General features: G+C 64.1%; 53 protein-coding genes and 3 tRNA genes (1 of these 56 running past the window's edge). 27 read left to right on the top strand and 29 right to left on the bottom strand.

Annotated features, from left to right (window positions below; translation table 11 throughout):
- Both CMN27_RS01745 and CMN27_RS01740 read left to right on the top strand, forming a co-directional pair.
- Positions 1–399: the 3' portion of a CoA pyrophosphatase gene (locus CMN27_RS01745; protein WP_293623688.1), read on the top strand. 267 nt of this gene lie to the left of the window's left edge; only the last 399 of its 666 coding nucleotides appear in the window; its start codon lies off the left edge, out of view; its stop codon occupies positions 397–399.
- Positions 389–1,126 carry an AMP phosphotransferase gene (locus CMN27_RS01740; RefSeq protein ID WP_293623677.1) on the top strand — a complete coding sequence of 246 codons (738 nt, stop codon included), beginning with the start codon at positions 389–391 and terminating at the stop codon, positions 1,124–1,126. The genes CMN27_RS01745 and CMN27_RS01740 overlap by 11 nt, the downstream gene beginning before the upstream one ends.
- A gap of 16 nt (positions 1,127–1,142) precedes the next feature.
- On the opposite strand, the gene CMN27_RS01735 is transcribed toward CMN27_RS01740, so the two are convergent.
- The 6 genes from CMN27_RS01735 to typA all read right to left on the bottom strand — a co-directional run bounded on the left by CMN27_RS01735 (position 1,143) and on the right by typA (position 8,640).
- A complete protein-coding gene (locus CMN27_RS01735) occupies positions 1,143–1,913 on the bottom strand; it encodes a slipin family protein (protein ID WP_293623676.1) in 771 nt (256 codons plus the stop codon).
- Positions 1,914–1,915: 2 nt separating this feature from the next.
- Positions 1,916–3,352 (bottom strand): nodulation protein NfeD, encoded by a 1,437-nt coding sequence (locus CMN27_RS01730; RefSeq protein ID WP_293623675.1) that lies wholly within the window; start codon positions 3,350–3,352, stop codon positions 1,916–1,918.
- Positions 3,353–3,421: 69 nt separating this feature from the next.
- Positions 3,422–4,186 (bottom strand): ParA family protein, encoded by a 765-nt coding sequence (locus CMN27_RS01725; RefSeq protein WP_293623674.1) that lies wholly within the window; start codon positions 4,184–4,186, stop codon positions 3,422–3,424.
- Positions 4,187–4,271: 85 nt separating this feature from the next.
- Positions 4,272–5,021, bottom strand: coding sequence for an NAD-dependent deacylase (locus tag CMN27_RS01720; protein WP_293623673.1), 750 nt, complete (start codon positions 5,019–5,021; stop codon positions 4,272–4,274).
- A 97-nt stretch (positions 5,022–5,118) separates the two neighbouring features.
- Positions 5,119–6,702, bottom strand: coding sequence for a bifunctional GNAT family N-acetyltransferase/carbon-nitrogen hydrolase family protein (locus CMN27_RS01715; protein ID WP_293623672.1), 1,584 nt, complete (start codon positions 6,700–6,702; stop codon positions 5,119–5,121).
- Between the two features lie 108 nt (positions 6,703–6,810).
- Positions 6,811–8,640 carry a translational GTPase TypA gene (typA, locus tag CMN27_RS01710; protein ID WP_293623671.1) on the bottom strand — a complete coding sequence of 610 codons (1,830 nt, stop codon included), beginning with the start codon at positions 8,638–8,640 and terminating at the stop codon, positions 6,811–6,813.
- Between the two features lie 324 nt (positions 8,641–8,964).
- Here typA and CMN27_RS01705 point away from each other — a divergent pair, with 324 nt between their 5' ends.
- Positions 8,965–10,188, top strand: a complete 1,224-nt coding sequence (locus CMN27_RS01705; protein ID WP_293623670.1) for an MFS transporter — start codon at positions 8,965–8,967, stop codon at positions 10,186–10,188.
- 48 nt (positions 10,189–10,236) lie between these two features.
- On the opposite strand, the gene CMN27_RS01700 is transcribed toward CMN27_RS01705, so the two are convergent.
- Positions 10,237–11,529 (bottom strand): Nramp family divalent metal transporter, encoded by a 1,293-nt coding sequence (locus CMN27_RS01700; protein WP_293623669.1) that lies wholly within the window; start codon positions 11,527–11,529, stop codon positions 10,237–10,239.
- A 151-nt stretch (positions 11,530–11,680) separates the two neighbouring features.
- On the opposite strand from CMN27_RS01700, the gene CMN27_RS01695 reads away from it, so the two are divergent.
- Positions 11,681–13,627 carry an alkaline phosphatase family protein gene (locus tag CMN27_RS01695; protein WP_293623668.1) on the top strand — a complete coding sequence of 649 codons (1,947 nt, stop codon included), beginning with the start codon at positions 11,681–11,683 and terminating at the stop codon, positions 13,625–13,627.
- A gap of 75 nt (positions 13,628–13,702) precedes the next feature.
- Positions 13,703–14,143, top strand: coding sequence for a hypothetical protein (locus CMN27_RS01690; protein WP_293623667.1), 441 nt, complete (start codon positions 13,703–13,705; stop codon positions 14,141–14,143).
- A 223-nt stretch (positions 14,144–14,366) separates the two neighbouring features.
- On the opposite strand, the gene CMN27_RS01685 is transcribed toward CMN27_RS01690, so the two are convergent.
- The gene (locus tag CMN27_RS01685; protein ID WP_293623666.1) at positions 14,367–15,425 is read right to left on the bottom strand and encodes an alpha/beta hydrolase; all 1,059 of its coding nucleotides are present in this window, start codon (positions 15,423–15,425) and stop codon (positions 14,367–14,369) included.
- Between the two features lie 440 nt (positions 15,426–15,865).
- Between CMN27_RS01685 and CMN27_RS01680 the strand changes: the two genes are divergently transcribed.
- Complete coding sequence (locus CMN27_RS01680; RefSeq protein WP_293623665.1) at positions 15,866–16,852, top strand: diguanylate cyclase; 987 nt, start codon at positions 15,866–15,868, stop codon at positions 16,850–16,852.
- 254 nt (positions 16,853–17,106) lie between these two features.
- Here CMN27_RS01680 and pip read toward each other — a convergent pair whose 3' ends face one another.
- The 8 genes from pip to CMN27_RS01640 form a co-directional block, all read right to left on the bottom strand.
- Positions 17,107–18,075 (bottom strand): prolyl aminopeptidase, encoded by a 969-nt coding sequence (gene pip / locus CMN27_RS01675; RefSeq protein ID WP_293623664.1) that lies wholly within the window; start codon positions 18,073–18,075, stop codon positions 17,107–17,109.
- Between the two features lie 46 nt (positions 18,076–18,121).
- Positions 18,122–19,441: a hypothetical protein gene (locus CMN27_RS01670; RefSeq protein WP_293623663.1), complete on the bottom strand. Its 1,320-nt coding sequence runs from the start codon at positions 19,439–19,441 to the stop codon at positions 18,122–18,124.
- A 55-nt stretch (positions 19,442–19,496) separates the two neighbouring features.
- Complete coding sequence (locus tag CMN27_RS01665; RefSeq protein WP_293623662.1) at positions 19,497–20,138, bottom strand: 3-oxoacid CoA-transferase subunit B; 642 nt, start codon at positions 20,136–20,138, stop codon at positions 19,497–19,499.
- Positions 20,135–20,806 (bottom strand): 3-oxoacid CoA-transferase subunit A, encoded by a 672-nt coding sequence (locus CMN27_RS01660; protein WP_293623661.1) that lies wholly within the window; start codon positions 20,804–20,806, stop codon positions 20,135–20,137. Before CMN27_RS01660 ends, CMN27_RS01665 begins: the two co-directional genes overlap by 4 nt.
- A 13-nt stretch (positions 20,807–20,819) precedes the next feature.
- Positions 20,820–22,823 carry a TRAP transporter fused permease subunit gene (locus CMN27_RS01655; RefSeq protein WP_293623660.1) on the bottom strand — a complete coding sequence of 668 codons (2,004 nt, stop codon included), beginning with the start codon at positions 22,821–22,823 and terminating at the stop codon, positions 20,820–20,822.
- Between the two features lie 87 nt (positions 22,824–22,910).
- Entirely contained in the window at positions 22,911–24,068 is a 1,158-nt protein-coding gene (locus tag CMN27_RS01650; protein WP_293623659.1) for a TAXI family TRAP transporter solute-binding subunit, read from the bottom strand.
- A 699-nt stretch (positions 24,069–24,767) separates the two neighbouring features.
- Complete coding sequence (locus CMN27_RS01645; protein WP_293623658.1) at positions 24,768–25,535, bottom strand: SDR family NAD(P)-dependent oxidoreductase; 768 nt, start codon at positions 25,533–25,535, stop codon at positions 24,768–24,770.
- Between the two features lie 69 nt (positions 25,536–25,604).
- Positions 25,605–25,940 (bottom strand): MGMT family protein, encoded by a 336-nt coding sequence (locus CMN27_RS01640; RefSeq protein WP_293623657.1) that lies wholly within the window; start codon positions 25,938–25,940, stop codon positions 25,605–25,607.
- An 81-nt stretch (positions 25,941–26,021) separates the two neighbouring features.
- Between CMN27_RS01640 and CMN27_RS01635 the strand changes: the two genes are divergently transcribed.
- The 9 genes from CMN27_RS01635 to nirK all read left to right on the top strand — a co-directional run bounded on the left by CMN27_RS01635 (position 26,022) and on the right by nirK (position 36,114).
- Positions 26,022–27,200, top strand: coding sequence for an acetyl-CoA C-acetyltransferase (locus CMN27_RS01635; protein WP_293623656.1), 1,179 nt, complete (start codon positions 26,022–26,024; stop codon positions 27,198–27,200).
- A gap of 170 nt (positions 27,201–27,370) precedes the next feature.
- The gene (locus CMN27_RS01630) at positions 27,371–28,561 is read left to right on the top strand and encodes an NnrS family protein (RefSeq protein WP_293623655.1); all 1,191 of its coding nucleotides are present in this window, start codon (positions 27,371–27,373) and stop codon (positions 28,559–28,561) included.
- Positions 28,562–28,573: 12 nt separating this feature from the next.
- The gene (locus CMN27_RS01625; RefSeq protein ID WP_293623654.1) at positions 28,574–28,969 is read left to right on the top strand and encodes a SirB2 family protein; all 396 of its coding nucleotides are present in this window, start codon (positions 28,574–28,576) and stop codon (positions 28,967–28,969) included.
- A gap of 221 nt (positions 28,970–29,190) precedes the next feature.
- Positions 29,191–29,433: a hypothetical protein gene (locus CMN27_RS01620; protein WP_293623653.1), complete on the top strand. Its 243-nt coding sequence runs from the start codon at positions 29,191–29,193 to the stop codon at positions 29,431–29,433.
- A 42-nt stretch (positions 29,434–29,475) separates the two neighbouring features.
- Positions 29,476–30,306 carry a cytochrome c gene (locus CMN27_RS01615; RefSeq protein WP_293623652.1) on the top strand — a complete coding sequence of 277 codons (831 nt, stop codon included), beginning with the start codon at positions 29,476–29,478 and terminating at the stop codon, positions 30,304–30,306.
- 10 nt (positions 30,307–30,316) lie between these two features.
- Positions 30,317–31,684 carry a cbb3-type cytochrome c oxidase subunit I gene (locus CMN27_RS01610; RefSeq protein ID WP_293623651.1) on the top strand — a complete coding sequence of 456 codons (1,368 nt, stop codon included), beginning with the start codon at positions 30,317–30,319 and terminating at the stop codon, positions 31,682–31,684.
- The gene (locus tag CMN27_RS01605; RefSeq protein WP_293623650.1) at positions 31,681–32,484 is read left to right on the top strand and encodes a CbbQ/NirQ/NorQ/GpvN family protein; all 804 of its coding nucleotides are present in this window, start codon (positions 31,681–31,683) and stop codon (positions 32,482–32,484) included. The genes CMN27_RS01610 and CMN27_RS01605 overlap by 4 nt, the downstream gene beginning before the upstream one ends.
- A gap of 155 nt (positions 32,485–32,639) precedes the next feature.
- Entirely contained in the window at positions 32,640–34,619 is a 1,980-nt protein-coding gene (locus CMN27_RS01600; RefSeq protein WP_293623649.1) for a VWA domain-containing protein, read from the top strand.
- Positions 34,620–34,740: 121 nt separating this feature from the next.
- The gene (nirK, locus tag CMN27_RS01595) at positions 34,741–36,114 is read left to right on the top strand and encodes a copper-containing nitrite reductase (protein WP_293623648.1); all 1,374 of its coding nucleotides are present in this window, start codon (positions 34,741–34,743) and stop codon (positions 36,112–36,114) included.
- A 68-nt stretch (positions 36,115–36,182) separates the two neighbouring features.
- On the opposite strand, the gene CMN27_RS01590 is transcribed toward nirK, so the two are convergent.
- The 13 genes from CMN27_RS01590 to CMN27_RS01530 form a co-directional block, all read right to left on the bottom strand.
- Positions 36,183–36,644 (bottom strand): DUF3565 domain-containing protein, encoded by a 462-nt coding sequence (locus CMN27_RS01590; RefSeq protein WP_293623647.1) that lies wholly within the window; start codon positions 36,642–36,644, stop codon positions 36,183–36,185.
- Between the two features lie 65 nt (positions 36,645–36,709).
- Positions 36,710–37,171, bottom strand: coding sequence for an azurin (gene azu / locus CMN27_RS01585; protein WP_366515384.1), 462 nt, complete (start codon positions 37,169–37,171; stop codon positions 36,710–36,712).
- Between the two features lie 63 nt (positions 37,172–37,234).
- A complete protein-coding gene (locus CMN27_RS01580) occupies positions 37,235–37,969 on the bottom strand; it encodes a sulfite exporter TauE/SafE family protein (protein WP_293623645.1) in 735 nt (244 codons plus the stop codon).
- Complete coding sequence (gene ccoS / locus CMN27_RS01575; protein ID WP_293623644.1) at positions 37,966–38,223, bottom strand: cbb3-type cytochrome oxidase assembly protein CcoS; 258 nt, start codon at positions 38,221–38,223, stop codon at positions 37,966–37,968. The genes CMN27_RS01580 and ccoS overlap by 4 nt, the downstream gene beginning before the upstream one ends.
- Complete coding sequence (locus CMN27_RS01570; protein WP_293623643.1) at positions 38,220–40,682, bottom strand: heavy metal translocating P-type ATPase; 2,463 nt, start codon at positions 40,680–40,682, stop codon at positions 38,220–38,222. The genes ccoS and CMN27_RS01570 overlap by 4 nt, the downstream gene beginning before the upstream one ends.
- Positions 40,679–41,191 (bottom strand): FixH family protein, encoded by a 513-nt coding sequence (locus tag CMN27_RS01565; RefSeq protein ID WP_293623642.1) that lies wholly within the window; start codon positions 41,189–41,191, stop codon positions 40,679–40,681. Before CMN27_RS01565 ends, CMN27_RS01570 begins: the two co-directional genes overlap by 4 nt.
- A 5-nt stretch (positions 41,192–41,196) precedes the next feature.
- On the bottom strand, positions 41,197–42,627 hold the full coding sequence (gene ccoG / locus CMN27_RS01560; protein WP_293623641.1) for a cytochrome c oxidase accessory protein CcoG: 1,431 nt from the start codon (positions 42,625–42,627) through the stop codon (positions 41,197–41,199).
- The gene (locus tag CMN27_RS01555; RefSeq protein ID WP_293623640.1) at positions 42,624–42,923 is read right to left on the bottom strand and encodes a hypothetical protein; all 300 of its coding nucleotides are present in this window, start codon (positions 42,921–42,923) and stop codon (positions 42,624–42,626) included. The genes ccoG and CMN27_RS01555 overlap by 4 nt, the downstream gene beginning before the upstream one ends.
- A 7-nt stretch (positions 42,924–42,930) precedes the next feature.
- The gene (gene ccoP / locus CMN27_RS01550) at positions 42,931–43,857 is read right to left on the bottom strand and encodes a cytochrome-c oxidase, cbb3-type subunit III (RefSeq protein WP_293623639.1); all 927 of its coding nucleotides are present in this window, start codon (positions 43,855–43,857) and stop codon (positions 42,931–42,933) included.
- Entirely contained in the window at positions 43,854–44,024 is a 171-nt protein-coding gene (locus tag CMN27_RS01545) for a cbb3-type cytochrome c oxidase subunit 3 (RefSeq protein ID WP_293623638.1), read from the bottom strand. The genes ccoP and CMN27_RS01545 overlap by 4 nt, the downstream gene beginning before the upstream one ends.
- A gap of 1 nt (position 44,025) precedes the next feature.
- Complete coding sequence (ccoO, locus tag CMN27_RS01540; protein ID WP_293623637.1) at positions 44,026–44,643, bottom strand: cytochrome-c oxidase, cbb3-type subunit II; 618 nt, start codon at positions 44,641–44,643, stop codon at positions 44,026–44,028.
- A 17-nt stretch (positions 44,644–44,660) separates the two neighbouring features.
- A complete protein-coding gene (ccoN, locus tag CMN27_RS01535; protein WP_348766644.1) occupies positions 44,661–46,082 on the bottom strand; it encodes a cytochrome-c oxidase, cbb3-type subunit I in 1,422 nt (473 codons plus the stop codon).
- A 384-nt stretch (positions 46,083–46,466) separates the two neighbouring features.
- Positions 46,467–46,542, bottom strand: a tRNA-Asn gene (locus CMN27_RS01530).
- 224 nt (positions 46,543–46,766) lie between these two features.
- On the opposite strand from CMN27_RS01530, the gene uvrB reads away from it, so the two are divergent.
- From uvrB to CMN27_RS01470, 12 genes are all read left to right on the top strand, one after another.
- On the top strand, positions 46,767–48,788 hold the full coding sequence (gene uvrB, locus CMN27_RS01525) for an excinuclease ABC subunit UvrB (RefSeq protein WP_293623636.1): 2,022 nt from the start codon (positions 46,767–46,769) through the stop codon (positions 48,786–48,788).
- 54 nt (positions 48,789–48,842) lie between these two features.
- The gene (locus CMN27_RS01520; RefSeq protein ID WP_293623635.1) at positions 48,843–49,352 is read left to right on the top strand and encodes an AAA family ATPase; all 510 of its coding nucleotides are present in this window, start codon (positions 48,843–48,845) and stop codon (positions 49,350–49,352) included.
- Positions 49,353–49,432: 80 nt separating this feature from the next.
- A tRNA-Val gene (locus CMN27_RS01515) sits at positions 49,433–49,509 on the top strand.
- Positions 49,510–49,985: 476 nt separating this feature from the next.
- Positions 49,986–51,893 carry a threonine--tRNA ligase gene (gene thrS, locus CMN27_RS01510; protein ID WP_293623634.1) on the top strand — a complete coding sequence of 636 codons (1,908 nt, stop codon included), beginning with the start codon at positions 49,986–49,988 and terminating at the stop codon, positions 51,891–51,893.
- Positions 51,894–52,002: 109 nt separating this feature from the next.
- Positions 52,003–52,542, top strand: a complete 540-nt coding sequence (gene infC / locus CMN27_RS01505) for a translation initiation factor IF-3 (RefSeq protein WP_293623686.1) — start codon at positions 52,003–52,005, stop codon at positions 52,540–52,542.
- Positions 52,543–52,586: 44 nt separating this feature from the next.
- Positions 52,587–52,784, top strand: coding sequence for a 50S ribosomal protein L35 (rpmI, locus tag CMN27_RS01500; RefSeq protein ID WP_293623633.1), 198 nt, complete (start codon positions 52,587–52,589; stop codon positions 52,782–52,784).
- A 115-nt stretch (positions 52,785–52,899) separates the two neighbouring features.
- Positions 52,900–53,256 (top strand): 50S ribosomal protein L20, encoded by a 357-nt coding sequence (gene rplT, locus CMN27_RS01495; protein ID WP_293623632.1) that lies wholly within the window; start codon positions 52,900–52,902, stop codon positions 53,254–53,256.
- Between the two features lie 181 nt (positions 53,257–53,437).
- Positions 53,438–54,439, top strand: a complete 1,002-nt coding sequence (gene pheS, locus CMN27_RS01490) for a phenylalanine--tRNA ligase subunit alpha (RefSeq protein ID WP_293623631.1) — start codon at positions 53,438–53,440, stop codon at positions 54,437–54,439.
- 52 nt (positions 54,440–54,491) lie between these two features.
- On the top strand, positions 54,492–56,879 hold the full coding sequence (gene pheT, locus CMN27_RS01485; RefSeq protein WP_293623630.1) for a phenylalanine--tRNA ligase subunit beta: 2,388 nt from the start codon (positions 54,492–54,494) through the stop codon (positions 56,877–56,879).
- Positions 56,880–56,881: 2 nt separating this feature from the next.
- Entirely contained in the window at positions 56,882–57,181 is a 300-nt protein-coding gene (locus tag CMN27_RS01480) for an integration host factor subunit alpha (protein ID WP_293623629.1), read from the top strand.
- Positions 57,165–57,521 carry a MerR family transcriptional regulator gene (locus CMN27_RS01475; RefSeq protein WP_348766638.1) on the top strand — a complete coding sequence of 119 codons (357 nt, stop codon included), beginning with the start codon at positions 57,165–57,167 and terminating at the stop codon, positions 57,519–57,521. The genes CMN27_RS01480 and CMN27_RS01475 overlap by 17 nt, the downstream gene beginning before the upstream one ends.
- A 73-nt stretch (positions 57,522–57,594) precedes the next feature.
- Positions 57,595–57,671 (top strand) — tRNA-Pro (locus CMN27_RS01470).

Below are 57,671 nucleotides of genomic sequence, written 5' to 3'. Positions count from 1 at the left end.
GCGCTGCGCGAAGCCGAAGAAGAGATCGAACTACAGCCGCGACACGTCGAAGTACTCGGCGAGTTGCCGGAGTACCCGACCGTCACCGGCTTCGTGATCAGCCCCTTCGTCGGCTGGGTGGATCCGCACGCCGACGTCTATCCCGACGATGCGGAAGTCGCCCGCCTGTTTGCCGTGCCGCTCGCGCATCTGCTGGAGCTGGACAACTATCGCGAGTATCCCTACGAGCGCAATGGCCAGACGTATCACGTCTACGGCATCGACTATCGCGACGATCATATCTGGGGCGCGACCGCCGGCATTCTGCTGGGGCTGGTCCAGCGGCTTGCCCATGCCGAAGACCGCCCGCTGGCGCTGCCCCGTCGGGCCGAAGAACCGGTGAACTCCCATGGCCGATAAGAAGGCGCTCGACGACGAACTGGAAGCCCTGCAGGCCGAGCTGGTCGCCATTCAGCATGCCTATGCACAGGACCGGCGCAGCGCGGTGGTCGTGCTCGAAGGCTGGGATGCCGCCGGCAAGGGCGGGCTGATCCGGCGTATCGCCTGGGTGCTGGATCCGCGCCACCTGACCGTCTGGCCAATCAAGGCGCCGAATAGCGTCGAACGTGACGAGCTCTGGTTGCAGCGTTTCTGGCGGCGTATTCCCGCAGCCGGCGAAATCGCGATCTTCGATCGCAGCTGGTATGGCCGCGTGCTGGTCGAGCCGATCGAAGGATTCATATCGGCGCAGGAATGCGAGCGCGCCTACGACGAGATCAACGCCTTCGAGCGCACGCTCGTCGACAACGGCGTGCGTCTGGTCAAGCTGTTTCTCGATATCGATGCCGATACCCAGTTGGAGCGCTTTAGCTCGCGCTATGCGAACCCGGCCAAGCGCTGGAAAATCACCGCCGACGATATTCGCAACCGCGCCCGCTGGCAGGACTACGAACAGGCATACGCGCGCATGTTCGAGCGCTGCTCCACGGCGGCCGCGCCGTGGATGCGCATCGACGCGAACCACAAGCGAAAGGCCCGCGTCGCCGCCATGCGTCATATCGTGGCGGTGCTGGGCGAGGGGATCGACCTGACGGCGGTACCGACGGTCGACCCGGTGGTCGAACGCTTCATGGCGGCCAGCGACTAGCCGCTCACCTGGGCTTCTAGCTCTTGCGCTCGCCCATCTTGTTGGCGGCATCGAGCAGCGGTTCGATCAGGTCCATGGGCAGCGGGAACACGATAGTGGAATTGTTCTCGCCGGCGATATCGACCAGCGTCTGCAGATAACGCAGCTGCAGGGCCTGGGGTTCGCGCGCGAGCTGTTCGGCGGCGCCGCGCAGGTTTTCGGCGGCCTGCATTTCACCCTCGGCGTTGATCACCTTGGCGCGGCGTGCGCGCTCGGCTTCGGCCTGGCGGGCGATCGCCCGGGTCATGCTTTCGTCGAGATCGACCTGCTTGATTTCAACGTTGGCGACTTTCAGGCCCCAGGCATCGGTATGGCGATCGAGGATTTCCTGGATATCGGCGTTGAGCTTGTCGCGCTCGGCAAGCATTTCGTCCAGCTCGTGCTTGCCCAGGACGCTGCGTAGCGTGGTCTGGGCGAGCTGGCTGACCGCGTCGTAAAAGTGCTCGACTTCCACGATGGCCCGGTCGGCGTCGATGACCCGGAAATACACCACCGCGTTCACGCGCACGGAAACGTTGTCGCGCGAGATCACGTCCTGCGGCGGTACGTCCAGCACCACCACGCGCATATCCACCTTGATCATCTTCTGGATGACCGGGATCACCAGAAACAGGCCGGGGCCTTTCACCCCGGTCATGCGCCCGAGCGTGAACATCACGCCGCGTTCGTACTCGGGCAGGATCTTGATCGAGGCAAAGATCACCAGCGCGAGCAGGATGATAAGGGCGAAACCGAAATTGATGAGCATGGCTATCTCCGCGTAGCGGGCGTACGCGCTGGCGCGTTGCCCGCTGCAATGGTTGTATCCGCCGGGCCGGCGGGGCGCACGAATACCTTGAGGCCTTCGGCCGCGGTGACCACGAGCGCGTCATCACGGGCAACCGGCGTCGGGCTGACCGCCAGCCAGGACTCGCCGTGCAGCAGAACGCGGCCTTCGCGTTCGAAGTCCGCAAGAGCCACGCAGCGGCTGCCGATCAGCCCGGCATGGCCGGTATGTATGCGCTCGCGCCGCGAACGCAGGAACATGTAAAGAATGCCGAACAGCAGCAGGGCGCTGGCCACCGCGATACCGCCGATCAGGCCGAAGGGAATCTCGAAGCCGGGCACGTCGGTATCCATGAGCATGATCGAGCCGAACACGAAGGCAGCGACACCGCCAAGGCCCAGAATACCGAAACTGGGCGCAAACATCTCTGCGATCATCAGGCCGATACCGAGGGCGATCAGCGCCAGCCCGGCATAGTTGACCGGCAGCACTTGAAAGGCGAACAGCGCGCAGAGCAGGCTGATGGCGCCGACCACGCCCGGTACGCCGGTGCCCGGGTTCAGGCCTTCCAGAATCAGCCCGTAGATGCCGATCATGAACAGCAGATAGGCCACGGTCGGGTTGGTGATCACCGACAGCAGCTCGGTCTGCCAGCCGGGCTCGTGGTGCTCGACGCGCGCGCCGGCCACGTTCAACTGCTGCATGCCGGCCGCCGTTTCCACGCGCTGGCCGTCGATCCGATCCAGAAGCTGCGTGGTATCGGCTGCGATCAGGTCGATGACGTTGGCATCGAGGGCGGCTTGCGCCGACAGGCTGGTGCCCTCGCGCACGGCCTGTTCGGCCCAGTCGGCGTTGCGCTCGCGCCGTTCGGCCAGGCTACGGATATAGGCCACGGCGTCGTTGACCGCCTTGCGACGTTTCGCGGTGGCGTTGTCGCTCGTCTGTTCGGCGATGTCGTCGCTTTCGGATGCCGGCGACTTTTCGGGCTCGGCATCGGCGGGGGGCGAACCATCGCCCCCAATCGATACCGGCGTGGCTGCGCCGAGGTTCGTCGCGGGCGCCATGGCCGCGATATGGCTGGCATAAAGGATATAGGTCCCGGCGCTGGCCGCTCGCGCGCCGCCCGGTGCGACATAACCGGCCACCGGCACGGGCGAGGCCAGAATTGCTTTCACGATATCGCGCATCGCGCCGTCCAGCCCGCCGGGCGTATCCAGGCGCAGGATGATCAGCGGCGTGTTCGCGGCCGCGGCCTGTTCGAGTTCGCGCTCGATGAACGCACTGGTGGCCGGGCCGATCGGCCCCTCGATCGCGATTTCGCGGATCGGCGCGGGGGTTTCGGTCGACGGCTGGGCGACGAGCCCGGTCGCGCTCGTCAGCAGGGCGACGAACGACAATAGGAACAGCAGGGTTCGCCGCATAGCCATACCCCGATAATACGCGATAGGCGTATCATGCGTTGCGCCAGCGAGAGGTTGTACAGCGCTTGCCTAGTCGAGTTGATCGTAAAGGGCGACCAGCTGCTGCGTGACCTTGTGGTTCGGCGCGTAGTGAATCAGCGGAATCGAGGCGTCGTGTGATTCACGCACCTTGATCGAGGAGGTGATACGCGTTTCGATCAGCGGGTGGCCTTCGGCCTTGAGCTCGGCGAGCATGCGCTCGGGCAGCTTGGCCCGGGCCTGGAACTGGTTCACGACGATGCCATCGATCACCAGGTCCGGATTATGGTCGTCCTGAATCTCGTGAATGTTGTCGAACAGCGAATACAGAGCCTGGCGTGCGAAATCGTCGCAGTCGAAGGGCACCAGGCAGCGATCGGCGGCGATCAGTGCTGACTGGGAATAGAAATTCAGCGCCGGCGGCGTATCGATGAAGATCGCATCGTAGCCTTCAAGGCGCGCCAGCGACTGCTTGAGCTTGTAGATCTTGTGCTTGGCCTCGAGCTTGACGCGCAGCTCTTCCAGATCCGGATGGGCGGCCACCACCGACAGGTTGTCGAAGGGGGAGTCGGTCACGTAGTCCGCGAGACTGTCGCCGGTGCGCGCCCGCGACAGCGTGGCTTCGAAGAAATCCGCGCTGCCGGACTCGGCCTGACGGTTGTCCGAGGAAAGAAGGTACTGGCTGGCGTTGCACTGGGCGTCCAGATCGATCACCAGCGTACGCTTGCCGCGAGCCGCGGCGATCGCGGCCAGGTTGCACAACAGCGTGGTCTTGCCCACTCCACCTTTCTGATTGAACACCACGCGACGCGTCATTCGTTACTCCCTGTGTATGGCCAGACCGGCCTTCGGTACGGCGCCCGGCAGACAGCCGTCAAAAGGAAAAGGCCGAACATCGAGCTTAGCGGGCCGCTCGCGAGGCGTCGAGCCTGTCGACAAGTGCGGGCAGCGCCGTACTCGCGGTTTGCGCGATATGTGTATCCACGCCAGCGGATACGGACGTCGTCTGTGGATTGACCTCGAGCACCGTCGCGGGGCCGGCGACCGCCATCTCGACCAGCGCGGCGGCCGGATAAACCTGATTGGATGTGCCCACCACGAGCACGCAGTCGCAGCGATCGAGCTCGGCCTGGGCCCGTTCGAGCGCGTGAATGGGCAGCATTTCGCCGAACCAGACAACGCCCGGGCGCATGAGCGCGCCGCAGGCATCGCAGCGGGGCAACGCCGCCGACTCGTCGGCTTCGGCTACGGGTTGGCTGTGCTCGGTGTCACAGGCGCTGCAGCGGTCCACCCAGATATTGCCGTGCAGTTCGCAGATATCGCGGCTGCCGGCTGCGGTCTGCAGGCCGTCGACGTTCTGGGTGGCGATCACCACGTCCAGATGCTTTTCGAGGGCGGCGATCGCACGATGCCCGGCGTTGACGCCGCCACGGGCGATGAGGCTGCGCCGCCAGCGATACCAGGCCCAGACGCGTTCCGGGTTGGCGTCGAAAGCTTCTGGCGTGGCCAGGTCCTGCGGCGAAAACTTCGCCCAGAGGCCGCTCTGGGCTTCGCGAAAGGTGGGAATGCCGGATTCGGCCGACAGCCCGGCGCCGGAAAGTACGAGCAAGCGCTGGCTGTGCGCGAGTGAGCGGGCCGCCGCATCTATCATCGGAGTCGCTGTCATGAGGCAGCGCCGGCCCGAAGACCGGCCATTGGAAAAACGCTGCCCGATACTCTAACGACCGTCGCCGCCGCCCGTCATGCCGCTAGCGACGATTGCGCGGCGCCTTGACCGCGCGCCGGCGCGGCATCCACTGCACGTGGTAGAGGTCGTGCCGGCGATCGAGCATGTTCTGTACCGACCCCGTGGTGCGTGCATCCAGCAGTACGTCCAGGCGGACGTCCGCGATTGCCACCATTTCCACGTTGGGGGTGGTATCCGCGGCCACGCCGTCGCGAGCGAAGGCGAAATCGCAGGGCGTGATGATGGCGCTTTGCCCGTAGTGGAGGTCCATGGCATGAATACGCGGCAGGTTGCCGACGTTGCCCGCGGTAGCGACATAGATCTGGTTTTCCACCGCACGCGCATGGGCCGAATAGCGCACCCGCAGGTGACCGTTGCGGTCTTCGGTGGAATAGGGCACGAACAGCATGTTGATGCCCTGGTCGGCCAGATGCCGACACAGTTCGGGGAACTCGCTGTCGTAGCACACCAGCACGCCGATCGGCCCGCAGTCGGTTTCGATCGCGTTGAGCGAATCGCCGCCGGAGATGTTCCAGTAGTGGCGCTCGCCCGGCGTGGGGTGGATCTTGGGCTGCTGGTATTCGGAGCCGTCGCGCAAATAGATATAGCCGACGTTCTGCAGATCGTCCCCGACCCGCGTGGGGTGGGAACCGGCGATGATGTTGATATTGAACTTGACCGCCAGCGATGACATCAACTCGCGGAATTCGTCCACGAAGTCGGCCAGGCGCTGAATCGCCGCGCGATGACGCAGCTCTTCGTTCTTGATCGAGAGCAGCTGGACTGTGAATAGCTCCGGGAACACCACGAAGTCGGCCTTGGCGTCCGCCGTTTCCTGTACGAAATAAGTCACGATCTGGGCGAACTCGTCGAACGAGTTGATCGCACGCTGGCCATACTGGATGGTGGCGATACGTACCGTGGCCGGGCGCTGCAGATGCACGTGCGAGTCGCCGGCGACGTCCTCGCGGTACTTGTACTCGGGGTTGCGCCAGAGCAGATGGGCACCGTAGCCCATGGACTCTTCGTCCGGCGGCAGATAGTTGGGCATGACGCCGAGAAGTTCGTAGCCCTGGTTGAGCTGAAAGCTCAGCACCGAGTCGCGGATTTCCTTGTTCTGGACTGCCTCGACATAGGCTTCGGCGCTGCCGTACTTCTTGAAACGCCGCTTGAGCCCCGGCAGGCGCCCGGAGAAGACGATGCCCTTGAGGCCCAGCTTCACGCACAGGGCTTCACGCTCGCGATACAGGCGCTGGCCGATGCGCAGCCCGCGTGCTTCCGGATCGACGCAGATTTCGTAGCCGTAGAGATAGTCGCCGTCGATATCGTGGGTCGAGCCATAGCCGTTGCCGGTGATCCGCGCCCAGGTGTGCGGGCGCATGACCTGATCCTCGGGCAGGCACAGCGTTGCGCAGTAGCCGACCACCACATCCTCGTAGACCGCGACGAGCTGGCCTTCGGGGAAGTTGTTGATCTGGCCGCGCAGCTCGTCGAAGGTGTAATCGTCGAGGTTCGGGTAGGTGCGCTGTACCACCCGGTTGATGGCCGGAATATCGGACAGATTGGCGGTACGAACGATCAGACGTGAACGGCTTTGACTGGGCATGAACGATCCCTCGGTAACCTCGATGACTAGAGCGGTGTGACGGCCACGATAACGCTGGCGCCCCGGCTGCGGCAGCTTGCGCGCAGCCGGGGGCGCCCGTGCTTCACATCAACCGCGGCTGGCTTTCTTGCGCTCGTGTTCCTTGAGCCAGCGCTTGCGCACGCGCACGCTGGACGGCGTGATTTCGACGAGTTCGTCGTCGTTGATGAATTCCAGCGCCTGTTCCAGCGTCATGCGGATGGGCGGAGTGAGCACGATGTTCTCATCCGAGCCGGCCGCGCGCACGTTGGTGAGCTGCTTGGCCTTGAGCACGTTCACGGTGAGATCGTTCTCGCGCGAATGAATGCCCACGACCATGCCTTCGTACACCTCGTCGCCGGGCGAGACCATCATCTTGCCGCGATCCTGCAGGTTGAACAGGGCAAAGCCGACCGCCTTGCCGGCCGCGTTGGAAATCAGTACGCCGGAATGACGCTGGCCGATGGCATCGGCACCGCGCGGGCCGTAGTGGTCGAACACATGGGTGACGATACCGGTGCCTGAAGTCAGGCTCATGAACTCGGTCTGGAAGCCGATGAGCCCGCGGGCCGGGATCATGAACTCCAGGCGCGTGCGGCCGTTGCCGTCGGGCTGCATGTTCTGCAGCTGCCCGCGACGCTGGTTGAGATTGTCGATGACCGAGCCCTGGTGGTCGTCCTCGATATCGCAGATCAGCAGTTCGTAGGGTTCGTGAATCTCGCCGTCGACCTCGCGGGTGACCACCTCAGGGCGCGATACCGACAGCTCATAGCCTTCGCGGCGCATGGTTTCGAGCAGCACCGACAGATGCAGCAGACCGCGTCCGGAGACCTTGAAACGGTCCGGATCGTTGCCGGTTTCCACGCGCATGGCGACGTTGGACTTGAGTTCGCGGAACAGGCGCTCGCGAATCTGGCGCGAAGTCAGATAGTCGCCGTCCTTGCCGGCCAGGGGCGATTTGTTGACCTCGAAGGTCATGCTCATCGTCGGCTCGTCCACGGTCAGCGGGGTGAGCGCTTCCGGGGCGTTCGGATCGCAGAGCGTGTCGGAAATATCGAGCCCGTCCATGCCGGTCAGGGCCACGATATCGCCGGCCTGGGCCTGGTCGACCTCGACCCGGTTCAGGCCGAGAAAACCGAATACGCCGGCGATCTTGGCGCTGCGCTTGTTGCCTTCGCGATCGACGATGGTGATCTGGGTGGCGGGCTTGACCGCACCGCGGGCGATACGCCCGATGCCGATCTGGCCCACGAAGCTGTTGTAGTCCAGCGTGGTGATCTGCATCTGGAAGGGGCCGTCGGTCTTGACCGGCGGCGAGGGTACGCGCTCGGTGATGGTGCGGAACAGCGGCTTCATGTCGCCCTCGCGCACGGACTCGTCGAGGCCGGCATAGCCGCCCAGCGCCGAAGTGTAAACGGTCGGGAAGTCCAGCTGTTCGTCGGTGGCGCCGAGCGAATCGAACAGATCGAAGGTCTGGGTGAGCACCCAGTCCGGACGGGCGCCGTCGCGGTCGATCTTGTTGATGACCACGATCGGCTTCAGGCCCAGTTCGAAGGCCTTTTCGGTTACGAAGCGGGTCTGCGGCATGGGGCCATCGACGGCATCGACAAGCAGCAGCACCGAGTCCACCATCGACAGCACGCGCTCGACCTCGCCGCCGAAGTCGGCATGGCCCGGGGTATCGACGATATTGATGCGATAGGCTTCGTTACTGTCCGGGTCACGCCATTCGATGGCGGTGTTCTTGGACGTGATCGTGATACCACGCTCTTTTTCCAGATCATTGGAGTCCATGATCCGGTCGGCGACTTCCTCGCGCGCCTCGAAGGTGCCGGACTGGCGCAGCAGGCAGTCCACGAGCGTGGTCTTGCCATGGTCCACGTGGGCGATAATCGCGATATTGCGCAGGTTGTCGATCATAAGGGCCGTGGCCGGTAGAAATTAAAGCGCGCCATTATCCGTGAAGGGAGCGCTCCCCGGCTAGGGCCGGAATACGAAGGGCCCCCGTTTTTTGCCCGCCGAACGCCGCGATGCCAGCAGATACCAGCCTTCCCGCAATTCTCGCCTGGGCGAAATGTCGGCCGCCGACGAGCGCGAATTGACAGACCAGGCCTGGCCTCGCCCGTAAACGCGCAACCATTAGGCTGGGGTCGGCCGGCCAGAGCCTGCCAACGCCTCGGCTTTACCTGTAACTCAGGGTCGATACCCTCGGCTGTCGCGATAGCTGCATGAGACACTGAGCCCATGAACGAAGCCCAATCCGCGCCCGAGCGGCGCTATCTGCAACGCGGCACGCGGACTTACTGGCGTGCCAACCTCGCCCTGTTCGCCTCCGGATTCGCGACCTTTTCTTCGATGTACGCGGTGCAGCCGCTCATGCCGGCGTTCTCGAACGAATTCAAGGTCAGCGCGGCGGCGAGCAGCCTGTCGTTGTCGGTGACCACCGGCGTGCTCGCGTTTACGCTCTTCGTGGCCGGGCTGATGTCCGATGCGATCGAACGCAAGCCGGTGATGATCGCGTCGCTCGTCGGCTCGGCGCTGCTGTCAATCGCGGCCGCGCTTGCCCCCGGCTGGGGCACGCTGCTGGCCGCGCGGGCGCTGGAAGGTATTGCCCTCGGCGGCGTGCCGGCGCTGGCGATCGCCTATCTTTCGGAAGAGATCGCGCCGGAGGATCTGGGCACGGCCACGGGGCTGTATATCGGCGGTACTGCAACCGGCGGCATGGGCGGGCGCGTGATCACCGGCTTCATTTCCGAGTTCGCGGACTGGCGTGTGGCCATCGCCACCATCGGCGTGATCGGTCTGGTTGCCACGTTGCTGTTCTTCTGGCTGCTGCCGCGATCGCAGAACTTCACCCCGCGCCGCGGTATGACCCTGGCCCAGCATGCGGGGCCGGTCGGCGAGCACCTGCGCCACAAGGCGCTGCCCTGGGTCTTCGTCTGCGGCTTTCTGTTCATGGGCGCCTTCGTATCGGTGTACAACTACATCGGCTTTCGCCTGAGCGAAGCGCCGTTCCTGCTTGGGCAGGGCGCCATCGGCGCCGTGTTCGTGATCTATATCCTCGGCATCGTGACTTCGCCGATCGCCGGGCGTATTGCCGACAGCGCCGGGCGGCCGCCGGTGCTGTTGTTCGCCATCGTTTGCATGGCCGTGGGGCTTGCGATCATGTGGCCGGCCAATCTGGTCGCCGTGGTCGCGGGCATGGCCCTGATCACGGTCGGCTTCTTTGCCGGGCATTCGACGGCGAGCGGGTTCGTCGGTCTGCTTGCCGAGCGCGGCAAGGGGCATGCCGCCGGCCTGTATCTGCTGGGCTATTATCTGGGGTCGAGCGTGGTGGGCTCGCTCGGCGGGCTGTTCTGGAGCGCGGCCGGCTGGCCGGGCGTGACCCTGATGGTGGGCGTGGTGCTGCTGGCCGGTATTGCGGTGACGCTCTGGCTGATGCGCTGGCGCCGGCGCGTACCGGTCTAGCGGGCGTCGCCGAACGACAAGCGCCGTTTTCGGGGCAGCGAACCCGCGCTAGAACTGGCCGAAAAAAGTCTCGTAAAGCAGGAAGACGTTGAGCGCGATCACCACACAGGCGATCGCCCAGGCCGCGACGGTGGTGGCCCGCCGGTTGACCAGCTCGCCCATGATCTCGCGGTTGGAGCAGAACAGCAGCAACGGGATCAGCGCGAACGGTATGCCGAAGGACAGGACCACCTGGCTCATGACCAGCGCGGTGGTGGCGTCGACGCCCATGGCCAGAATCGCCAGCGGCGGGGTCATGGTGATCAGGCGGCGTGCGAACAAGGGAATGCGCCGGGCGATAAAGCCCTGCATGACGACCTGGCCGCTCATCGTGCCCACCGACGAGCTGGAAAACCCGCTCGCGAGCAGGCCCACCCCGAACAGCGTTGCGGCAAGCGGGCCGGCATAGTCGCGCAGCTGGGCGAACGCGCCTTCCAGCGTGGTGATCGGTGTGGCCGCGCCAAAGAACAGGCCGGCGGCCGTCACCAGCATGGCGGCGTTGATCAGTCCGGCCACGCCCATGGCAATGAGAATATCGATGAACTCGAATCGGAAGATGCGTCGCCGTTCGTCGGCGCTGCGCCCGATCACGCGCCGCTGGGTCAGCGCCGAATGCAGATAGATCACGTGGGGCATCACGGTCGCACCGAGGATGCCCGCGGCCAGCATCACGCTGTGGCTGCCCTCGAAGCCGGGCACGAGCCCCAGGGCCAGATCGCCCATGTCCGGGTCGGCCACATACACCTCATAGGCAAAGGATACGACCACGATGCCCACCAGTGCGGTGATGCCGGCTTCGAGCGGGCGAAAGCCGCGCCGCTGCAATTCGAGCAGGGCGAAGGAAAACACCCCGGTGATCACGGCAGCCGGGAACAGTGGAATGCCGAACAGCAGGTACAGCCCGAGCGCGCCGCCGATGAATTCGGCCAGATCGGTGGCGATCGCGATGATCTCGGCCTGTATCCACAGCGCGATCGTCACCGGTCGGGAGAAACGTTCGCGACAGACTTCGGGTACGTTCTTGCCGGTGGCGATGCCGAGCTTGGCGGACATCGTCTGGATGAGTATCGCCATCAGGTTGGCGACCACAACCACCCACAGCAGCAGATAACCAAAGGTCGAGCCGGCCTGGATATTGGTGGCGAAATTGCCGGGGTCGATATAGGCCACGGCCGCGATGAAGGCCGGCCCCAGGAACGGCCACAGCCCGCGCAGACCCCGGTGACGACCGTCGAGCGCGGCCTGGGCGGCGCGCATGGTCGCGGTTTCGCCCGGCAACATGTCGCTGTGAGGCCGACTCATGAACGGTTCGAGCCGGTGCCATCGGAGAAGAGCGGGGTAGAGGTGTAACGGATGACTGCAAAACTTAGCATTGGCTGAAATTAGCGCCCATGATGCGGGCGGTCAACACGCGTCGACTCACGGGCGGCCGCGCGCGCCGTACAATCGGCGCATGCAAGACATCACCGAATCCATACGGCCCGGTACGAACGACGTTCTTGCCGGCCCGATCCTGCGCCAGGCGCGCCCCGGGCGACTCGTGCTATGGCTGGTCGCCGCCACCGATCAGCCGCTGGCGTTGGCCCTGTATCGCGACGACGACGGTCGGCGCCAGATCGCCGACGATACGATCGCGCTGGATAGCCGCCATCGTCGCGATCTACGTATTGGCAAGCACGCGTGGATGATATTCATCGATATCGACCTCGGCGCGGCCGGGGTCGAGCCGCTGCCCGAGGGCACGCCGATCGGCTACGACGTGCTTGTCGGCGACGATCTTGTCTCGCTTGCCGCGGCGGAGCCGGGGCTGTGCTACGACGGCGAATCGCGCCCGCGCTTCGTGATCAAGACCCGGCTCGACAGCCTGCTGCACGGCTCCTGTCGGCGCCCGCATCATGCCTCGGGTGACGGCATGGCACGTGCGGACCGGTGGCTTTCGGCACGGCGCAGCGACAGCGATGACTGGCCTGCGGCCATGCTGCTCACCGGCGATCAGATTTATGCCGACGATGTCGCCGGGCCCATGCTGCGCGCCATCCATGCGCTCATTGCCCGGCTGGGCCTTTGGCCGGAAACGCTGGAAGGGGCGGTGCTCGACGACAGCGAGGCACTCTATGCCTGCAGCGCCTGCTACTACCGGCGCGACGAGCTGCTGCCCCAGGAAAAGGTCAATCGCGACCTGCGCGATCGTTTCTTCGGCGGCACGCGCAAGCCAGTGTTCACATCGGCGTCTTCCGGCAATCACCTGATCACCCTGGGTGAAGTCCTGGCGATGTATCTGCTGTGCTGGTCCGAGGTGGTCTGGCGCGGGCTCGAATACACCCGCCCCGAGCTCGACGAAGAAGAAAGCCGTCGCTACGACGAAGAAGCAGCGGTGATCGACGCCTTCGTCGCCGAGCTGCCGGCGGTCAGGCGTGTCATGGCCAATACGGTGACCGCCATGATCTTCGACGACCACGACATCACCGACGACTGGAACCTCACCGGCGAATGGATGGATACCGCCTACGGGCACCCTTTTTCCAGGCGAATCATCGGCAATGCGCTGATCGCCTATCTGCTGTGCCAGGGCTGGGGCAATCGGCCGGAGGCATTCGAAGACACGGTCTGGCCGAGCGTGGTGCGCCATATCGAAGCCCGCGACAACGCCGCCCACGATGCGCTCATAGACCATCTGCTGGAATTTCACGACTGGGGCTTCATGCTCGATACCGAGCCGGCCGTGCTCGTGCTCGATACCCGCACCCGCCGCTGGCGACGCGGGCGTGCGCCCGCCAAGCCGTCGGGGTTGATGGACTGGGAAGCCTTGAGCGAGATGCAGGGCCACCTCATGAACCGCGATAGCGTGGTGATGGTCTCGGCCGCGCCGATTTTCGGCGTCAAGCTCATCGAGAACATCCAGCGCGTGTTCACCTGGTTCGGCAAGCCGCTCATGGTCGACGCCGAGAACTGGATGGCGCACCGCGGCGCCGCCCATACGCTGCTAAACATCTTTCGCCACGGCAAGACGCCGGAGAATTTCACCATCCTGTCGGGCGATGTGCACTACTCGTTCGCCTATGACATCACCCTGCGTTTCTCGGCGGCACGCCAGCGGATCTGGCAGATCACCAGCTCCGGGGTGAAGAACGAATTCCCGCGTCGTCTGCTGGACTGGTTCGACCGACTCAATCGCTGGCTCTATGCGCCGTATTCGCCGTTGAACTGGTTCACCAAGCGCCGGCGCATGCATATCGAGCCGCGCCGTCCCAGCCCCGCCGACCACGGCGAGCGGCTGGTCAACGGCGCCGGCATGGGCTATGTGCGCTTCAACGAACACGGTCAGCCGAGCGAAATCCGGGAGCTGTGCGCCGACGATTCCGACGTGTTGTTCGAACGCGACGACGATGAACGGGCATGAATACTGAACCTCGGAGCGGCGCTGTTGCCGAACGCCTGTCCATGCCTGCCCATGCCTGACCGGGGACGACATAAGATGAATCGATCGAGATTGCCGCTGTGCGCGATGTTTGTGCTGGCCGCCGTATCTGCCGGCGCCTGGGCACAGAATGCGCTATCCGCCCTCGACGCCAACGACGACGGCGCGATCAGCCGTCAGGAGGCGATCGACGGCCAGCGCAAGACCTTCGAACGCCTGGATGCGAACGAGGACGGCGTTCTCGACATCGACGAATTCGCCGCCGGCCAGCCCGCGCCGGCGAGTGAAGAGCTGCCCGCCGACGTGCGCCGCAAACGGCGCAAGGCGCTTGAACGCCAGTTCGCCACCCTTGATCGGGACGACGACGGCGCTATTTCGCTGGCCGAATATCAGGCCGCGATGACGCCGTATTTCGATGCCCTGGATACCAATTCCGACGGCGTGCTCGACGGCGCCGAACTGCGCCAGGCCATCGAAAGTGACGACGCCCGCGACTGACATCCTATCGTCACAGCCTAGACGAGGCCTCGGGCCGTGGTTCGGTTGTTTTATCGGCGTGCTTCGCACGGCGCTTGCTCGCGGCAGGTGGTAGACGCGACCCGGGGGTATGTATTGCCGGCCGTTACGCGCGAAGGCCGGCACTAAGAGTTGTCGCCTCGTAGTGCCGGCTTGTCGATAGGGGCCACGGCCACGAACGCCGTGGGGTGTGCGCGCGGACGTCTCAGACGCGCAACGCCTCGCGCAGCGCGTGGGCGCCATCGGTCAACGCTGCGTCAGCGCCTGCGACCGCACCCGCAAAGTTCACGAAGCCGTGAATCATCGATGGGTAACGTACGGCTTTGGCCTCGGCGCCCGCGGCTTGCAGGGCGTCGGCGTAATCTTCACCTTCATCGCGTAGCGGATCGAACCCGCCGGTAAGCACCAGGGCAGGGGCCAGACCGGTGAGATCGCCGAGCATCGGCGACACGCGTGTATCCTGACTGTCCAGCGCGCCCGACAGATAGCGCTCGCGGAACCAGTCCATCGACGTTTTTTCGAGCAGAAACCCCTTGGCAAAAATGCGCACGGATTCGCGTTCGTTGACGAAATCCACCGCCGGATAGAACAGAAGCTGGAAACAGGGCGAGTGGGTATCGTCACGCGTCAGCTGCGAGACCACAGCCGACAGATTGCCGCCCGCGCTGTCACCGCCGACGGCCAGCCGATCAGGGTCGATTCCGAATTCGGCGGCCCGGCCGGCGATATCGCGAAACGCGGCCACGCCGTCTTCGACTCCGGCCGGTGCGGGATGCTCGGGCGCGAGGCGATAGTCGATGGCGATTACTACACATTGCGCGCGTTCCGCGATGGCCCGGCATACGCCGTCGTGCGTATCCAGGGAGCCGATGACGAAACCACCCCCGTGATAGAACACCAGCGCGCCGCCACCGGATTGCAAGCCCTCGGGACGATACAGCCGGGCGGGGCGGGGGCTATCGCCGCCCGCTACCTGAATATCCCGGGTCGAGACCGGCCGCGACGTTCCGGGTTCGAGCAGTTGGGCCTGCGCGTCCATAAGGGCACGTTCGCGTTCGACCGAACGTCCCCCTAGGGCGGCATTGCCGCGTACGGTTTGCAATCGCAGCAGCATTTGGGTCTGTACATCCAGGGTCTGGCCGTCGCGTACCACCGGCCGTCCGGCCAGGGTGCGCAGCAGACCGGCCGGCAGGTTGAGAATGCCCCGGGCGAGCGCGCTTTCCATACGCGCGGCGAGACGTGTCTTTTGTTTGTGTTTGCCCATTTTGTTCCTGTCGACTCGATTCGAGCGGGCGTGTCTGCAGTGAATTGCGAAACTGACCCGCGGCGTTGTCAGAACAACAGATTCTAGCGCATAGCTGCTTGAATGAAGCCGCAACCGAACGCGAGTGGCGGCACTGGAGGGGCGACACTCGCCGTGACGTGGGACGGGCTGCATCGGTTGCTCTACGCCGGCACCCGCTCAGACTTTGGCGCGCAGTGTGTGCAAGCGCCCGGGTGGGTGCGAAAACGGATACGAAAGCTGCGTGTTTCGTGATAGTTTGGGATCGATTGCCCACGAGTACGTAGCGACGATCGCTTGCGATCCGAATCGTTGTGCGGCTGGGACTGTGGCGAACGCGTGCCGGTACGTATTGTCCGTTATTCAATTGTGGCGTAAATACTGCTCTACTACCTTATTATCCCGTGGAACGAAAACGGCTGATGATCGATCTTGAGCTTCTACAGCACGCCGTGCTGGATTCGCGTGACGGCATCACCATTGCGGATGCCCAGGCCGAAGATCTGCCACTGATCTTCGTCAATCCGGCGTTCGAACGCATGACTGGGTACAGCTGCGACGAGGTCGTGGGCCAGAACTGCCGGTTCCTGCAGCGCGGGCGTACCGAACAGGCCCGCAGCGAGGAAATGCGCGCAGCGCTGGACCAGGGCCAGGGCTTTTCCCAGGTGATCATGAATTACCGCAAGGACGACACGCCGTTCTGGAACGAACTGAGCGTATCGCCCATTCATAACGAGCGCGGCACCGTGACCCACTTCATCGGGTTCCAGAAGGACGTGACCCAGCGCATGCTTCTCGACGAACAGCTGCGCTCACGCAATCGCGATCTGGAATCGGCCAAGAAAGCGCTGGAGGAACTGGTGACCCTCGACGCTTTGACCGGCGTCTATAACCGCCGCCATTTCGACGATCGCATGGAGTCCCTCTGGAAGATTTCCACCCGGACCGGCGAAACGCTGGCGGTTTTCTTCATCGATATCGACCATTTCAAGGCGTTCAACGACCGCTTCGGCCACCAGGCCGGGGACGATGCGCTGATCCAGGTGGCCCAGACCCTGGCCGAAAGCTTTCAGCGCGGTTCGGATTTTCTCGCGCGCTACGGTGGTGAAGAGTTCGTGGTCGTGGCCTGTGGTATGGAGCGCGAACCGGCCCATTATTTTGCCGAACGTCTGTGTCAACGGGTGCGCGAGCTTGATCTCGATAACCCGGATACGACCCGCGGTACCTTGACCATCAGCGTGGGCTACAGCGTGGTCATGCCACGCGAAGTACCGAATGCACAGGCCATCGTCGCCCAGGCGGATGACGCACTGTATGCGGCAAAGCGAGCCGGCCGCGATCGCGCCTGCGAAGCGCCTATGGCGCCCCGGTTCCGGCGGGCCGCGTCGGGACGCGATAGCGCCAGCTAGGCAAGCGCTGCATAACCTCTCGCGGGTCGCGTTCGAGTCCTCAAATGCGTTGTGACAAGGCGTTCGAGCGCAGCGCCTGCCTTATTGGCAGGTCAAGCTCGGCCACGCAGTCGCGGCGCATTTCAGGCCGAACCCCTTGCGGGCCGGGGCTTTGCGCGCGCCTGGTCGTCGTCAATGCACGCTACGCGCACCTTTGCTCGCCAGCCACGCGCAAAGCACGCCGGCGCGACCGTGACAGGGTGTGCAGAGCTTCCCTAGCGGAAACCGTCGGTGGCCTCAAGCAGGGCATGCCGGTTGCCCGGCTCGAAAGCGGAATGGCCGGCATCGGGGGTGATACGCAGATCGGCCTCGGGCCAGGCGCGGTGCAGGTCCCAGGCGTTGGCCAACGGACACACGACGTCGTAGCGTCCATGCACGATCACGCAGGGAATATCGCGAATACGGTCAAGATTCTCGAGTAACTGATCGTCGCGCTCGAAAAAGCCGCCATGTACGAAGTAGTGGCATTCGATACGCGCAAAGGCCAGGGCAAAACGGCTCGCCGCGTTCGTGCTCAGGGCCTCGCTGCTGGCCTTGAGATAGCTCGTCGCGCCTTCCCATACCGACCAGTGACGCGCGGCTTCCAGCCGGGTCTGTTCGTCGTCGCTGGTCAGCCGACGATAGTAGGCGCTGATCAGGTCACCTTGCTCACCGGTCGGAATATGGTCGCGGTAGGGCTCGAAGGCATCGGGAAACAACGCGTTCGCGCCCTGCTGGTAGAACCAGAGCATTTCGGCCCGCCGGAGCATGAAGATACCGCGTAGCACGAGTTCGCTGACCCGTTGCGGGTGGGTCTGGGCATAGGTCAGCGCGAGCGTTGAGCCCCAGGAGCCGCCGAAGACCTGCCAGCGGTCGATATGCAGATGTTCGCGCAGGCGTTCGATATCGGCGACCAGGTGCCAGGTGGTATTGTCGACCAGGTCGGCATGCGGCGTGGAGCGCCCGCAGCCACGCTGATCGAAGAGCACAATGCGATAGTGGGCCGGATCGAAAAAGCGACGGCTGTTCGGCCCGGCGCCGCCGCCCGGGCCGCCGTGCAAAAAGACCACCGGCTTGCCGTCGGGGTTGCCGCACTGTTCGTAATAGAGGGTGTGCCGCGAGTCCACGGCCAGCTGGCCGCTATCGTAGGGCTCGATTTCGGGGTAGAGCGGGCGATAGTCGCCCGCGGCTTGGGTATCGGTCATGGCAGGGCCGGCCTGAATTACGCACACAGGCTATCACTGGCCTGCCTCAGTCCATGAGCACGATCGTGGTGGTCGCGGCCAGGCTCGATGCCACGGCCAGTGCCAGCAGCGAAAGCTTGAGACTCCAGCCGACCGTGGCCCGCCAGTTGTCGTAGCCGGTCAGGCGCTGCACGAGCAGGGCGTTGGCGGAATAGGGCGTGCCGGCGATGGTCAGCCCCCAGCCGGCGACCATGGCAATGGCCAGACCCAGCCCGGCGGCTTCTGGCCAGAGCCGGCTCGACAGCCCGCCCGCGAGGGTGACCAGAATGAGCGGATTCATGCCGATCAGCCCCCCGGCGAACAGCACCCAGGGCAGGCCGAAGGCGGTGGCCGGAAAAGCCCAGGCCGGCAGGGCAAAATCCGTATCCAGCCCGGCGGCAACGAAGGCGCTCAGCGTGGCCCCGAGAAATGCCGATCCGCAGATGATGGCCAGTTCGTTGCTGATCCCGTCCATGCGCGGCAGGCGCCGTTCGCCAGGGCTGGCGATCAGGCCGATTGCCACCACCAGCAAACAGCTGCAGGTGACCGCCTGTGCATAGGCCAGCCCGAAGGCGGCCCGCGATACGAACGTGCACACACAGATCAGCCCGATACAGCCACCGAAGAACAGCCATGACGGCAGAACCCGCGGCGGGCGTGCACGCGCATCGCCCTCGAGCGGCGCTGCTTCCGGCTCGCGGAACAAGGTGCCCGTGAGCAGATAGCCCGCGGCCAGGGGAAAGGTCAGGCTCAACAGCTGCCACCCGTGCAGTCCGGGCACCAGCGTGAGCGTAAGCACCACGGCGATCGACAGCGGCGAACAGACCGAGGCCGAGCCAAAACCCCGGAGCACCGCCCGAGCGGCATTGCGGGCGCCGCTGGAGTCGCCGTGGCCTTCGATTTCGCGCCCGATCAGCGTCGATACCACACTCACCGAGCCGAAGTTCAAGGGCATGGCCAGAAACAGCGTGCCGAAGGTGATGCTCAGATAGCGGGTCAGGGCACGTCCGGCAAACAGATGCTCGGAGATGACCGACAAATGGCGCGAACGCCCCAGCGCATGCGATAACAGCATGACGGCCACCACGAGCGCGGCCAGGCGCGTGATCGTCATCAGCCCGGCGGTCAGCAACGCCGGATCCACGATCAGCGCAACCGCAAGCGTCAGCAAAACGGCGGACACGATCACCCGCGGTATGCGGTTGAGTCCCGGCCAGGCCAGTACGACAGCGATGATCACCGCCGGCGCGCCGACGAACCAGGCCAGCCACGGCAGCCCCAGCACGCCGGCAATCAGGGTCAGATAGACCAGCCCGCTGCGGACATCGTCAATGCGCGCGTTCGTCATGGACGAACCGTGTGCGGGCACGACACACGCGCCGGGCGCTGCCGGTCGATGGCGTTCACGCCGGCGGCAGCAAACGCGTACCGGTGACCGCCTGAACGTCCTCGAAGCTGTTGTCGCCAAACAGCTCGACCACGCGCGGGCCTTCGTCGGTGATCTCGAGCACCGCCAGATCGGTATAGATCCGGCTCACGACGCCGGTGCCGGTCAGCGGATAGGTACAGGCGTCGAGAATCTTGGGCTCACCGGCCTTGGTGGTATGGCGCATGAGCACATACACCGTTTTGGCGCCCACCGACAGATCCATCGCGCCGCCTACGGCCGGCGGATACTTCTCGTTGTCGGTCGCCCAGTTGGCGAGATTGCCGTCGGCCGATACCTGGAAGCCGCCCAGCACGGCGATATCCAGATGGCCGCCGCGCATCATTGCGAAGGAGTCGGCGGTATCGAAATAGCAGCCGCCCTTGATCAGGGTGACGTACTGCTTGGCAGCGTTGATCAGGTCGGGATCTTCGGTGCCGGGTTCAGGGGTCGGGCCGACGCCGAGGATGCCGTTCTCGCTGTGATAGATCACCTCGCGACCTTCGGGGACATAGTTGGCGACCATGACCGGCATGCCGATACCGAGGTTCACATAGCTGCCATCGGGGATGTCCTGGGCAAGACGCTCGGCCATCTGTGGGGGTTCGAGACGGGTCATACGATACCTTCCTGTGCGACGACGCGATCGACGAAGATGCCGGGCGTTGCCACGCTTTCCGGATCCAGTTCGCCGAGTTCGACGATATGTTCGACTTCGGCGATGGTCATGTCCGCGGCCATCGCCATCACCGGATTGAAGTTGCGGCCGGCCGTGTTGTAGGCGAGGTTGCCCCACTTGTCGCCCTTGTGCGCCTTGATCAGCGCCACGTCGGCCTTGAGCGGCGGCTCCAGCACGTAGCCGACGCCGTCGATCTCGCGGGTTTCCTTGCCCTCGGCGAGCTTGGTGCCGTAGCCGGTGGGGGTAAAAAAGCCGCCCAGGCCGGCGCCCGCGGCGCGCATGCGTTCGGCGAACGTGCCCTGGGGCATCAGTTCGAGTTCGATCGCGCCTTCTTCGTAGAGTTTTTCGAACCAGACCGAACCCTGGGAACGCGGGTAGGTGCACACCACCTTGCGGACCAGGCGATCGCGCAGCAGCGTGGCGATACCGATTTCATGGGAACCGGCGTTGTTGGAGATCACCGTGAGATCGTCCGCGCCGTGCAGGCGCAGGGCCTCGATCAGTTCGAAGGGAATGCCCGAGCTGCCGAAGCCGCCGATCATGACGGCCGCGCCGCTCTTGATGCCGGCGATCGCTTCGCGCAGGGACGCGACTCGCTTGTCTATCATGGTTTCCTACCTTTTAAGAAGAAGCTTTGGCCTGCTGCTCGGCCTGTTCTGCCTGCTTGGCACGGGCCAGTCGCTGGGCGTCCTTCGAACCCAGCCGGCCGCCGAGCAGCGCGTCCGCGACATAGATGCCGATCACGATCGTCACGCCGACCGCGTCCGAGAGCCGTTCCGGATAGATCAGGGCGGCGCCGGCCACGAGCACGATGAAACGCATGACCAGATTGATCGCGCCGACCTTGTAGAGATAACCCTCGAGCGCCGCTGCCACCAGCCAGATCGCGGCCACCGCGGTGACGGTCGACAACAGGATGTGGAACAAATCGCCCTGCAGGATCAGCGCCGGATTGGTCACGAACAGAAACGGCAGCACGAACAGAATGCTGCCCAGGCGCATGGCATAGACACCGGTACGCCCGGCATTCGATCCGGCCACGCCGGAGGCGGTGATCGCGGCGAGTGCGACCGGCGGCGTGATGTACGACAGCATGCCCCAGTAGAGGATGAACAGATGGCTGGCGAGCGGGTTAAGCCCGGCGTCCACCAACGCGGGCGCCAGCAGGATCGACAGGAAGATATAGCAGGCGCTGACGGTCATGCCCATGCCGAGCACGAAGCTGGTGATCGCTCCCGCGCCGAGCATCAGCGGGATACTGCCGTCGGCATAGAGCAGCAGTTCGCGCGAAAAGGCGCCGGCCACGCCGGTATACGACAGGCCGCCCACGACCAGGCCGATGCCGGCGAGGATAGCCACAAGACTGGCCACGCTGCTGGTGAGGGTGAGAATCAGATACTGCAGGCGCGACCAGTTCAGTCGGTAGCTGGGTTTGAATACTGCGATGACCAGCAGGATCACGGTTGCGTAGTAGGGCGCATAGGCGTCCAGGCGCATGACCAGCAGCATGTAGATGAGCATGCCGAGACTGAACAGATAGGGCCAGCCCTGTTTGAGGGTATCCGCCACGCGCGGGATTTCGGATTCGGGCATGCCGATCAGCCCGCGGCGGGCGGCATAGGCATCCACCTGAAACAGCAAGGCCAGATAGAACAGCAGGGCCGGCAGGAAGGCCGCGACCATGACGTCGGCATAGGGCACGTTCAGGAACGAGGCCATGATGAACGCCACCGCGCCCATCACCGGCGGCATGAGGGTGCCACCGGTGGAAGCACAGGCCTCGATGGCGCCGGCGTAGTGGGCTGGATAGCCCGACTTCTTCATGGTCGGAATCGTGATCGGCCCTGTGGTCAGGATATTCGAGATCACGCTGCCCGACAGGCTGCCCATGATGCCGCTGGAAAGCACCGCCACCTTGGCCGGGCCGCCCCGGCTGCGGCCCATCAGGGCCATGGCGAAGTTCATGAAGAAGTCGCCGCCGCCGGTCACGGTAAGCGCTGCGCCGAATACCACGAAACCGATGATCAGGTTGGCCACGACCTGCATCGGGATACCGATGACCGACTCAACGCCCAAGACGTGAGCGCGCAGCGTTTCGCCGAAGCCGTACTGGGTGCCCCAGAGAAAGCCGGGCATATGATCGGCGAACAACGGATAGCAGCCGAACAGCAGCGCGACCAGCACCAGAATCAGCCCGCCGCAACGGCGTGTGCCTTCCAGGATGAGGGCGAGCATGACGCCGGAGGCGACCGTGGCCTCGACCGGTGCGCTGAAATCCCAGCCCTGCTGGATGATCTCGAGACCGTGGTAGCCGAGATAGATCGCCGGCACCAAGGCGACGCCAGCCAGTATCCAGTCGTAGAACGGGACGTGCTGCTTCGCGCCGGACCAGGCGGGGAAATAAAGAAAGGTCGCCGCGAGGAACAGGCCGATCAGGTAATACAGAAACGAATTGCCCAGGGGCTGAAAGCCGAACAGGCCGAGCGTGAACGTCTGATTGATGGTCAGCAGCAGACCGAGGGTGCCCAGCGCCATGACGGTCCAGTAGGAGGCGCCGCCCAGGCGGCTGGCTTCCTGTTCCGTTTCCAGGCTGTTCTCGGTGGCCGAAGGCGTGTTTGTGGCCATGACGACCTCTTCGAGTGTCGGTGAACGTGAAACAAAAAACCGGCCGGCATCTCGGCGCCGGCCGGTTTTGCTACAAGCCTTGTGGGCTTACAGCGATTCGATCGCCTGTTGACGATGCTTGGCCCAGATGTCGGCGAAGGCTTCGTCGCTCTTGCCCTTGCCTTCGGCGATGGCATCCTTCCAGGCGGCCTTCAGGGCTTCCAGGCGGGCCAGACGCTTGTCGTTCCACGCCTGCATCTCGTCGGTCCAGATGTCTTTCTCCTTCAGGTACTTGATCGCACCCGGATGGAACGGCACATCGACCGGCGGCGTGCCCGCGTTTTCGAGCTTCCAGCGCCCCATGACCGCGGTACCATCCTTGTACATGGGATAGGTCTCGTCGAAGGCCTTGAGATAGTTGTAGACGAAGTCTTCATCCTGATCGGCCTTCACGGTCAGTACCGGGTAGCGATAGGCGAAGATGTTGACCGGGTTGTCTTCGCTCAGGCCGGCGCCGACCGTTTCCCGATAAGGCTGCAGGAAGGGCGCGATCTTGCGCAGGCGTTCCCAGGCTTTTTCATCGTCCGGATCCACTTCCAGCCAGCGAATGCCGCGCGGCGATTCGGCGAGTTCGTAGAGCTGGCTCGGCGTGGTCGTGGTGCAGGAGGCATCGGCCTTGCCCTGAGCGAGCGAGCTCATGGTGGCGTTGTAGGTCGGGAACATGCGGGCATCGACGTCGTCGCGGGTCAGCCCGGCGGCGCCCAGCAGGGCATCGCACTTGAGGTTGATCGACGGGTTGCCGGCCACATAGGCAAAACGCTTGCCCTTGAGCTCCTTCATCGAGGTGATGTTGGCATCCTTGGCGGTGAAGATGCCGAACGACGACGGACGCCCGCCGAGCGTACGCAGGTCCTGCGGGCCCCAGCGACGGTCACCGAAATCGGCCACGCCTTCCGAGGCAAAGAACGCTTCCGTGGCGAGATAGGCGACTTCGGCGCGGTCGCGCAGCAGCGGCTGCAGGCGGCCGATGGAGGAACCCGAGGGCTGAATACGAATACGGGTGCCGTACTTGCGGCCGAACGCATCGGCGATGGCGGACGCTTCGGCATAGCCCGCCGAGCCCACGTCGTAGGCGGCCCAGGTCATCGAACGGGGCAGATCGGGCTCGCTGTCGTCTGCAGCGAAGGCGCCGGTCGCATGGGTCACGCCCAGGGCAGCGGTCAGTAGCAGGGGTGAGAACACGCGGAGCGTGGATTTCAGGCGCATGTAATGTCTCCACAGTTTTATTGTGTCGGTCGGGCGAGACTCGGCCGGGGCCAAAAATCGCGAGTGCTCGATGCGACTGCATAGCGAACATCTGGTCGCAAAGCGTATGCGCGCGTCGGGGCGCGGTCAACGCGATGGTCCACGGCCGGCTCGGGCGGCCCGGCCGTAGAATTTGGAAACGTCGGCGCGCTGCGCGGCGCTGAATGCCCCGCCTTGTTGGCTGCAGTCGGCATACGGCAAACGACTGTGGGGTAGGGGTGCGTGCGACATTGCTTCGCCAGCGAGAAACGCCGCCCTTGCCGGGTTTCGTTAGCGATATCGTATGCGAGAGATAGGTACACGCTATATTCGACCCACAGCGTCGTTTTATCGAAAGGCGCGTTGGCCGGGCGGTGCGAAACCCCTGTCCGAACGGGCGTTCAGCCTCGGTTTGCGCGGTTCGCGCCGGCACCGGATATGAACTTATGGCCTCCTACCGGCGTAACCGATTAGACCTTGGTATGAAATACGCCGTGAACGCATACGACGGCTCGGACGCGCTAGACACAGGCCCGGCGCTATGGCGGGTTCGTGGTTGGCGTGGCAGCGCCGGCGAACCCGGCCCTGTTCGTGATCGGTGCGTGATCGTGGGCGGGGTCGGTGTTGACGAAGCGCGTCGCTCAACGACGTGGGGCAACGGCAGGCCCTGGCGGGCACTGACTATTTAGGCTGCATGCGGATCGCGCCGTCCAGGCGAATGGTACTGCCGTTGAGCATGGTGTTCTCGATGATGTCGCGGGCCAGGCGCGCGAATTCCTCGGGCTGGCCCAGGCGAGAGGGGAAAGGCACCATCTTGCCCAGCGAATCGCGAACCTCCTCGGGCAGTTCTGCCATCATCGGTGTATCGAAAATGCCCGGGGCGATGGTCATCACGCGAATGCCGTGGCGCGCCAGCTCGCGTGCGATCGGCAGGGTCATGCTTACGATGCCGCCCTTGGAGGCGGAATAGGAAGCCTGGCCGATCTGGCCCTCGAAGGCCGCCACCGAGGCCGTGTTGATGATCACGCCGCGTTCATCGTCGGCCTGGGCATCGGCCGCGGCCATGGCCTCGGATGCCAGCCGGATCATGTTGAAACTGCCGATCAGGTTGATCTGGATGACCTTGGAAAAGCTCGCCAGATCGTGCGGGCCGTTCTTGCCCAGAACCTTGGACGGAATGCCGATACCGGCACAGTTGAGCAGGCCGTGAAGACTGCCGCCGTGCTGGCGTGCCGCAGTGACCGCGGCCTTGCCGTCTTCTTCCCGGGTCACGTCGCAGTTGACGAAGCGCGCTGCCTCGCCCAGAGCGGCGGCCGTTTGCTGGCCGGCCTCGGCGTTGACGTCGGCAAGCACCACGCGGGCGCCGGCATCGACCAGCATGCGTGCGCTGGCTGCGCCCAGCCCCGAGCCACCGCCGGTAATAAGAAAGCATCGATCGGCAATCTGCATCGGTTATCTCCTCTATGTTGTCAATTTAACGCCGCGGGCAAGCCTACCACCGGCAACGGCCGGCGGCCGTCAGTCGGAGTCCGGCCAGCCGAAGCGATCGAGATCCACCCGACCGCCGATAAGCGCGACGCCTTCTTCCTCGAGCCGTCGTCTTTGTGCGAGGCCGGCCGTGCTATCGGCGGGCAGCGATATCCGGCCCTGCGCGTTGATGACCCGGTGCCAGGGCAGGCCGGGCGGACAACGGTGCATCGCATAGCCGACCACACGCGCCGCCCGCGGTCGGCCGATCAGGCGTGCGATCTCGCCATAGGTGCAGACCCGGCCACAGGGGATACGACGCACGACATCGAAGACCGCCGTATAGGTATCGGGCGGGGTCGAACTCGTGTTGGCGCGGTCGGGCATCGGGCGGCTCTGGTCTTTACAGGTTCGCAGCAGGGTGGCACAAAGGCTGTCGCCGTTGTTCGACTACTCACGGGCCTTTTCATGACCGACGCCTATATCGTATCTGCCCTGCGTACCGCCGGTGGCCGCCGTGGCGGGCGTTTGGCCGGCTGGCATCCCGTCGACCTGGCTGCGACGTTGATCGATGGTCTGGTCGCAAGAAGCAAGGCCCCGCCGGATACGATCGACGACGTCATTCTGGGCTGCGTGGGCCAGGTGGGCGAACAGGCGGCCAACGTGGCGCGCAATGCGGTTCTTGCATCGGGGCTGCCCGAGTCCGTGCCCGGCACCAGCGTGGATCGCCAGTGCGGCTCCTCCCAGCAGGCCTTGCACTTCGCCGCCCAGGCGGTGATGTCGGGGACCATGGATATCGTCATCGCGGGCGGCGTGGAAAGCATGACGCGCGTGCCGATGGGCACACCGCTCACGCTGGCCCGAAAGGCGGATATGGGCATCTACATGAGCCCCGGGATTCGCCAACGCTATGCCGACACCGAGCTGTTCAGCCAGTTCGAGGGCGCGGAAATGGTGGCCGCCAAATACGGCATCGAACGCGCGGCGCTGGACGAGTTTGCGCTGGAAAGCCATCAGCGCGCGATACGTGCGACCCAGACCGGTGCATTCGACGACGAAATCCTGCCGGTGCCGGTGCTCGACCCCGAAACCGGCGAGCAGGTCGAGCACAGGGTCGATGAAGGCATTCGTTTCGATGCCACGATTGATTCCATCGCCGGGGTGAAGCTGCTGGCCGAGAACGGCCGTATCTCGGCGGCGACGGCGAGCCAGATCTGCGACGGGGCAAGCGGCGTCATGGTGGTCAATGAAGCCGGTCTGAAACGACTGGGCGTCGAACCGCTGGCGCGGATTCATCACATGAGCGTGCTGGGGCATGACCCGGTGATCATGCTCGAAGCACCGTTACCCGCCACCCATCGTGCGCTCGATCGTGCCGGCATGACGATCGACGATATCGATCTGTTCGAGGTCAACGAGGCGTTCGCGCCCATCCCGCTGGCCTGGCTGCAGTACACGGGCGCCGATGCCGAGAGAATGAACGTCAACGGCGGCGCCATCGCGCTCGGCCATCCGCTCGGCGCTTCGGGCACCAAGCTCATGACCACGCTGGTGCATGCGCTCAGGGCGCGCGGCGGACGCTATGGCCTGCAGACGATGTGCGAAGGCGGTGGCATGGCCAATGTCACCATCATCGAAAGACTCTGAAGCGACGCCCAGCGCGCTGACCCAAGGCGCGCCCGGCGGCCGGCGACCATCGCCGGGCGCATTGATTTCCATCAATGTGGGTCTGACCGGCCGGCGGCATAGTAGGCACCATCTGATCGAGGGTGGAGCGGGGCACAATGCCGGGTTCGGTATTCGAGGCAGGGCGGTGCTTGATACGGGCGCCGCATCGGCTGTTTTTCATGGGCGGGCTGGGCGCGCTCATCGTCGGCATGCTCTGGTGGGCGCCGGTTCTGGTCATGCGCTGGGCGGGTATGGCGTCTGCGTATCCGGTGCCGGCGATCTGGCTGCACGCCTGGCTGATGACGGTGGGCGTTTTCCCGTTCTTTGTTTTCGGTTTCCTGCTGACCGCCCTGCCGCGCTGGGTGGCGGCGCCGCCGGTGAGTCCGCTGATCTATCGAAGCATGGCGGCCGTGCTCTATGCCGGCTATGCGCTCACCGTGGTGGGTACGTTGGCCGGGATGCATTTTCTGAGGGCCGGTATAGCGCTTACCGCGCTCGCCTGGGCTCTGGGTCTGGGCGTGCTCATGCGCTGCGTACTCGTTGCCCGCGCCCCCGCGCTGATGCATGCGCGCTGGTCGATCATCGTGACTGCGGTGGGCTGTATCGGCGCGCTCGCCGGCCTGGGTGCGCTCGGTCAGGCCCGGCAGGCACTGTTCGCAGCCATGCCAACACTCGCGCTCTGGGGGTTCGTGGGCCCGATCGTTTTCGTGGTCGCACATCGCATGCTGCCGTTCTTTTCCGAGCCGATGATCGCCGACTACCACCGCTACCAGCCCACCTGGAGTCCGCCCCTGGTTGTTGCGTTGTCGCTGGGCCACGGCGTGCTGGCCTTCAACGGCCATCACGCCTGGCTGTTCGTGCTCGATCTGCCGCTGGCCTGCGTCACCGGCTGGCATGCGATCCGCTGGCGGGGCTGGGCGGCCTCGCATGTGCCGCTGCTCTGGTCGTTGCATATGGCCTTTGCGTGGCTGCCGATTGCTGCAGTGCTTTCGGCCATCCAGAGCCTCGCGCTTTGCGTCGGGTATGGCGCGGTGCTGGGCCTCGCGCCGACCCATGCCTTGGGCATGGGGCTTGCCACGAGCATGGTGTTTGCCATGGTCACCCGGGTGAGTCTCGGTCATTCCGGCCGCCGACTGGAAATGGATAATCTCAGCGTGCTGTGTTTTCTCATCCTCCAGCTGGCGGTGGTCGCACGGCTGCTGACAGAGGTAACGGCGGGCCACCTGCGCTGGCTGTTCCTGTTCGTGGCCATCGGCGCGTGGTTCGAAGCGATCCTTCCCTGGGCGATTCGCTACGGGCGTATCTATTGCAGCCCGCGCGTCGACGGCCAACCGGGCTGAGGGAGGCGATACGTGTCCACGGCAACCCTCTACGTGCTGCTGAAAACGCTGCATGTTGGAAGCGTAATCCTGACGCTGACCCTGTTTGTATTGCGGGCGGCCTGGATGGTGTTCGCGCCGTCGCGGCTGGCCCAGCGCTGGGTGAGGGTGTTACCACACTGCGTGGACACGGTGCTGCTGGCCAGCGCCGTGGGGCTGGCCGTGTTGCTGGGCCAGTACCCCGGCGCACAGCCCTGGCTGACGGCCAAGGTGCTCGCGCTGTTCGTCTATATCGTGCTGGGTACGATCGGGCTCAAGCGCGGGCCGACGAAAACGATACGTAGCGTTGCCTGCATGGCAGCACTCCTGGTGTTCGCCTATATCGCCAGCGTGGCACTCAGCCATAACCCATACGGCTTTTTCGCCTGAAATGGATCGCCTGCGCCCGCGCCACGCCCGGCGTTGAACGACGGCCCGTGGGCGGGCCGAACGGGCCGCCAATCCCGGTGCGCCCCGCGCTGCGAATTACACGACCGCATTCACCGTTGAAAAGATTGCCTTTCGGGCACGTTCGCGCAGCCGCCTATGGAAAACAGGGCGGTTAAAGCAGTCAATCGTGTTCGATCAGCGCTGAAAAATAATAACGAATCTTGATTCAAATCAATGAGGCGTATCGGCACGGCGCATTAATTTGGCGCAGCCCGGTCGGTGTCGCGATGTCGGCGGGGCAGCCAAAGCCATTCATCATGCAGGGGCCGGTCATGCGTCAAACAAGCGTTCCATGGTTTTTCTTCGTCAAGTCGCTGGGGCTGGCGGTCGCGGCTGCGCTGCTGCTGACCATCGTCTATGCGGCGGCGATGGTCGTCAGCTACTGGGGCTACGTGGGTGTTTGATTCACCGGCGGTTTTCATCGTCGACGTAGTTGGGGAAAGGCCATGACCAAGAAACAGAGCCGGCTGTTCTTTCTGATCAGCACGGCTGTTTTCACACTTGTTTTTCTGGGGCTGACGCTGCATAGCCATACGCGATTCGGCGAACTCACCCATGCCGACAAGATGAGTGCACAGGTAGTTGCCGGCAAGGACGTATGGCACCACAACAACTGCATCAACTGCCATACGCTGCTGGGTGAGGGCGCCTACTATGCGCCCGATTTGACAAAGATAACCCAGCAGCGCGGAGAGGCCTATCTGAGCGCGTTTCTAAAGGATCCGTCGAAGTTCTATTCCGAGGAACGTCATCGTCGGCTCATGCCCGATCCCGAGCTTAGCGACACGGAAATCGCCAACGTGATCGCTTTTCTGGACTGGGTTTCGCAGATCGACAACCAGGGCTGGCCGCCGCGGCCGATTCTGGTGTCCGGCGCCACCTTCCCGGGCACGAATACAACGTCTGCGAGCACGGACAGCGAGCCCGCAGAGGCACAGAGGCCGGCCAGCGTGGCCGCTGGCGAGCGACTGTTCAACGATGCCTCGACGGCGTGCAGCGGCTGCCACTCGATCGCGCCCGGGGTGGATCTGGCGGGCCCCTCGCTGGCCGGCGTTGGCGAGCGCGCTGACCGCACGGTTGCCGAAGCGGGCTATACCGGCGAGGCGGATACCGGCGAAGGCTATCTGCGCGAATCGATCGTTGCGCCAAGCGCGCACATCGTCGGCGGCGAGCGATTCTCGGCCAACGGTATTTCGTTCATGCCCACCCATTACGGGGAAAAGCTCGATAGCGATCAGATCGATGCGCTAGTCGATTATCTGAGCACCCTGAAGTAGGAGAGATCTGATGCGTTTTCGTTCTCAACGCGTGGCGTACTGGTATTTCGCCGTTGCGCTGTGCCTGTTCGGGCTGCAGCTCGTCATGGGCCTGCTCATGGCAGCCAAATACCTCGGGCCCGACCCGCTGCTGGGTTTTCTACCCTTTGATGTCGCCAAGGCGATGCACACCAACCTGCTGATCGTGTGGGTGCTGGCCGGCTTCATGGGCGGCACGTACTACGTCGTGGCCGAAGAGTCGCGCACCGAGCTTTACAGTGAACGACTGGCCTATATCCAGCTTGCGGCATGGACGCTCATGGGCGCCACGGCGATCGTGGGCTATATGCTCGGTTGGACTGCGGGCATCAAGATGCTCGAGCAGCCGTACCCGCTCAAGCTGGTGATCGTTGCCGTGATGCTGCTGTTCTTTTTCAACATCTTCATGACCATTCGCAAGGCGGGGCGCTGGACGCTCACCGAAGGCGTACTGATCGCGGGCCTGGTACTGGCGGCCCTGCTGTACCTGCCGGCGCTGTTGCCCTACGAAAACTACACCGTGGAAACCTTCTATCGGTGGTGGACAATCCACCTGTGGGTCGAAGGCGTATGGGAAATGATCCAGGGCTCCATGCTGGCGTTCCTGCTCGTGCGTCTGTCGGGCGCCGATCGGGAAGTCATGGAGAAGTGGCTGTATGTCATCGTCGGTCTGGTGTTCATGGCCGGCATTCTCGGGACCGCCCATCATTACTACTGGACGGGCGTACCCGGCTACTGGCTGCCGATCGGCGGCTTCTTCAGCGCGCTCGAACCGGTCGCCCTCGTCGGCATGGCCATCTATGCCTATGCGGCCATGCGTCGCTCGGGGGCCGCGCATCCGAATACCCTGGCCGTGCACTGGACGATCGGCAGCGCGGTATTCACGTTGTTCGGCGCCGGCCTGCTGGGGCTGGCCCATACCTGGCCGTCGATCAATAAATGGACGCACGGCACCCTGATCACTGCCATGCACGGTCATGCCGCGTTCTACGGCGCCTACGCAATGATCGTACTCGCCATGATCAGCTATACCCGGCCGTATCTCACCGGCAACGATCCCGCCCGCGGCCAGAGTCTGGGCTTCTGGGCGTTCTGGCTTCAGATCGCCGGTATGTTCGGCATGACGCTGTCGTTTGCCACGGCCGGCATCGGCCAGGTCTATCTCGAACGGGTGATGGGCCTTGGCTATCTCGATACGCAGCTCAAGATCCAGATTCATTTCATGATGCTGGTGGCAACCGGCGGGCTGTTCGCGGTCGGGGTTGTGCTCTATATCGTCGACTTCTTCCGCTTCGCACCGAGTCACATCACGGCACCGAATGATGCCGATGGCTCGATCCAGCCGCGAGGTGCGGCATGACGCTCGCGGCGCCGGAGTCCGAGCAGGCGCCGCCTTACTATGCGGCGTCGGCCGAAGAGATCGCGCTGTTCGAGCACTGCCATGCCCAGCAGCTGGCGGTGATGCTCAAGGGCCCGACGGGCTGCGGCAAGACGCGCTTCGTCGAACGTATGGCGTGGCGCCTGAACAGGCCGTTGATCACCGTCGCCTGCCATGACGATCTCTCGGTCAGCGATCTGATCGGGCGTTTTCTGGTGCGCGACGATGCCACGGTCTGGCAGGACGGGCCGTTGACACGCGCGGTACGCGAAGGCGCGATCTGCTATCTCGATGAAGTCGTCGAGGCGAGACAGGATACGGTCGTCGTCATCCATTCGCTGACCGATCACCGACGGCTGCTGCCCATCGACAAGACCGGGGAGACGCTGACCGCCGCGCCGGGTTTTCAGCTCGTGGTGTCCTACAACCCCGGCTATCAGCATGCGCTGAAGGATTTCAAACCGAGCACCCGGCAGCGCTTCGTCGCGCTCGAGTTCGACTTCCCGACCTTCGAGCGGGAAACGCAGATCGTTGCCCACGAGGCCGGCGTGGCCCGCGACACCGCCCATGCGCTGGTGGAGCTTGCCCGGCGCATGCGTCGGCTGGAGGATCGTGGCCTGGCCGAGCTGCCCAGCACTCGGCTGCTGGTAGCCACGGCGCGGTTGATCGCCTGCGGGATCGAGGCCCGCCAGGCATGTCGTGTGGCCTTGATCGCGCCGCTGACCGATGATCCCGAAGTCGCCGGCGCGCTCGCCGATCTCGTGGATGTGGCGCTGGTGTGATGAGCCGAGATGTCGCGGCATATCCCAGGCAGGGCGCAACCTCATCCATGGGCCGGCGCCTGTGGTTCCGGTGGGAGCGCCCTACGTTGACGCGCAAGCGACGGCCTGCGCGCTCAGCCGTACTGCTGCGGGATTACTAGGCCAGCGCTGCGATCATGGCCGAACCCGAAGGCGTACTCATCGACGCGGCGCGGTGGCTGGTCGAACGGCTGCGACCGGCGCCCACGCCTGCCGAGCCCCCCGCGCTCGAACAGCTATCCACCCACAGGCGCCGCCTGTCGCTTCTACTCGAAAGCGTGTTCGCGGCCGAGTTGCCGATATGCGTGGCACATCCGCCCCGAGCGCCGGGCCTGTTGGAGCGCACGGTACGCCGACTGCCGCGAGCGCATGTCGATACGCGCGCACTGCCGGCTACGGACGGCAGCCATGTCTTTCTTCCACAACGGCTCGCCGGCGAGGGCGAGCATACGCCGCGCCTGTATCGCGTCATGGCATTGCACCAGGGCATCCGGGCAATACGGCTGAGCCGATGGCGGCCGCCGGCAGGCACTGCGCTCGAGCACGATCTGTTCTGTCTCTACGAAGCCATCGCCGCAGACCTGACGCTAAGAAAGCGCCTGCCGGGTGCGGCGGGCGATCTGGCGTTGCTCCACGACTGCGGCGCGCGCCAGCGCCGGGGGCTGCGCTATCGCCATCCAGCCCAGCAATGGGTGGAAGAGCAGCGCCTGTACGCGCAGCGTTGCGCGGCCGAAGCCGGCGACGCGAGCGCTGTCACAGTCGCGCATTCCTGGGCGCGGGCACAGGCGGATGCACGACGCCTGGCCGGCGACAACGCGGGTTATCAGCTGTTACCCCGCGATGTCTGGTGGGGACGCCTGTTAAGCCCGTCGTCTACGGGCGCGGTCGCCGCACCGGGAGACACCGGCACGGCCAGCGGTAGGGAAAAGGTCGCACGACTCGAACGAATGCCGGAGATCCGCAGCCGTGACGACGAAGAAGAGGATAGCGAGCTCGGCCCCTGGATGATTCAGACCGACGATCCGCACGAACACGCCGAGGATCCCCAGGGGCTGCGCCGCCCGGCGGATAACAGCGACGACAGCGAGGCCGAATCCCTGTCGGAATCGGTGGCCGAACTGCCCCGGGCGAGCCAGGTCACGAGCCCGGACCCGGTGCGCGAGATTCTGCTGGCCGAGGAGTCGGCGGCCCCGCCAAGAAAGCTCTCGATCACCGCGGGCGACGGCGGCCACGGCATCGCATACCCCGAGTGGGATTACCGCGCCGGCAGGTATCGCGAACACGCCGTCCGGGTACGCAGCGAAGACGCGGAATCCGGGGATATGGCCTGGGCAAACGACTGCCTGCGCCGGCGTCATGCGCTGGTGAGCGATGTACGCCGCCAGTTTCAGAAACTGCGCGCTCAGCGTCAGTGGCGAAGACGACAGGCGGACGGCGAATCGGTCGATATCGATGCGCTGGTGCTGGCTTACAGCGAACGCCGGGCCGGCACGTTTGCCGACGATCACGTCTACCAGCGCTCGCTGGCCGCGCGCCGCGATGTCGCGATCATGCTGCTGGTGGATATCAGCGGTTCGACCGACGCCTGGGTCGAGGGCGATCTGCGGATTATCGATGTCGAGAAAGAGGCGCTGCTGGTGGTTTCCGAAGCGCTGTACGCGCTGGGCGACGCGCATGCGATCTTCGTGTTTTCCGGGGAAACCGCATCGGGGGTTCGCGTCGACCGGGTCCGGGGTTTCGAAGAAGAACAGCCTGCGGCGTGCCGCGCGCGTATCGCGGGCCTGGAACCCCAACGATTCACGCGGACCGGGGCGGCCATGCGTCATGCCTCGACATTGCTCGCCGCGCGCCGTGAACGAAAACGGCTGCTGCTGGTGATCTCCGACGGCAAGCCGAACGACGCGGATGGCTATGAAGGACGCTATGGCGTCGAAGATACCCGCCAGGCCGTGCGTGAGGCCCGTGCGGAAGGTATCGAAACGTTCTGTATCACCGTCGATCGCCACGCGCCCGCTTATATGCCGGCGGTGTTCGGGGTGCATGGGTATACGCTGCTGCGTAACCCGGCGAACCTCGCGTTACGGTTGGTGCACGTCCTGCGCCGCATGCTCGAATGATATTTGCCCGCGGTCACCGGTATTACCCGGAAAAACGCCGTATTTTGATCGACATCAAAGCCTGACGGTTCCCGCCTGCCTACCCTCCAGCTATCGACTACAGGTAGCAGGGAGAGCTCCTATGAAAATGAGGCGTTGGATCAGTCTGTTAGGCGTGCTGTTGCTGGGCACCGCCGCGTCGGTCGCGAGTGCATCACAAACCAATATAGCGGAAGGCGTCAGTTCGAGACCGGACGTCTCGATCACGCTGAAAACGGGTATCGGCGAAGAGGGAATGTATTTTCAAGGCGTCGGCGGAAAGATCGACGGTCAGATCAATCCGGAAATAAAGATTCCGGAAGGCGCCGTGGTGCAGCTGACGCTCATTAACGGCGACGGCGCCTTGCATGACGTTGCCATCCCCGAGTTCTCGGCGAAGTCCGACCAGGTCGTCGGACGGGACTCGAGTTCGGTTTTCGTGTTCCGTGCCAGTGAAGCCGGCCAGTTCGCCTATTTCTGCAGCATCCCGGGCCACCGGGCTGCCGGCATGGAAGGCAAGCTGATCGTCGGCGAAGGCGACACCGCTGAGCAGGCGGGCTCGTTGGCCGATATCAGCCGCGATCCGACGGATCTGCCGGCGCCGATCGGTGAACGTGAGCCCAAGACGATCAGTGTGGACATGCAGACGGTCGAGAAACAGGCACGGCTTGCCGACGGCACGAGCTATCGCTACTGGACGTTCGACGGCCAGGTGCCGGGGCCGCTGCTGCGCGTGCGTGAAGGCGATACGGTGGATCTCACCCTGAGCAATGCCGAAGACAGCACGATGATCCACTCGGTGGATTTTCATGCCGTCACCGGCCCGGGCGGCGGGGCAAGCGTGCTGCAGGTGCCGCCGGGCGGGCAGAAGAGCCTGTCGTTCAAGGCCATCAAGCCCGGGCTTTATGTCTACCACTGTGCCACGCCGATGGTTGCCCACCATATCGCCAACGGCATGTACGGCATGATTCTGGTCGAACCGGAAGGCGGCCTGCCGCCGGTGGATCACGAGTTCTATGTGATGCAGGGCGAGATCTACACCACCCAGGCCTACGGCCAGCACGGCGAGCAGTCCTTCGACGTGCGCAAGCTGCTGGATGAAAAGCCCGAGTACTACGTATTCAACGGTGCCGTCGGCGCATTGACCGAGCGTCATCCGCTCAAGGCCAAGGTCGGTGAGAGCGTGCGTATCTTCTTCGGTGTGGGCGGCCCGAACGCGACATCCTCGTTCCACGTGATTGGCGAGATGTTCGACAAGGCCTATGCCTGGGGCGGCACCACCAGCGCGCCGGCCGAGCATATCCAGACCATCAGCGTGCCGCCGGGCGGTGCCACGATCGTGGACTTCGAGCTGGAAGTACCGGGCAAGTATGTGCTCGTGGACCACGCGCTCAGCCGCATGGAACGCGGCCTTGCGGGCTTTTTGCAGGTCGAGGGTGAGGACGTGCCCGAGATCTATGCGCCGGGCGAAGGCTAGCCGAACTCATTGATGAACCATCGCCGGCGTCCTTCGGGGCGCCGGTTTTTTTTGCCCAGCGTAAAAGCTCAGATCAACCGATAGGTCCGAAGCCATGCCTGTGCCTGACCCGAGGTCTGCAGGCGAAACGCCACGTTCGGGGGAATCGGGACCGCGTCGTCCGGCGTGAGCGGCCGTTCGATATGCAGCGCATCGATGAAAAGCATGGCATGACCCTGACCGAGTTCGAGCGTTCGCCAATCGCCCGAGGGCGCGCCGGGGTCATCGAATCGATTCGTACCGGTCGAGTCGAGCTCGATATGACGATCGGGCGGCCGATGTTGCAGGATCCGGGCTGGCCATTCCAGGCGATCGCAGCGCAGGCAATCGAAAGACCGGCCCAGCCACGAGGCACGGCCCGCGGCGTGCATGACCCAGGGGCGGTTGATGAACGGTGGGCGGTGGCGCACATGGCGGTTGTGGCCACAGGCCAGCCGCGCCGCCCAGTCGCCTTCGTCGTCGCGGCCAAAACCGAGAATATGGCGCTGCATTCGATTTCCATAAAAAAGGCCACGCGACAAACGCCGCGTGGCCCCAATGCGATGACCGCAGCCGCTTACTTGACGATCAGCTTGCCGTGCATCATCGAGCTGTGGCCCGGGAAGGTGCAGTAGTAGCTGTAGTCACCCCCGGCTTTGAGGTCCGCGGTGCTGAACGTGACGCTCGACGATTCACCGCCGCCGATCAGATCGGTATGGGCGATGATCTTGTCGTCGTCGGGCAGGTACTCGTTGTCCAGGCCGGCCTGCATGCCTTCGGAGGTGATGGCCTGCTTGTCGGCTTCCTTGGACAGCACCCAGTTGTGACCCATCTGGGCCACCGGCATCTTGCCGGTATGCTCGAGGGTGAGCGTGACTTCGTCGCAGTCGGCGGGGACCACGAGTTCGGATTTGTTGAACTGCATCTGGTCGTTACCGCTAATCGACAGCTCGCAGCTATCGGCAGCGGCCGCCGGGCCGGCCATGAATACGGCACCGACCGCGGTCAGCGCGCTTGCAGCTAGAAATTTCTTCATCATTGTCGTTTCCTTTTTACAGGTGGGTGAAAACATCAGCATGGGCACGATAGGGCGAACCCATGCTCATAAAAGCGTTTCGCCCGGCCCACAGAGGCCGAGCATGTTGAGATAACCGCCGGCCGGTGCGTGGTGCATCAGCCAGGGCATGAGGGCGGTCAGCAGACCCAGCACCACCACGAAGGCGCCGCCGGTACGACGGAACGCGGGCCGACGGGTCAGCCGCTGTAGCCGCGACGCGGCGGTTCCCGTGGCGATCAGCGCGGGTGCGGTGCCCAGCCCGAAGGCGAGCATGAGTCCGGCACCCTGAAGACTGCCGCCGCTGAAGGTCGCCGCCACGAGAATGGAATAGACCAGGCCGCAGGGCAGCCAGCCCCAGAGCCCGCCGAGCAGGAGCGCAGGCAGCGCGCCGCGTCGACCGATCAGCGATCGTGCCGCCGGGGAGACGCGATGCCACAGGCGAAATCCCAGATTCTCGATAGGCCGCAGCAGACGCCAGTTCAGTGCGATCTGCAGGCCGATGGCGACCAGCATCGCGCCCGCGAGCGCGCGCAGCACGACGATCAGCACCTGCGGATCGAGCAGCTGACCCAGGCCGACGCCCAGGCCACCGGCCAGGGCGCCGGCGATGGCATAGCTGGTAATACGGCCGCTGTTGTAGAGCAGGGCCGAGGCCAGCGGGCGTCGCCGGCTCTGGGCGCCAAAGGCCAGCGCGATGCCCCCGCACATGGCAATACAGTGGGAACTGCCGACCAGCCCGGCGACCAGGGCCGCAGCGAAGGTGAGCCCGTCCGCGTTCATTGCCGGCCCCCGGGCGATGGGTCGTCCTCGGTGTCCTCGGGATCGTGTTCGGCTTGCCTGCCGTCGGCATCGTCGCCGTCGGCCGGCGCGCTGCTGTCGGCGCCGGTGGACCAGTCATCGTCATCCAGCAGAATCCGGTAGGCGGGGCTGTCCATATCGTCGAACTGGCCATCGCCCACGGCCCAGAAAAAGGCCCACACCGCGATACCGACCAGCAGCAGCGTCAAAGGCAGCAGTACGAGCACGATCGTCATGTCGACACCGCCGGCAGGTGCGTCGGGCGCATTTGTTCGCCGGCTACGACGGGCGTTTGCTGGTCGGCACGGGCAAGGCGGGCGGCGTTGGCGACCACCAGCAGCGAACTGGCCGACATCCCCAGCGCGGCCATCCAAGGCGCCACCATACCCGCGGCTGCCAGGGGCAGGGCGACCAGGTTGTAGCAGGCCGCCCAGGCGAGATTCTGACGCACGACGCGCATGGTGCGACGTGCCATGCGGATGCCGCTGGCCAGATCGCCGAGTTCGGCCCGGGTGAGCAGCATGTCGGCCTGGGCCTGGGCCAGCACCGAGCCGCTGCCCATGGCCACCGACACATCGGCACCACCGAGCACGGGCGCATCGTTGATGCCGTCGCCGACCATGACCACCCGCTTTCCTTTTGCCTGCAGGCTGCGAAGGCGTGCGAGCTTGTCTTCGGGCGTCATGCGGGCACACCAGCTGTCCACGCCCATGCGCCGTGCCATGGCCGCGACCGCGCCCGGGCTGTCGCCGCTGGCGATTTCCAGGGTCAGGCCGAACTCGCGCAGGGCGGCCAGTGCGCCTTCAGCCTGTGGGCGCGGCGTGTCTTGCAGAACAAAGCGAGCGGCCGGGCGCGAATCGATTTCCAGCACGATCGGCGTGCCGCCGTCGTCGGCCTGTTCGGGCAGGCCCAGCCAGGCCGGTTGGCCCAGACGCAGGCGATGCCCGTCCACCGTGCCCTCGATGCCGTGGCCGGCGTGTTCCTGAACATCCTCGGCGAGCAGCGCATCGTGGCTATCCTGTTCGAAGGCACGCGCGATCGGATGGGTCGAATGGGCCTGCAGCGCGGCGGCAAGCCGGCGACAGTGCGCGTCGTCGTAGTCGCTGCCCAGGCATTCGACGTGTTCGATGCCGAGGCGCGCCTCGGTGAGCGTGCCGGTCTTGTCGAGAATCAGATGATCGGCGTTGGCCAACGTCTGCAGAGCGCCCGCCCGGGCCACGAGCAGGCCGCGCCGTGCCAGCGATGCGGTGCCCGCCACCAGCGCCGTGGGCGTGGCCAGCGACAGCGCACAGGGGCAGGTGACCACCAGCACCGACAGCACGATCGGCAGGACCTGATCCGGGGCGACCTGCCACCAGTACAGGCCGGTGGCGCTGGCCAGCAGCAGCACGGCAGAGACGAATACGCCGGCGATACGGTCGGCGAGCAGGGCCAGTCGCGGGCGCTCGCTCTGGGCGCGTTCCAGCAGGCGCACGATACCGGCCACGAGCGTGTTCTGGCCGATGCGTTCAAGCTCGACATCCACGCTCGCGCCCAGATTGAGGCTGCCCGCGATGGCGGTTTCGTCGACGCCGTGGCGCGCTGGCATGAACTCGCCGGACAGCAGTGATTCGTCGAATGTGCTCTCGCCGGCGAGGATGCGCCCGTCCCCGGGTACGACCGCGCCGGCCGGCACGCGGACATGATCGCCCGCGCGCAGCTCGGCCAGCGGCACGGTTTCCGTGTCGCCCTGGGCGCCGATCCGACGCGCGGTGGCCGGCAGGGCACGGGCGCTGTCGCCGGTCGCCATCGCGGCGCGGTGGCGCGCAGTCATTTCCAGAAAACGCGCGGTGGTAAGAAAGAAGACGAACATCGTCACCGAGTCGAAATAGATCTCGCCGCCGGTGAAGAAATGATAGACGCTGGCGACATAGGCGCCGCCAATCGCCAGACTCACGGGCACATCCATCCCCGGTCGGCGCGCGCGCAGGTCGCGCCAGGCGCCGCGCAGAAACGGCATGCCCGAATACAGCAGCACCGGCGTGGCCACGATGAGGCTTACCCCGCGCAGAAACAGCGCGATGTCGGCATCCATGTCGTGATAGATCGCCCCCGCATAGAGCGCGACGGCATACATCATGACCTGCATCATGCCCAGGCCGGCCACGATCAGGCGCTTGAGTGCGGCCCGGCGTTCGCGGGTGAACAGCGGTACGGCCTGGTCGGCGCTGAGCAGATGCGGGCGATAGCCCAACTGCGCGATACGCCGCAACAGCGTCGACAGGGCAACGGTCTGGCGCTGCCAGCGCAGAATCGCGCGACCGGTGGCCGGATTGACCTGGATGAGTTCGACGCCGGCCTCGTCGACGAGCACGCGCTCGATCAGCCAGCTGCAGGCCGCGCAGGTGATGTTTTCCAGCATCAGAACGGCTTCGCACAGGCCGTTGTCGAGCGTGCGCACGTAGTTTTCGCCTACGCTTTCGCGATCGTAGGCGTTCCATTCGTCGTCCTGTGCCAGCGCGCTATCGGGGGTGGGCGCGTATTCGCTGCGAAAACGATAGAACTCGCCCAACCCGCCTTCGTCGATCAGCCGTGCCACCGCCTCGCAGCCGGCACAACACATGGGCTGGTCGATGCCGGCGATCGCAACATGGCGCAGCGGCCCTTTCGGCAAGGCCTCGCCACAGTGATAGCAATGGCCGCGGGCGTCGCTCACGCGCTATCGACTCCACCGTGTGGGGCCAAGCGCACGCTGGCGTGGTCGGCATCGAGCTGACCGGTCACGATCCAGGCGCCGTCGGCCGGCGCAAGCCGCAGCTCGCGATCGCCGACAATGCGCGCACCCGTGCTGCCGTGGTAGATGCCCGCGCTGTTGCGCTTGAGTTCGATGGTCTGATCGCCGCTGGCACGGGTGGCATGCACCAGCGCCAGACGCAGGGTCGCCGGCGCATGCTCGAAGCCGTCCACCCGCAGGCTGACCCGGCCGGTATCGCGATCGACCTGGGCGTTGGCGCTAAGCTGCAACCGTTCGGCGGCCTCGCGCGCGGTGGCGTCTTCGGTATAGGTCAGCGCAACCTTGGCATAGTCCTCCACCACCAGATCGGGCGGCCCGGCCATGGTGGTAATGATGACCACCCAGAACACCACCGAGGCCAGCGGCGGTGCCATCAGCGCCCACGGCCAGACGTGGCGATACCAGGGGCGAGCGGTTTGGGTCATCGACATGGTATTCACCGGTTGATCGGCATATGAAAGCGCGTGGTCTCGCTGACCGATACCTGGCCATCGACGCTATACGCACGCAGGACGATGTCATGCCCGCCACCCTGGACATCGCGGCTGTCGACGACAACACGCGCGGGCAGGTTGCGGACTTCGCCCGGAGCAACGCGCACGCGTTCCGGATCGGTATCGACCGAGTAGGCGTTGTTGCCTTCGACCTCGACACGATACAGACGCGGCTCTTGGCTCATGTTCATGAGCTTGATGGTGTAGACGTTCGCCACATGAGTATCGTCGACTACGCGATAAAGGGCGTTGCGGTCGGGCAGGATATCCATGCGCAGCGGATTGCGCAGGCCGATGCCCAGCACGAAGGCCGAGGCGAGCACGACCAGCAGGGCGGCATAGATGAGCACGCGCGGGCGCAGCAGCGACGAGCGCTTGCCTTCGAGTGCGTTCTCGCTGGTGTAGCGAATCAGCCCGCGCGGGTAGTTCATGCGGTCCATCACGGTATCGCAGGCATCGGCACAGGCACCGCAGTTGATGCATTCGTACTGGAGGCCCTCGCGGATGTCGATCCCGGTCGGGCAGACCTGAACACACATGGTGCAGTCGATACAGTCGCCCAGACCCACGCTGCGCGGATCCGTGCTGCGCTTGCGCGGGCCCCGCGGTTCGCCACGGTTCGGATCGTAGGACACGGTATAGGTGTCGCGATCGAACATCGCACTCTGAAAGCGCGCATAGGGGCACATGTACAGGCAGACGTTCTCACGCAGGAAACCGGCGTTGCCCCAGGTCGCGAACCCGTAGAACAGCGTCCAGAACAGCTCCCAGCCGCCCACATCGAGGGTGAGAAAACGCGCGCCGAGATCGGTGATGGGGGTGAAAAAACCCACGAAGGTGAAGCCGGTCCACAAGCCGAGCAGCACCCAGATCGTGTGCTTGGTGGTCTTGCGCCAGATCTTGTCGGCGTTCCAGGGCCCGCGATCGAGCTTGATGCGATGCATGCGGTCGCCTTCGATCTTGCTTTCAACCCAGAGGAAGACCTCGGTCCAGACCGTCTGCGGGCAGGCATAGCCGCACCATACCCGGCCGACCACGGCGGTGACGAAAAACAAACCCAGCGCACAGATGACCAGCAGCAGAGTCAGGTAGATGAAATCCTGGGGCCAGAACGTCAGACCGAGGATATGAAACTGACGCGCAGGCAGGTCGAACAGCACTGCCTGGCGACCGTTCCAGGGCACCCAGGGCAACAGATAGAAAAGGCCCAGCAGCACGAACACCATGATCGTGCGCAGGCGCTGATAAAAGCCCTTGATTTCGCGCGGGTAGGTCTTGGCCCGCGACTGGTACATGCTGATCGGCTGTACCGGTGCGGCCTCCGCGGACGCGCCCTTGCGGTTATTGCGATGCGTCTGCTGGCGGGTCGTCATTTCGTATCACGTGGCGTGGGGTCGGGGCGTGTCGTTCTGGGCCGACGCATGAGAACAACGGTCAACGCGCTCGAGGCTGCGCCGATCGCCCAGAACATGAGAAAGCCGAGCGCATAGCCGGCTTCGCGGCTGAGTTCGATATCCGGCAACGTCTGCATGCGCAGCGTTGCCGGATCGATATTGGCGAAGAACACGATCGATCCCACGCCGGCGACCAGAAACGCGGGCCAGAGCGTCGCACCCCAGATATGGATGCGACGCCGGGTGTCACGCTTGTAGTAAGTCGTGTTCTTCATGGCATACCTATTCGCTATCGCTGGGCGCGGATGCCGCTCCGTCGGGATGCGACAGGCTGTAGACATAGGCCGCGAGCACGTGCACCCGATCCTCGCCGAGCAGGTCGGCGTGCGCGGGCATCTGGTTCGTACGGCCATTAGCGACGATGTCGCGAATCTGCTCGATCGAACCGCCGTGCAGCCACACGTCGTCGGTGAGGTTGGGCGCGCCGATGGCCTGATTACCCGTACCGTCCATGCCGTGACAGCCCACACAGGTCGCGGCGAAGCGCTCCTTGCCGGCTTCTACGAGTTCCGGGTTGGGCGACGTGCGACCGTTGAGCTGGTACACATAGGCTGCCACTTCCTTGACGCCGTCCTCGCCGAGTACCGGCTTCCAGCCCGGCATCATGCCGCTGCGCCCGTTGAGGATCGTCTGCGTGATCGTCTCGGGGGCACCGCCGTACAGCCAGTCGTTGTCGGTCAGGTTCGGATAGCCGGTCGCACCGCGGGCGTCCGAGCCGTGGCAGACCGCACAGTTGTTGGCGAACAGGCGCCGGCCGGTGTCCATTGCGTCGCTGTTCTCGGCGAGCGCCGGGATCGGCGTGGCGGCATATTCGGCAAACAGCGGCGCGACGCGTTGCTCGACTTCGGCGACCTGCTCTTCGTAGGCGTCGTACTGGCTCCAGCCCAGCAGGCCCTGGAACTTGCCCAGCCCCGGATAGAGCACCAGATAGCCCAGCGCGAAGATGATGGTCAGGTAGAACAGCCACAGCCACCAGCGCGGCATCGGCTTGTTGTACTCCATCAGGTCGCCGTCCCAGACGTGGCCCGTGGTCTCGTCGGCCGAGGCCTCGCCGGGACGCGGCTTGGCGGTCCAGCGGATCAGCAGAAAGCAGCCGACGATGTTCGCCAGTGCCAGGACGGTGATGAATACACTCCAGAAATTACTCATGACCGACGCTCCCCATGCTGGCGGTCATCGCCATTGTCGTTAAGAGGCAGACGCGAGGCTTCATCGAAGTCCGCGCGACGGCGGCTGCTGTAGGCCCACACGACGATTCCAAGGAACATCACCAAGAACACGAGCGTGATGATTCCCATCAATGTGCCGACGGTCATGCTATTTCTCCTGCGCCGAGAAATTGGTGCCCAGGTGCTGCAGATAGGCGATGACGGCCTGCATCTCGGTCTTGCCCTCCAGCTCCGCCTGGGCCTCGTCAACCTGGGCGTCGGTGTAGGGCACGTTCAGCCAGTCCTTCTGAACGCGCATGCGCGTTGCCACCTGCTCGGCGTCGACCTCGTTGTCGGCCAGCCAGGGAAAGCCCGGCATGTTCGACTGCGGTACCACGTCGCGCGGGTTCATCAGATGCGCGCGATGCCATTCGTCGGTATAGCGGCCGCCGATACGGGCCAGGTCCGGGCCCGTACGCTTGGAGCCCCACTGGAAGGGGCGGTCGTAGACAAACTCGCCCGCTACCGAGTAGTGGCCATAGCGCTCGGTTTCGGCGCGGAACGGGCGGATCATCTGCGAGTGGCAGTTGTAGCAGCCTTCGCGCACGTAGATATCGCGCCCGGCCAGTTCCAGCGGTCCGTAGGGCTCGATGCCCTCGGCCGGCTGGGTTGTGGATGCAGAGAAGAACAGCGGCACGATTTCGACCAGCCCGCCGATGCTCACCACGAGCACGACGAGGATGGCCATCAGACCGATGTTCTTTTCGACTACTTCATGCGATGCCATGAATGGATCTCCCTCGATTAAGCCGTGGCCGGCGCGGTTTGCGCGACGCTATGCGGGCCGGAAATGGTGCGCCAGGTGTTCCAGGCCATGATCACCATGCCGGCGAGGAACAGCAGACCGCCCAGCAGCCGCACCGCGTAGTAGGGGTAGGTCGCCTGCAGCGCCTGAATGAAGCTGTAGGTGAGCGTGCCGTCGGGGTTGCTCGCGCCCCACATCAGGCCCTGCATGACACCCGAGATCCACATCGCGGCGATATAGAGCACCACGCCGATCGTCGCCACCCAGAAATGCAGGCTGATGGCCTTCACGCTGTACATCTGCGTCTTGCCGTACAGGCGCGGAATGAGCGCATACAGCGAGCCGATGGTGATGAAGGCGACCCAGCCCAGCGCGCCGGCGTGGACATGGCCGATGGTCCAGTCGGTGTAGTGCGAAAGCGCATTCACCGTCTTGATCGACATCATCGGGCCTTCGAAGGTGGCCATGCCGTAGAACGACAGCGACACGATCAGAAAGCGGATGATCGGATCGTCGCGCAGCTTGTGCCAGGCGCCCGAGAGGGTAAGGATGCCGTTGATCATGCCGCCCCAGGACGGCGCCAGCAGGATCAGCGAGAACGCCATGCCCAGCGACTGTGCCCATTCCGGCAGCGACGTGTAGTGCAGATGGTGCGGCCCGGCCCACATATAGACCGAGATCAGCGCCCAGAAGTGCACCACCGACAGCCGGTAGGAATAGATCGGACGGCCGGCCTGCTTGGGCACGAAGTAGTACATCATGCCGAGGAAGCCCGCGGTCAGGAAAAAGCCCACCGCGTTATGGCCATACCACCACTGGACCATGGCATCGACCGCGCCGGAATAGACCGGGTAGGAATGCGTCCACGAAGTGGGAATCTGGATGCTGTTGACGATATGCAGCAGTGCGACCGCGAGCACGTAGCCGCCGAAGAACCAGTTGGCCACGTAGATGTGTTTGGTCTTGCGCTTGACGATGGTGCCGAAGAACACGATCGCGTAGACCACCCAGACGACGGCGATCAGGATATCGATCGGCCAGATCAGTTCGGCGTATTCCTTGCCTTGCGTCAGGCCCAGCGGCAGCGAGATCACCGCCCCCACGATGGCCGCCTGCCAGCCCCAGAAGGTGAAGGCGGCCAGCTTGAAGCGGTCGCCGAACAGGCCGGCATGACAGGTGCGTTGCACCACGTAGTAGGAGGTGGCAAACAGGCCCGAGCCGCCGAACGCGAAAATCACCGCGTTCGTATGCAGCGGTCGCAGGCGGCTGTACGTCAGCCAGGGGATATCAAAGTTGAGGGAGGGGAAGAGCAGCTGGGCGGCGATCAACACCCCCACGGCCATCCCGATAATCCCCCAGAACACGGTGACCAGTGCAAACTGGCGCACCACCTTTTCGTTATAGCGCGGGGTTGCGTCCATTGATCGTTCCAGCGGTTGCAAGACCAGACAACCCCCGGTTTTCGCTGCGATTTCGAATTGTTCTCAGCGAGCCGGGGTACGGCGACGCGCAGATGCTAGACCCCGGGCCGGGCAAGCGAATTGATCTAAATCAAATTTGGCGGCGCACCGGGAAGCGACCCCCGTATCGACGGCCTCGGCGGTCGATCGGCCCAACTCTGGGAACGGCGAGAATCGTCAGGAACACACCGGCGCTGCGCGTGCCGACCGGATCGCGCAGACACGCTCAGCGGCGTAAACGCGGGCGACGATGGCAGCTTGTGTGCGGGGAGGGTGAGCGGAAGAAAACGTCGCCCACAAAAAAGCCGGCATCTGCCGGCCTGCATGGATTATCCGAAGTGGGGATGGCTCCCCGGGACGGGCTCGAACCGCCGACCTAGTGATTAACAGTCACCCGCTCTACCAACTGAGCTACCGGGGAATCGGATATCCGCTTGTGTTCGCTCTCTAGCGAAGGCCGCGTATGCTAGGGGACTGCCATGCGTTTGGCAAGCACGAATCGCAAATTTTTACGGTTCGACGCGTGAGCCGTCCGACAGTGGCGGCGCCTCCGGCATGGGTGTCTCGACGTAGGCCCTGGGCAGGTGATTGAACCGTCTCGCACGACGCTTGTTTTCGGGCCAATCGTGCCAATCGTGGATATTCATGAGCGAAAGCAGTTTCAAACTCAAGGCAGACTGGGCGCCGGCCGGCGATCAGCCCGCGGCGATAGAAGGCCTGGTGGAAGGCCTGGACGACGGGCTGGCCCACCAGGTCCTGCTGGGCGTGACCGGTTCGGGCAAGACGTTCACCATGGCGAACGTCGCGATGCGGTCGGGCCGGCCCATGCTCGTCATGGCGCCGAACAAGACCCTGGCCGCCCAGTTGTACGGCGAAATGCGCGAGTTCTTCCCCGACAACGCGGTCGAGTACTTCGTGTCGTACTATGACTATTACCAGCCGGAAGCCTATGTGCCGGCCTCGGATACGTTTATCGAGAAGGACTCGTCGGTCAACGAGCATATCGAGCAGATGCGCCTGTCGGCGACCAAGGCGCTCATGGAGCGTCGCGACACCATCATCGTGGCCTCGGTCTCGGCGATCTACGGCCTGGGTGATCCGAAGGCCTATTTCTCGATGGTGCTGCATCTGGACCAGGGCGATCGCATCGGCCAGCGCGATATCGTCAAGCGCCTCACCGAGCTGCAGTACAAGCGCAACGACGTGGCGCTGGAACGCGGCTGCTATCGCGTGCGCGGCGAAATCATCGACGTATTCCCGGCCGAGGCCGACGACGAGGCCGTGCGTATCGAGCTGTTCGACGACGAGGTCGAACGGCTGTCGTATTTCGATCCGCTTACCGGCAGCGTCAACCGCAAGGTGCCGCGCCTGACCATCTATCCCAAGACCCATTACGTGACCCCGCGCGAGCGCATGGTCGGGGCCATGGATTCGATCAAGGCCGAGATGAAGGAGCGGGTCAAACAGTTCGAGTCCCAGGGCAAGCTCCTCGAAGCCCAGCGGATCGAACAGCGCACGCTCTTCGATCTGGAGATGATCAACGAAATCGGCTTCTGTTCGGGTATCGAGAACTACTCGCGTTATCTGTCGGGCCGTGCGCCGGGTGAGCCGCCGCCCTGTCTCCTCGACTACCTGCCGGACGACGCCATCATGGTGCTCGACGAATCGCATGTGACCGTTCCGCAGATCGGCGGCATGTACAAGGGCGACCGGGCACGCAAGGAAACGCTCGTGGAATACGGCTTCCGGCTGCCTTCGGCGCTGGACAACCGTCCGCTCAAGTTCGAGGAATTCGAGCGCGTGGCGCCACAGATGATTTATGTATCGGCCACGCCGGGCAACTACGAAACCGAGCATGCCGACAACACCGTGGAACAGGTCGTGCGGCCCACCGGCCTGGTGGACCCCGAGGTCGAAATCCGCCCGGCGGGCAATCAGGTCGACGACCTGCTGTCCGAGATCAAGGAAGTCACCGCCAAGAATCAACGCGTACTGGTCACCACGCTGACCAAGCGCATGGCCGAGGATCTGACCGAATACCTGCACGAGGCCGGTGTCGCGGTGCGTTATCTGCACTCGGATATCGATACCGTCGAACGCAGCGAGATCATTCGCGATCTGCGTCTGGGCGAGTTCGACGTGCTGGTCGGCATCAACCTGCTGCGCGAGGGGCTGGATATTCCCGAGGTCGCGCTGGTGGGTATTCTCGACGCCGACAAGGAAGGCTTCCTGCGTGCCGAGCGCTCGCTCATCCAGACCATCGGCCGCGCCGCACGCAACGTGGACGGCCGCGCAATTCTCTATGCCGATCAGATTACCGGTTCCATGCGTCGCGCCCTGGACGAAACCGAGCGCCGTCGCGCCAAGCAGATCGCCTTCAACGAAGAGCACGGTATTACGCCGAAAACCATCCAGAAGGCGGTGGCCGACGTCATGCGCCACGGCTACGAGGAATACAGTGAGGTCAAGGAGCGCAAGAAGGTGGCCGAAGTCGGCGCCGACTATGCCCGCATGACCCCGAGCCAGCTGGCCAAGGAAATCGAAAAGCTCGAAAAACAGATGTTCAAGCACGCCGAGAACCTGGAATTCGAGCAGGCCGGCGAGATCCGCGACCGGATCGGCAAGCTGCGCGAGCACGCCTTCGATCTGCCCGCGAAAGCCGGTTGATCCACCGCTGCTGACGAGCGGACATTCGTGGCCGCCGAAGCCAGGTAAGGGCATGTGCTCGTCACCGGCGGTCCGGGCTCAGGTACCAGTACGCTCGCCGAGGCACTCGCCGGGCGTATGGCGGCGACCTGGGTCGAGGCAGACGATTATTACTGGAAGCCCAGTGATCCGCCGTTCCAGTACAAATACGGCACGGCCGAGCGCGCCCAGCGATTGCTCGAGGCTTTGGCACGGGCAGAGCGCGCCGTGGTGGCGGGGTCGGTGATGGGATGGGGCGACGCCGTGGAAACAGCCTTTGATCGCATCATTTTTATTTGTACCGATCCCGCGACGCGCATGGCCCGCCTGCAGGCGCGCGAACGCCAGCGCTATGGCGAAGCCAGGCCGGGTTTTCTCGAATGGGCGGCTGGCTATGATGGCGGCGATCGTCCTGGGCGCACACTGGCCAGGCATCGGGCCTGGCTCGACCAGCGCCATGTGCCGTTGCCTCAGCTCGATGGCGGCGATGCGCTCGACGCCCTGGTCGCGCAGGCCCAAACCTTCTGTGCGCCGAGCGCGATTTAATCAAACGTACCGAAAAGCGAAAATGTTGCCGTAAAGGGTTGCCTCGGCCCGTCCGCGCCGGTATTGTTTCGCACCTCGACAGGCGCGTAGCTCAGTTGGTTAGAGCGCTACCTTGACATGGTAGAGGTCGGTGGTTCGAATCCACTCGCGCCTACCAGTTTGTTTATCTCTGGTTGTCGTGCCGTGGTTTCGATATCACGGCGATCGACGGGATTCTCACCACCGACCCTGCGGGTCGGGGTTGTCGGCTTCTNGGCGAAGCCGATCCTTCGGACTCCCTTTGGTCGCGTTCCCTCGCTTCGCGAGGTTATCGAATCCACTCGCGCCTACCAGTTTGTTTATCTCTGGTTGTCGTGCCGTGGTTTCGATATCACGGCGATCGACGGGATTCTCAGCACCGACCCGGCGGGTCGGGGTTGTCGGCTTCTGGCGAAGCCGATCCTTCGGACTCCCTTCGGTCGCGTTCCCTCGCTTTGCGAGGTTATCGAATCCACTCGCGCCTGCCACCAGAATGATCGAGAAAGCCGCAGCCGGGTTCTCCCGCCCGCGGCTTTTTTGTTTGAGGCATTCGCCAGGCGGCGAATGACATGCACGCGGCCTCTGGTATGGGCCGCCACTGACAAAAGGAATGCCATGCCCGCTATTACTCTTCCCGACGGTTCCGTCAAACAGTTCGACCATCCGGTGACCGGCATGCAGGTGGCCGAGTCGATCGGCGCGGGGCTGGCAAAAGCCACGCTCGCGGCCCGTATCGATGGGCGCCTTGCCGACGCCTGTGTCGAGATCGATCACGATGCCGAAGTCGCGCTGATTACGGCGCGCGATCCCGAGGGGCTGGATATCATCCGCCACTCCTGTGCGCATCTGCTCGGGCAGGCGCTCAAGACGATCTACCCGAACGTCCAGATGGCCATCGGGCCGGTCATTGACGAGGGCTTTTATTACGATATCGCCATCGATCGCACGCTCACGCCCGAAGATCTCGAAAAGATAGAGGCACGCATGCACGAACTGGCCGAGCGCGATCATGAGGTGATCCGCGAGGTGGTCACTCGTGAAAAGGCGCTGGCCACCTTCGAGGCCCGGAACGAGCCCTACAAGCAAGAAATCGTGCGGGGTATCCCCGAGGGCGAGACCATCGCCCTGTATCACCACGAAGACTACACGGACATGTGTATCGGCCCCCATGTGCCGAACTCGCGCCACCTGCGTGCCTTCAAGCTGACCAGCCTCGCCGGCGCCTACTGGCGCGGCGATGCCGACAACGAGATGCTGACCCGTATCTACGGCACCGCCTGGGCGAACCAGAAAGACCTCAAAGCTTATCTGGCCCATATAGAAGAAGCCAAGAAGCGGGATCATCGCCTGATCGGTCGGCGCCAGGATCTTTTCCATATTCAGGAAGAAGCGCCGGGCATGGTGTTCTGGCATGACCGCGGCTGGCAGATCTATCTGCAGATCACCGACTACATTCGCGCGCGTCTCAAGCGCCAGGGTTATCGCGAGGTGCATACGCCGTCGCTGATCGACCTGTCGCTGTGGGAAAAGTCGGGCCACGCCGACAAGTTCATGGACAACATGTTCATCACCGGCTCCGAAGAGCGCCAGTTCGCGGTCAAGCCGATGAACTGTCCGGCGCATGTGCAGATCTACAACCGCGGGCTCAAGAGCTATCGCGACCTGCCCCTGCGCCTGGCCGAGTTCGGTTCCTGCCACCGCAACGAGGCCTCGGGCACGCTGCACGGACTGATGCGCGTGCGCGGCTTCACCCAGGACGACGCGCATATCTTCTGCACCGAGGCCCAGATCGGCGAAGAGGTCGGTGCCTTCATCGACCTGCTTTACACGGTCTATCGTGACTTCGGCTTCGACGATGTGCTGATCAAGCTGTCGACCCGGCCCGAGAAGCGGGTCGGCTCCGATGCGGTCTGGGATAAGTCCGAAGCGGCACTCCAGCAGTGTCTGGAAGACAAGGGGCTGGGCTTCGAGCTGCAGCCGGGCGAGGGCGCCTTCTACGGGCCGAAGATCGAGTTCTCCCTGCGCGACTGTCTGAACCGTGTCTGGCAGCTGGGCACTGTCCAGCTCGATTTCTCGATGCCCGACCGTCTGGGCGCCGAGTACGTGGATGAAAACGGCGACCGTCAGGTGCCGGTGATGATCCATCGCGCCATTCTCGGTTCGCTGGAACGCTTCATCGGCATTCTGATCGAGCACTATGCCGGGTCGATGCCGCTATGGCTGTCGCCGTCGCAGGCCGTGCTGCTCAACATCACCGATGCCCAGTCCGATTTCGTGAACGCGACCGCCAACACCCTGCGGGACGCGGGACTGCGGGTCGATACGGACTTGCGTAACGAAAAGATCGGCTACAAGATTCGAGAACATACGATGCAGCGCGTGCCTTACCTGCTGGTGGTGGGCGATCGCGAGGTCGAGTCGAACGCCGTGGCCGTGAGGACACGGGAAGGCGAGGACCTCGGCACGATGAGCGTGGAAGCGTTCATCGAGATGGCCAACGAGCGGATCGAGGCGAGAAATTAGCTGTAAAGGCTGGTGCGCGCGCGATCATCTGGTATACTCGCGCGCTTCGCGCAATTCGTGCGTGCATCAAGCTGTACGGATATGCCGGTAATGCAAGGAGGACGCTGAAATCGCTTCTGGACAAAAGGATCGTCGCAACGATGCGATAACCGCGCGGGAAGTCCGCGTGATCGACCCCGACGGGGAACAAGTCGGCATCATGCGAATCGAGGATGCGCTTGAAAAAGCAGGCGAGTACTCGCTCGACCTGGTCGAGGTCTCGCCGAACGCCAATCCGCCGGTCACGCGGATCATGGACTACGGCAAACACATCTTCGAGAAAAAGAAGACCCAGCAGGCCGGTAAGCAGAAACAGAAGCAGACGCAGCTCAAGGAAGTGAAGTTCCGCCCGGGTACGGACAAGGGCGACTACAACATCAAGCTGCGTAAGCTCAAGGAGTTTCTGGAGGACGGCGACAAGATCAAGATCACGCTGCGGTTCCGCGGCCGCGAAATGGCGCATCAGGAGCTCGGCATGGAGCTGATGAACCGGGTTCGCGACGATCTTGAGGAAATGGCTGGCGTTGAGCAGCATCCGGAAATGCAGGGTCGCCTCATGACTATGGTCATGGCGCCGCTCAAGGGCGTGCCCAAGAACAGCAAGAAGTAACCAGCCCCCGTTTTTTCGGGGACATGTCGATTTAGAGAGAAGTTATGCCCAAGCTCAAGACGAACCGCGGTGCCGCAAAGCGTTTCAAGCGTACCGGCAGCGGCAAGCTCCGTCGCCGTCGTGCTTTCGACAACCATATCCTGACCAAGAAGGCGCCCAAGCGTAAGCGCCGTCTGGCCCAGGGTGCGCTGGTTGCGCATTGCGATCAGCCCGCGATGGATCGCCTGATCCCCTACAAGTAGCGATTTCGCGCGGCCGAGAGTTGCCGCGGTCATTGCATATCAGTTCGGCTCGTCGCCATGCCGGTTTGTATGGCGACGTATTGTTTTCAAACAGTTATAAACAGGAAACGCGAAAATGGCACGAGTCAGTCGCGGCGTGACGGCCAAGGCCCGTCACAAGAAAGTGCTCAAGCAGGCTAAGGGTTATTACGGTGCGCGTAGTCGCACGTATCGCGTTGCCCGCCAGGCCGTATTCAAGGCCGGTCAGTATGCCTATCGTGACCGTCGCAACCGCAAGCGCGATTTCCGCGCGCTGTGGATCACCCGCATCAGCGCGGGCGCGAAAGAGCTGGGTATCTCCTACAGCAAGCTCATGAACGGTCTGAAGAAGTCCGGCGTTGAGCTGGACCGCAAGATCCTTGCGGATCTCGCGGTGCGCGACAAGGCCACGTTCGCGGCGCTCGTCGAGCAGGCGAAGTCCGCCCAGGCCTGACCCGTGTCGCCCGATTTTCTTGAATCGGGCGTTTCCGACCGGCCGGCGTCGTATTCGATGCCGGCAAGCGCTCGAGCATTCTTCGAAAGGGAAAGGCGTCTGCCTTTCCCTTTCGTGTTTGTGAGCGGTTATTTCATCGGCCGGCGGTCCGCGCGAACGCCAGCCCGAGGAGTTGCGGCGCATGACTAGCGAACTCGATCGCCTGCGCGAGCAGGCCGTGGCCGACATCGAGGCGGCCGAAAGCCTCCAGGCGCTCGACGCCCACCGCGTGGCGCTGCTGGGCAAGAAAGGGCAGGTAACCGCCCAGCTCAAGCAGCTGGGCGCGCTGGCGCCCGAGCAGCGCCGGGAAGAGGGCGCGCGGATCAATCGGGTCAAGGATGAACTGGCCGAGGCGATCAATGCACGTCGGCAGGCGCTCGAAGCCGAGGCGCTGGCTCGCCGCATGGCCGAGGAAAGCGTCGATGTGACCCTGCCGGGGCGTGGGCGCAGGCCGGGTGCGGCGCATCCGATCACGCTCACCCGACAACGTATCGAACGCCTGTTCGTGCACAACGGTTTCGAGGTCGTGCAGGGGCCCGAGATCGAAGACGACTACCACAACTTCGAGGCCCTGAACGTACCGCCGGATCATCCCGCGCGGGCGATGCAGGATACCTTTTATGTCGACGGCGCCCGGCTGCTGCTTCGCACCCATACGTCGCCCGTGCAGGTGCGCACGATGGAATCGCGGCAGCCGCCCATTCGTATCATCGCGCCGGGCAGGGTGTATCGCTGCGATTCCGATCGCACCCATAGCCCCATGTTTCACCAGGTCGAAGCGCTTTACGTGGCCGAGCACGTGAGCTTCGCCCAGCTCCGAGCCGAATTGCAGGCCTTTCTCGAAGCGTTCTTTGCGACCTCGCTCAAGCTGCGCTTTCGCCCGTCCTACTTTCCATTCACCGAGCCCTCGGCCGAAGTCGATATCGACGGCCGGAGCCTGGGTACGGGGTCGGGCTGGATGGAGGTGCTGGGCTGCGGCATGGTGCATCCCAACGTGCTCGAAGCGGCCGGTATCGACAGCCGTCGCTACACCGGCTATGCGCTGGGTATGGGCGTGGAGCGCCTGGCGATGTTGCGCTATGGCGTGACGGACCTGCGCCAGTTCTACGACAACGATCTGCGTTTTCTCGAGCAGTTTGCCTAGCTCACGTACCCGCTGCAGGCGGGGCGACCGTTCTTTCGATATTGGCTGATGTATGAAGATTAGCGAACAATGGCTGCGCGAATGGGTCGATACGAGCGCCTCGATCGATGATCTGGCCCAGCAGCTCACCATGGCGGGCCTTGAAGTCGACGATATGCTCGACGGCGGCCCGCTGCTGGATGGCGTGGTGGTCGGCCGCATTCTCGAGTGTGAGCCGCATCCCGAGGCCGATCGGCTCAAGCTGTGCCGTGTTGACGCAGGCGAGGCGGCACCGTTGGCGATTGTCTGTGGTGCGCCCAACGCCCGCGCTGGCCTCGTGGTGCCGGTTGCCCGCGTGGGGGCGACCCTGCCGAATGGGTTGACCATCGAAGCCGCCGAAATTCGCGGCCAAGCCTCGGCCGGCATGCTCTGCAGCGCCAGCGAACTGGGCTTGAGCACGGATGCCAGCGGCTTGTGGCCGCTAAGCGATGATGCGGAGCCCGGCACGCCGGTGGCCGATTATCTGGGCCTGCCCGATCGCATACTCGATATCGATCTGACGCCCAACCGGGGCGATTGCCTGAGCGTACGCGGTGTGGCGCGTGAAGTCGCCGTCGCCGAAGACGTGGCGCTGAAGACGCCTGACGTGGCCCCGGTCACGGCTACGATCGAAACCCGGCCGGTGGTTCGTATCGAGGCGCCCGAGCGCTGTGTGGCCTATGCCGCGCGTGCGATCGAAGACACGTCGGCCGGGGCGTCGACGCCGGTCTGGATGGCCGAACGCCTGCGCCGCTCTGGCATACGCCGTATCAGCCTGCCGGTGGATATCGGCAATTACGTCATGCTCGAGTTCGGCCAGCCGATGCATGCTTTCGATGCCGACAAACTCGACGGCGCGATTCATGTACGCCTGGCCACGGCCGACGAGCGGATCGTCACGCTCGACGGCGAAGAGGTGACCCTGTCGGCCGATACGCTGGTGATCGCCGATGAGACCGGCCCGGTCGCAATCGCGGGCATGATCGGCGGCGAGCGCACCGCGGTCGACGCCAACACCCGTAACCTGGTGTTCGAATCCGCCTGCTTCACCCCCGCGGCAGTCGCAGGCCAGGGCCGGCGTTACAAGATTCATACGGATTCCCTGCACCGCTTCGAGCGGGGCGTGGACCCGGCGCTGCACCGGCTCGCCCTCGAACGAGCCACACAACTGCTGGTCACCCATGGTGGTGGCGGGGCCGGGCCGTTGAGCGTCGCCGAAGGTACCCCGGTATGGTCCGAACAACGACGTATCGCACTCGACGGTGCGCACGTCGAACGGCTGCTGGGCCAGCCGATCGAGCCGGCCTGGATCGAAAAAGCGCTGACCGCGCTGGGCATCGAAATCCAGGCGAGCGGCGAAAACCGTTGGACGGCCATGCCGCCAAGCTGGCGCTACGATCTCGAGATCGAAGCCGACCTCATCGAGGAAGTCGCCCGCGTTTACGGCTACGATCGGCTGCAAAGCGGGGATCCCGGCGTGGCGCTTCCGCCCGTACCCGCGGACGGCGGTTTCGATCCCGCCGGCCATGTTGCACCGGCGTTGCAGGCGCGCGGCTACAGCGAAGCGATCACCTACAGCTTCGTTGAAGCCGGTCTGCATGCCGAACTGACCGGCGGCGAGCCGGCTGTCGTGCTGGACAATCCGATATCCGACCAGCTTGCGGAAATGCGGCGCACGCTCTGGGCGAGTCTGTTGCCGAGCTGGCATCACAACGCGCGGCGCCAGCAGAGCAGCATCCGTTTATACGAGCGGGGGCTACGCTTCATCCCGAACGAACAGGCCGAAAACGGCATCGGCCAGTACGATACCCTTGCCGGGCTCGCCAGCGGCCTGGCCGACGATACGCACTGGGATCGCGCCGGCCGGGCCCTCGACTTCTTCGATGTAAAAGGCGATGTGGAAGCGCTGTTCGCCGGTACCGCCGGACGGCTCGCATTCGAGGCGGCCACGCATCCGGCGTTGCACCCGGGCCGCACTGCACGGATTCTGCTGGACGGAACGGCCGTGGGCTGGATGGGGCAGTTATCGCCCGCCTTCTCGAAGCGCTATAAGAACATAGAGTTACCCTATGTTTTTGAAGTGGATTACGAGGCGGTGAGAAAAGCACCGGTCATCCGCTTCGAGGCGCTTTCAGAGCAGCCGACGGTACGTCGCGATCTCGCGCTGGTGGTTGCCGAGGCCGTCCCCGTCGCCGCGCTCGTCGATGCGATCGAAAGCGTCGACTCGCCCGAGCTACGCTCGATACAGGTCTTTGACGTGTTTCGCGGCGAGGGGCTTGAGACTGGTTTCAAGAGCGTGGCTTTAGGCTTGATTTTCCAAGATAAAGCGAGCACGCTTACTGACGATCGGGTGGAGAGAATAATAGATCGTGTTCTGGCGGTTCTTCAGGAACGCTGCGACGCGCGAATCAGGGGTGAATAAGCGTGGCACTGACCAAAGCGGATCTTACCGAGAGTCTTTTCGACCAGCTCGGTTTCAACAAGCGCGAGTCCAAGGAGTTTGTCGACTGCTTCTTCGAAGAGGTGCGTCAGACGCTGGAGGACGGCGAGTACGTGAAGCTGTCCGGTTTCGGTAATTTCGAACTCCGGGACAAGAACCAGCGCCCCGGGCGTAACCCCAAGACCGGCGAGGAGATTCCGATCTCGGCCCGTCGTGTGGTGAGCTTCAAGCCGGGCCAGAAGATGCGCGCACGCGTCGAGTCGAGCATTGACGCAAACAGCTGAAGAACTGCCGCGAATCCCCGACAAGCGCTACTTCACGATCGGTGAAGTCAGCGATCTGTGTCGGGTCAAGCCGCATGTGCTGCGCTACTGGGAGCAGGAGTTCACTCAGCTCAAGCCGGTAAAGCGTCGCGGCAACCGTCGGTATTACCAACAGCATGACGTGATCATCGCTCGTGATATCCGCATGCTGCTCTACGAACAGGGTTTCACGATCCAGGGTGCACGCCTTCAGCTACGCGATAAAGGGCGTGTTCTGGCGTCCCTGCCGGTCGCCAGTGCGGCCGATTCGCTGGCCTCGATTCGCCATGAACTCGAGGCGATCGCGCAGCGCCTGGAATAACTCAATCGATGTGCCCGTGTTTGACGATTATTGCTCGACGTACGGCATATCTCTGTTAACATACGCATCTTCTCGGGGTATGGCGCAGCTTGGTAGCGCGTCTGCATGGGGTGCAGAAGGTCGTAGGTTCAAATCCTGCTACCCCGACCA

The sequence above is a fragment of the Salinisphaera sp. genome (genome assembly GCF_002729955.1).
Taxonomy (GTDB): domain Bacteria; phylum Pseudomonadota; class Gammaproteobacteria; order Nevskiales; family Salinisphaeraceae; genus Salinisphaera.
This window is presented reverse-complemented; position numbering and strand designations above follow the sequence as displayed.

Coding starts and splice junctions, on each gene's coding strand:
- CMN27_RS01670 (WP_293623663.1), bottom strand. CDS start 19,441: ATGACGAACGCGCGCATTGACGATGTCCGCAGCGGGCTGGTCTATCTG.
- CMN27_RS01545 (WP_293623638.1), bottom strand. CDS start 44,024: ATGACCGTCGGCACATTGATGGGAATCATCACGCTCGTGTTCTTGGTG.
- CMN27_RS01600 (WP_293623649.1), top strand. CDS start 32,640: ATGGCCGAACCCGAAGGCGTACTCATCGACGCGGCGCGGTGGCTGGTC.
- nirK (WP_293623648.1), top strand. CDS start 34,741: ATGAAAATGAGGCGTTGGATCAGTCTGTTAGGCGTGCTGTTGCTGGGC.
- CMN27_RS01720 (WP_293623673.1), bottom strand. CDS start 5,021: ATGATAGATGCGGCGGCCCGCTCACTCGCGCACAGCCAGCGCTTGCTC.
- CMN27_RS01650 (WP_293623659.1), bottom strand. CDS start 24,068: ATGCGCCTGAAATCCACGCTCCGCGTGTTCTCACCCCTGCTACTGACC.
- ccoG (WP_293623641.1), bottom strand. CDS start 42,627: ATGACGACCCGCCAGCAGACGCATCGCAATAACCGCAAGGGCGCGTCC.
- CMN27_RS01605 (WP_293623650.1), top strand. CDS start 31,681: ATGACGCTCGCGGCGCCGGAGTCCGAGCAGGCGCCGCCTTACTATGCG.
- CMN27_RS01740 (WP_293623677.1), top strand. CDS start 389: ATGGCCGATAAGAAGGCGCTCGACGACGAACTGGAAGCCCTGCAGGCC.
- typA (WP_293623671.1), bottom strand. CDS start 8,640: ATGATCGACAACCTGCGCAATATCGCGATTATCGCCCACGTGGACCAT.
- CMN27_RS01690 (WP_293623667.1), top strand. CDS start 13,703: ATGAATCGATCGAGATTGCCGCTGTGCGCGATGTTTGTGCTGGCCGCC.
- ccoN (WP_348766644.1), bottom strand. CDS start 46,082: ATGGACGCAACCCCGCGCTATAACGAAAAGGTGGTGCGCCAGTTTGCA.
- CMN27_RS01700 (WP_293623669.1), bottom strand. CDS start 11,529: ATGAGTCGGCCTCACAGCGACATGTTGCCGGGCGAAACCGCGACCATG.
- ccoS (WP_293623644.1), bottom strand. CDS start 38,223: ATGACGATCGTGCTCGTACTGCTGCCTTTGACGCTGCTGCTGGTCGGT.
- CMN27_RS01660 (WP_293623661.1), bottom strand. CDS start 20,806: ATGATAGACAAGCGAGTCGCGTCCCTGCGCGAAGCGATCGCCGGCATC.
- CMN27_RS01680 (WP_293623665.1), top strand. CDS start 15,866: ATGATCGATCTTGAGCTTCTACAGCACGCCGTGCTGGATTCGCGTGAC.
- azu (WP_366515384.1), bottom strand. CDS start 37,171: ATGATGAAGAAATTTCTAGCTGCAAGCGCGCTGACCGCGGTCGGTGCC.
- CMN27_RS01715 (WP_293623672.1), bottom strand. CDS start 6,702: ATGCCCAGTCAAAGCCGTTCACGTCTGATCGTTCGTACCGCCAATCTG.
- thrS (WP_293623634.1), top strand. CDS start 49,986: ATGCCCGCTATTACTCTTCCCGACGGTTCCGTCAAACAGTTCGACCAT.
- CMN27_RS01730 (WP_293623675.1), bottom strand. CDS start 3,352: ATGCGGCGAACCCTGCTGTTCCTATTGTCGTTCGTCGCCCTGCTGACG.
- CMN27_RS01615 (WP_293623652.1), top strand. CDS start 29,476: ATGACCAAGAAACAGAGCCGGCTGTTCTTTCTGATCAGCACGGCTGTT.
- CMN27_RS01555 (WP_293623640.1), bottom strand. CDS start 42,923: ATGAAGAACACGACTTACTACAAGCGTGACACCCGGCGTCGCATCCAT.
- CMN27_RS01640 (WP_293623657.1), bottom strand. CDS start 25,940: ATGCCCGACCGCGCCAACACGAGTTCGACCCCGCCCGATACCTATACG.
- uvrB (WP_293623636.1), top strand. CDS start 46,767: ATGAGCGAAAGCAGTTTCAAACTCAAGGCAGACTGGGCGCCGGCCGGC.
- CMN27_RS01685 (WP_293623666.1), bottom strand. CDS start 15,425: ATGGGCAAACACAAACAAAAGACACGTCTCGCCGCGCGTATGGAAAGC.
- CMN27_RS01580 (WP_293623645.1), bottom strand. CDS start 37,969: ATGAACGCGGACGGGCTCACCTTCGCTGCGGCCCTGGTCGCCGGGCTG.
- pheT (WP_293623630.1), top strand. CDS start 54,492: ATGAAGATTAGCGAACAATGGCTGCGCGAATGGGTCGATACGAGCGCC.
- ccoP (WP_293623639.1), bottom strand. CDS start 43,857: ATGAGTAATTTCTGGAGTGTATTCATCACCGTCCTGGCACTGGCGAAC.
- CMN27_RS01695 (WP_293623668.1), top strand. CDS start 11,681: ATGCAAGACATCACCGAATCCATACGGCCCGGTACGAACGACGTTCTT.
- CMN27_RS01590 (WP_293623647.1), bottom strand. CDS start 36,644: ATGCAGCGCCATATTCTCGGTTTTGGCCGCGACGACGAAGGCGACTGG.
- CMN27_RS01635 (WP_293623656.1), top strand. CDS start 26,022: ATGACCGACGCCTATATCGTATCTGCCCTGCGTACCGCCGGTGGCCGC.
- CMN27_RS01735 (WP_293623676.1), bottom strand. CDS start 1,913: ATGCTCATCAATTTCGGTTTCGCCCTTATCATCCTGCTCGCGCTGGTG.
- CMN27_RS01565 (WP_293623642.1), bottom strand. CDS start 41,191: ATGTCGATGACCCAAACCGCTCGCCCCTGGTATCGCCACGTCTGGCCG.
- CMN27_RS01725 (WP_293623674.1), bottom strand. CDS start 4,186: ATGACGCGTCGCGTGGTGTTCAATCAGAAAGGTGGAGTGGGCAAGACC.
- CMN27_RS01705 (WP_293623670.1), top strand. CDS start 8,965: ATGAACGAAGCCCAATCCGCGCCCGAGCGGCGCTATCTGCAACGCGGC.
- pip (WP_293623664.1), bottom strand. CDS start 18,075: ATGACCGATACCCAAGCCGCGGGCGACTATCGCCCGCTCTACCCCGAA.
- pheS (WP_293623631.1), top strand. CDS start 53,438: ATGACTAGCGAACTCGATCGCCTGCGCGAGCAGGCCGTGGCCGACATC.
- ccoO (WP_293623637.1), bottom strand. CDS start 44,643: ATGGCATCGCATGAAGTAGTCGAAAAGAACATCGGTCTGATGGCCATC.
- CMN27_RS01655 (WP_293623660.1), bottom strand. CDS start 22,823: ATGGCCACAAACACGCCTTCGGCCACCGAGAACAGCCTGGAAACGGAA.
- rplT (WP_293623632.1), top strand. CDS start 52,900: ATGGCACGAGTCAGTCGCGGCGTGACGGCCAAGGCCCGTCACAAGAAA.
- CMN27_RS01645 (WP_293623658.1), bottom strand. CDS start 25,535: ATGCAGATTGCCGATCGATGCTTTCTTATTACCGGCGGTGGCTCGGGG.
- rpmI (WP_293623633.1), top strand. CDS start 52,587: ATGCCCAAGCTCAAGACGAACCGCGGTGCCGCAAAGCGTTTCAAGCGT.
- CMN27_RS01665 (WP_293623662.1), bottom strand. CDS start 20,138: ATGACCCGTCTCGAACCCCCACAGATGGCCGAGCGTCTTGCCCAGGAC.
- CMN27_RS01610 (WP_293623651.1), top strand. CDS start 30,317: ATGCGTTTTCGTTCTCAACGCGTGGCGTACTGGTATTTCGCCGTTGCG.